Here is a 57671-nt window from a genome sequence, read left to right as displayed (position 1 = left end):
TGACTTCTCCGTCTCCATGCTAACTTTGGCATTGTCCTGCTGAAGGTTTAATTCCGCCTTAGGTTGTTCGATGGATAAATTACCCTTCGTAGAAGAGAGCCCGATTTTGGTGTACTGCTGGCTGATCTGAATACGCGGAATTTGCATATAAGGCTCCTTTTATCTCAGGAAGTCGAGCAAGCTCGGACGAATAATCCGTCCCATCGTATCAAGAGAAGCCTGGAATACGCTCTCCGCAGTTTTTAAATCCGTAATGGTTTTGGGTACATTTACATCTTCGATTTTAGATTGCAGATCGGTGTAGTTTAAAGTCAGATCTTCCAAACGGTCGGTTGTAAATTGAAGACGATTTTGGCGGGCACCGACATCAGCTTGTGCGAAGAGAACCTGATCCATAGTCGTCTGAATCTCTTTTATACTCTTTTCAATGTCGGCTGTATTATCGCCGGTTAAAGCAGTTTTAAGGTTATCCAATACTTTAAAAACATTCGCTGCCTTGGTTGGATCAGCCGGGTCTTGAAAAGGACCGAAAACATCCTTACCCAGAGAATTTACATCGACGTAAATTCCTGCACCTATCTGGTAGCGCATAACACCTTCATCAAGGTTATAAGAAGTGTTTGCCGGATCGTCAGAAAAAGGCTTTTGGTCCGTCGTTTGTCCGTTAAATATATATTTCCCCTTGAATTGAGAGTTGCCGATTGCAACCATCTGTTTATAAAGTTCATCAATTTCTTGACCAAGAATCTTTCTGGCTTCGGGGTTATTGGACTCTGTTGCTCCTTGTACGGCTTTTTCGGAGACCGTTTGTAGGATTTTCACAGCTTCGTTCATCACGGTATCCGTGAAGTTCATCCAAGAGTCCGCATCCTTGGCATTTTCGGCAAATTGATCCGTCATATCGATTTCGCCTCTATAGCGAAGCGAGCTGGATATGCCCACCGGATCGTCGGAAGGCCGGTTAATTTTTTGCTGGGTTAACAGTTGCTCCTGATATTTATCCAGACGGTTATAGTTCGTTTGAAGATTTTTCATCATCGACGAACTCATCATGTTCTGTGTGATCCGCATTTAGCTACCCCTCCTATCTGCCGACAACGCCGGTTCCGTTAATCAATTTATCGAGCATTTCATCTACAACGGTGATAACACGAGCCGAAGCGTTGTAAGCGTGCTGGAATTTAATCAGGTTGGCCGTTTCCTCATCGGGCGACACGCCGCTGATCGATTGACGCAGGCTGTCCGCGTGGTCAGTGAGCAGCTCGCCGTTCTCGAGCATTTTCTTCGCATGATCGGTCTGTACGCCCAACTGGCTCATTACCGCTTCATAGTAACCGCCGTACGTGGAGGATGCCGTCAAGGCTGTACCGCCGAAGTCAAACGTCTTCTCAGCCAAGCCGCCGATAAGAAGCGCCAGATCGCCGTTGCTTTGCACGACTTTGTCGGTAGGCGCCGCAGGCGGTTTGCTGACGGTCTCGATGCGCAGGGAAGCCGCGATCTTCTTCAAGTCTTTGGCGATGTCCGGGTTAACACGGATGTTCGCTGCGGTAATTTTGCCCGATCCGTCGGAAGTAACGAAAAAGTCCTTCCCGTTGGTAGCCGGATCTTCGAGGGTGTATCCGAGCTTGTGTAGTCCGTTCAAGCCATCGACAGTTACCTTCGCATCGGCAGCCAGTTTACGCGGGTTGGCCGGGTCCATTTTGGCTCCTGCCGGGGGTGTCATGCCATTAGGCAAAATGCTTCCCGCCGGGAGAGTAACCTCGATTTTGCCGTTAGCCAGCGTATTAGCCATAAGATCGATTTGTTTGGTATATTCGGCAATGAATGTATCCCGCGATTGGACATAACCGAAGATTTCGCCGGAAGTGACGCCCGCCACATCGGCTTGCACAATCGAATCCGAATTAAGATCGTCGATAACCTGTTTCGCCCCGAACGTGATCTGGTAAGTCTGAGACGTTTCCGTTACTTTCACGTTACCGAGCTTGGACAATTGATCGACGAGATAGTCACGTTTATCACGGAGGTCGTTGGCATTATCTCCGCCCGACTCAATATGCTTAATCTGCTTCGTCAAGTCCGCGATCTCCGTTACATAGCTGTTCGCTTCGGACACTTTGACGTTGATTCTTTCCGTGATGTTGTTCCCCATCGTTGTAAACTGATTAGCCATGCTGTTGAAAGAGTCGGCCATCGCCATCGCCTGCTGAACGACTGCGGAACGTGCGGCCAGGTCTTCCGTACTCGGGTTTTTGCTGAGCGTCTGCCAGGCTTTCCAAAATTCCGTGATATTTTTAGCCAGACCGTTTTCCGACGGTTCGTTAACAACGCCCTCGATGTTGCTTAGCGTTTCCGAAATCACTTTCGATTCGTTCATTAACGAGTTCTGATTCCGGTATTCCACGTCGAAATAAATATCCCGGATGCGCTGGATCGCATTGACTTCAACCCCCATACCGAGCTGGCCGGGAGAGGTCGAATTGGTCACAGAAGGATATTCAAGCGGACGGGCGGCAACCATCTGAGCCACCTGGCGGGAATATCCCGGAGTGTTGGCGTTGGTAATGTTGTGACCCGTTGTATTCAGCGCGACTTGCTGTGCGATAACACCGCGTTTGCCGAGCTCCAGACCATGAAATGTAGAACGCATAAATTCACTTCCTTTGCTGTTGGGCCTTAAGCGGCCGGAATATGTGACGGGCTAAGCCCGTGTATCGAAGTAAGCGTTCTTGCGTCTGGCCTGTCCCTGCTGGGTCGGGTTCGCATAGATCGCGTCCTGCTCGGGTGTTGCGGTTAGGAGGTCGAGTGAAAGGTCGATAAAGCCCAGTGACTGTTCCACCAGCTGCTGATTTAAGGCATTGAGCTCTTTAAGCTGTCTGATTTCTTGCAAAAGCCGCTCCTGGCAATCCATTAACTGCTGCTTTTCCTCCGCTTTGAACACCAGCTTAACCAATTCCCCGACAGTTATAAAAGGGTTCGTTTTATAGCAGCGTGTCACCATGTATTCATTGATCTTGACTACACGGCGCTGATCCAGCTCCTGGATTTCTTTAACGGCCTTGGATTCTTTCTGGACAATAGCGGACAGTTCTTCTATGGAGTTTTGAAGAATCGCTTCTTTCTTCCTCGCCCCAAGCTCCCGAAGATCCTGGTGACATTCAATAATGCGATTCAAGACATTGACGATTTCGGATACGGACACAGCTCTTCCCCGTTTCTGCCGGTCTTATTTGAGGTACGGAAGGAGCTTCTCGGCAATCTTGCCCGCTTCCACATGGTAGGTTCCCGATTTGACCTGCTGCTTCAATTCTTCTATTCTGCGCACTCTATTCTCATCCCCCGCGGCTCCAAGCAGTTCTTTAGCTTCCGTAGAAATTTGAACTTCGTCTTTGGGACGGTTACGTTTATCCGCGGCAGCCGTCTGAAACTGTTCCTTATGCTTGGCATACGGATTTACATTTCCGATACGATGGCTATCATTAATTTTCATAGTTTATTCACCTCTTGTTATCTGATGGAGGATCCTCTACTTTCCAAGGCCGCTGCACGGCTCGATTCTACAAAAAAACCGATAATGGTTATTACTATTATCGGCAGAAGGGTATGATCTTTTTAGTTAAATACAGCTTTTCTGATTAGTGCCGGTCTTTTAAGCGGTCCGTAATACGAAAATGATGAGTGTCTTTTTCCGTATTTCCGCTGTTTTTGCCCTCATCCATTACCTGGTTCACGTCCCGTACGAGGCGCTGGCGGCAGGAATCGCACATGGTATGTTCACGAATGGGATTTCCGCAAACTTCGCAGGGATAAGTCAAATTCGGTGAATCGGCTATCGAAATGCGGCCCTCGCGAATAAAACGGATAATTTGGCGCATAGGGACTTCCGTCTCTTCATGCAGTTCCTGGAGATCGCATTTACGATTCTGCCGCAGATAGTCCGCACAAGCAACATACTGAGCCTCGATGTCTTTGACGCAGGCCGGGCAAGTTTCGGCGAATCCTTTCACAAACAGCTTTCCGCAGCGCGGGCAGTTCTGAACGTTCATACTCATTATAATCACCTTATCAAGCTTCAAGTATAGTATACGACTAGTGTAACGTATTGGACTTGCGTTGAGAAGGGGCCTTCTGAAAGAGTTGGAAATATGTTCTTCCTATCCACGTGTGCGGTATAGCCAAATTACCGAGCCCACATCAGTCCGTAAACCTCTGCCGGCAAGGATTGCGTTATAGCCCGGGCACATTGGTTTAGAGTACTCCCTGTTGTGTAGACATCGTCCAATAGGAAGATCCGGACCGGCTTTCCTTGACACGCGAGCTCCACCTGCTTCCGCTTAAGCGACTCCTCGGCTTCCCCAAGAAGCTTGAAGGCTCCCTGGAGATCGTTGAGCCGCTCCCCTCTCGACTTGAAGCTTTGCTTAGCCGTGTGTCTTGTCCGCTGCAGCAGAGGCATCACGGGCAGCGAGAGCCGTCTCCCCAGCTCTGCCGCCATGGCCTCAGCCTGGTTGAAGCCCCTTTCCTCCAGCCGGCTCGTATTCATAGGTACGTAACTGATGCAATGGAGGCCCGGACCTTCCTGACCGGCAGCAGGCAATTCTTTAATCAATTGATGATAGGCATGCACCAGCATTCCCGAGAAAAGTGGGAGCAGGCGTTCATTGCCCCTGTATTTGTAGGAGGCGAGCCACTCTTTCATCAGGGAGTTATAGCGGACCGCACTTCGACTGTACCGGAAAAAGCACGATATACGCCGGACACAGTCCGGGCAATCATCCGGACGGCCGCAAACCGGGCAGCGGACAGCCATTATCCAAGGAATGGCGTTAAAACAGGTCATGCAAAGCCCGAGACTCTCTTTGGCGGAATTTCTGCGTCCGCCGCAGCAGATGCAATTAATCCCCTCTATACCACGGGTGTTTACCTCAGCTTCAGAAAACTGAAACCATCGTTTTACCTTGCTCCACCATTCCCCGGGCAGCTTGGGATTAGTAAGACCGATCATTCGTTTATACTCCCTTCCAAGTTACCTGCTTTACTTCCGCTAGCTTATTTTCGCTATCTCACTTCGCTAATTTAATTCCACCCATTCACTTCAACTAACTTACTTTAATAAATATCCCCTTCTCCGTGCTGTCCGGTTCATTTTTCTAATCTGCCGGATAGCCCCTCTTTGAGACACGGTATTTTCCGGCCCTGCAAAAAAGACAAGACCCTTGGGATCATCTTTCGATCTTCCCGCGCGGCCCGCCATTTGAACCAAAGCGGCTTCATTAAACAGACTGGAATCCGCATCCAGGATGAATACATCCGTTTTGGGTACGGTTACGCCGCGTTCCAATATCGTAGTCGTGACCAGAATGTCCGTAACCTTGCCGCGAAAGTCGGTTACCTTCACCGACCTTTCGCGGTCTTTGGACGATGTGCCAGCGATAACCTTGTCCGGCCAGAGGCCTTGGAGCAGCCCGACAAGCGGGTCCACCAGCTTGATCTCCGGCACGAACACGAACAGCTGCGCGCCGCGTTCGAGCGAGCCCTCCAGACGCGTACGCAGCGTCTGGGGCAGGGCACTGCTGCGGAGAATACGCCGCAGCGAGGGCACCGGCACCCGCCTGGGCACAGGCAGCGGATGCCGGTGAAAACGCACGGGCACGGTGACGTGAGGCAGGCGTCCCGACGCCGCCTCGCGCTGCAGTGCCCGCGGGGGCGTCGCCGAGAGGAGGACGTAGCGTCCTCCCGGCGCAAGAGCTTTGCGCGCGGCGAATTCCAGCGCCGCGCTGTTCAGGTACGGGAAAGCGTCGATCTCGTCGATAATCACGGCATCAAAAGCATGCGCGAAGCGCATAAGCTGATGCGTGGTTGCGATCGTGATATCACCGCTTTCCCAGGTTTGGCTGCCGCCGCCGTACAGCGTCACGATGCTGCGGCCCTCGAACGCGCGCGTCAGGCGCGGCTGCAGTCTCGAGCACGACGTCCCGGCGCGGCGTAGCGATGGCGATCTTGCGACCGTGCGCAAGCTCGTATTGGAGGAGCGGGAAAATCATTTCGGTCTTTCCCGCTCCTGTAACCGCCCAGATCAGGAAACTGGGCGCTGCTCTGCCGCTGCCTGCTCTCCCGCCGGAGCATCCGGCGTTTTGGAGTATCCCTGCTCCTCCTGCCGCCTCTTTACTATCGGTTGAGCTATCGGGTAAAGTGCCGCTTAAAAACGCCAGCGCTTCCTTCGAAGCTGCCGTTTGAGCCGGGCTCAGCCCCCATGGGGTCAAATAAACCTCCGTATCAAGAACATTTGCCGATGCCCTTGTGGTCTTTTTATGACCAGTCATCCCCCTCGGGCCTGCTTTTACATCAGGCAGCCCGAAAGCATTCCCCTCGTCTCCGCCGCTCCCCTTAGTTCCTTCAATCAGCAAAGTACATGAGCGTACTCTTCCCATGGTCAGACACTCTTCACAATACGGGCAATCCGTCCCGCAATGATAACAGGGCGTAAAATGAAGTTTTCCGCTTCCACACCTTTTACAGCTGTAATCGGTCTGCCGGCGCCAAAATTCGGGAAACTTTCTTGTTCGCTTACTCTGTAATCCATTGGTTAAGGTGATATCTCCGTTTAAATAAGCCGCTTGAATGTAATCCTTCCAAACTCCGTTTTCCAAAAGCTCTGTCATACCGGAAGCCTCCAGCAAACGAATAACTTCTTCACTCAAAAGACTTCTGCCGTGCAGTGCTTCTATAAGCCGGTCATACGTGATTAAATTGTCAGGAAACACAGATAGGGCGCAAGTAAACCAACTGTCGTAGTCTATTGAACGGAAAAGGAGAGATTGAATGATTTCAGTAGGCATAGGCGAGGAAAGACGCGCTAGTTCTTCCGGGAGGAAAGAGAAGGTGTTATTTCTGCTATCTGGGGCTGGAGAATGTCGTAAATCTACTGTAGAACTGTTTAAAGCCGATGCTTGCAAAAAATCACTTAACGACTCAGGTGACGAAGAATTAGGATAAATGGCATTAGAGGGGGTGAAACAATCGGAATTCGCTTGGGAGGAATTTCTTTTACCAGTAGAGTAAGAACGGTGGATAGGCAGCGTGTTATTTTCCTGAAGGAGAGAATCTTGTCTTAACAAATGAGGCGAGCAAATAGACAGGTGGGTTTCGAGGGTAATAGAAGATAAACGTTTCTTGCAAGAGGGAGAACTCAGCAAATCAATGAGGGCCAGAGCTTGTCCTATTGAAACAGGAGGCTCCAGCAGCACAATCCGGACAGAACGTCCGAGCCGCTCGAACCAGTACGTGAAGTCGACGGCCATCGCAAGGGAAATGTGCCATTGCCAATCATTTTCGTCGGCAGCAGCGTATACCTGAACTTTCATGACTCACCCACTTCAACGCTTATTCGGTTGTAAACGATTACGCAAACCATAGACGCACAAAGCCAATACATCATCCTAGATGTTTACTCAAACAACGGAAGTTTAACGAGCTGCTTCTGGTTGCTCACATGCATAACCACGAGGTTATCGCGCTCGGATGAGAAAGCCCATTCTTCCCAGGAAGATTCGGGCAAAACCGTTCTAATCTTAAGCTCGTAGGAACGTGAAAGCCTCTCGGCGATCCGCAGCGTATCGTCTGTAGAACCTTCGTCAATTACGGATACGGACAACGATTTTCCACTAAACCTCGCAATAAAAAACAAAGAACGGATATACCATTCGATATGCATTTGGTTATCCTTGGTCACTAAAAGCAAGTGGTACGAACGTAGCGTTTCACTGGGGCGTTTTAACGCATGGAGCATACATACACAGAAGATGTAGCTCCCTACAAATAACATCAATCCGGTCCACATGACGGCTCCCTCCCTTAGCATACTATATGCCTTGGCGGGAGGGTTGGTTCCTAGAGAGTCACCCAGCCGTTTTTGATGGCGATAATAACGGCCTGAGTGCGGTCGTCTACTTCCATCTTCTGCAGAATGCTGCTCACATGATTTTTTACCGTTTTCTCACTGATATAAAGGAATTCTCCGATCAGCTTGTTGCTTTTACCTTCAGCCATCAAACGCAAAACTTCCGCTTCACGCTTGGTCAGCGGGCTTGTCGGAACATGAATATATTTCAGGCCTGATTCCTGAACACCGTTGCCCGATCCCATGACACCGTTATCATCCAGATATGTCATACGACGAAGCTGGTTGATCAATTTACCGGTTACTTTCGGGTGTATATAGGCATGTCCGGCTACAACGGAGCGAATCGCATTGATCAGCGCCTCCGCCTCCATGTCCTTCAGCAAATATCCGGAAGCACCTTTGCGAAGCGTCTCAAATACATAACTCTCATCGTCATGAATCGAAAGGATAATCACCTTAACGTCGGGAAAAATGAGCTTTAACCGCTCGGTAGCAACGACGCCGTTTTCCAGCGGCATGTTAATATCCATAAGGACTACGTCCGGCTGCATTTCATTGCAGAGTTCGATAACCTGAATACCGTCGCCGCATTCCCCGATGACTTCCATATCGTCTTCCATATTAATGATCCGTTTGAGGCCTTCGCGAAACAGCTGATGATCGTCCGCAAGAATGAGTCTTACATTACGCTTGGGACTCCCCTGGTTGTCCATTACCAATTTCCTCCTTGTTCTCTGCGCGAATGGGAATCAACATCGTAATCTTCGTTCCCACGTCCTTTTCTGAGTAGATGGCCATGTCCCCTTCGAGTAACTTCAACCGTTCCCGCATCCCGATAATGCCAAAGTTGTTGCCCTTGGCAATCTTGTGCTCCGTCAAATCCACATTGAACCCGATTCCGTTATCGTTAATGGAGATACTGACCAGATCCTCCTGGAAAGACAGCTCAAGTGTAACGAACGTTGCATGGGCATGCTTGAGAATATTGGAGAAGGTTTCCTGAATCAGGCGGAAAATAGCGACCTCCATTCCCGATGGAAGTCTCGTTTCTTTGCCTGAAATTTCAAGCTTCGTATGTACCTGTGTCTTATCTTCAAAATCCTGGACGAATTTACGTACGGTCGGAATCAAGCCCAGATCGTCCAGCGCCATCGGCCTGAGATTGAAGATCATTTTGCGAACTTCTTCCAGCCCGCACCGCAGCTGGGACTTAAGATCTATGAGTTCTTCCTTTGCCGCCGTATATTCCTGTTTGGTTACCATGCGCTCCGCAATTTCCGTGCGAAGTACGACGTTCGCCATAGTCTGCGCTACCCCGTCATGAATCTCGCGGGCCATGCGCTTGCGCTCGTCTTCCTGGGCCAAAATTATTTTCAGCCCGAGCAGTTGGCGGTTTTTGGCCGACTCCAGAATACGGGTGACCTGATTAAGATCACCCGATAAATATTCGAGAACGACATTCATCTGGGAGACGATCATTTCCGCCCGCTCGAGCTGTTTGTCTACGTTTTTGATTCTTTGTTGGATGTCGTTGCGTCTTTCTTTCAGGTGATTCTCTTTTTCCCTCGATACCGTAAGCTGCAGTTGGAGCGATATAGCCGCCTCGTAGGCGGTTTTGATGTCATTTTCCCGGTATCTGGCAAAGTCACGGCTTACTTCCGTAAGACGGATACGCGCACGTTTGTAGTCACGTTCCAGGTTGTCCACCAGCTCGATCGTCTGGGTAACTTCATCCTTAACTTGACTTAATTCCCTAAGAAGCGACTCTCGTTCGCCCCGGGCGCTTTCGCAAATTTCGAATACCTGGTACTTGCTGCTCTCCATGACTTCGATGGCGTTCTTGATGACACGGTCTAATGCATCCACCTGCAAATCGCTCCAAGCCCCTTTTCAAAACAAATTGGTCTGCCTTCTATAGTACCATACTTTGTGCTGTTTGAGAGTAAACTAATAGAACTATTTATTGCAGGTTAACGATCTGTTCGGCCTGATTCCACGTGACTTTCCAGCCTAAAGTTTCAGTCAGCAGACGCAGTGGAACCATCGTTAAATTGTTCATGATACGCGGCGGAACCTCGGCGGTAACCCGCTTGCCGTTCGTGATTAAATCCAGTTCATTGTTCCACATATCGACGATGTTCCCGTCTTTAACAACCGTTGCACGGAGTGCCTCCTGATCCCACAGGACTTTCGCTCCCAGCGCTTCGGAAACAAAGCGGGTCGGTACCAGTGTGTTGCCGCGGTCGTTAATCGGGGCCTGCTCCAGCCAGTATGATTTCCCGTTGACGGTTGCCATCTGGTTGCCGATTTGCAAGGTTACCTTGTTCAAGCTGCCGGACGGAGTCCCATAATTCGGATAGCTGAAGGAAATATCGTCAAGCTCGATTTTACCTTGCAGCGCACGTTCGTCCTGACCCTGCTCGGGATTAACCACATAAATGCTGCGCAATGTAAGCGGGTATTTCAGATTAAGGCCTGACAAGTTGGCCGAAATGGACTTCCAACCCTGCCAGTTGATGTTTTTGGCGAGCTCTACCAGTTCTTTTTTGCCATCCGCATCAATTACTTCGGCACGGAGCCAGTTCTGGCTTTCGTCGCCTTTTACCTTAAGATTGATCGTTTGCGGATAGCCGTATAACTGCGCACCGGTATTGTTAAAGACCGCATACGACGCCTTGTTGCCGCTGCCTTTTGTAAAATCGTAAGCAAGCTGCAGACTGTTGTTACCGGACTCGTTCTTCACGATGCTTAGCTTCGTGTCAACCTCTGCCGGGAAACTTTCCGTCGTCGTAAGCACCGACTTGTCGTCGAGGTTGTACCACATGGATTCATTGCCGAGCGGAATGTTCAACATACTGCTGTAACCGTCGTACCGGGCGATAACTTGAGCATTCTTGCTGCCCTCCAGGCTGTCCACTTTCAGGACGCCGTTCTTGACTTCGCCCTTCACGCCGAGCACTTCCCACTCAAGCGATGCCGGGGAAATTTCTTTGGTTTTGCCGCTCTTGGTCGTCGCGGTTACGCTCAGATTGTAGCTTCCGCCCGCAACAAGCCCTTGTCCGCTCGCTTTCGAAACCTTCATAGAGCTGATGTCCGCACGGCGTATTACTTTTACATCCAGGTTCGACGAGCCTGCACTTGTTGTTGCCGTAATTTTACCGCTGCCGAAGCTCGTAGGAATGAAGGCATTTCCTTCGAATTTTCCAAGATTGTTAGAAACGCTCCAGGTCGGCTGAACGCTTTCCGAAACAATCGGGTTGTAATATTCGTCATAACCACTGAAGGTGAACGTCGCTTTCTCGTTCAGGAACAGCTCCGTGTCGCCTTTCATAGTGAAGCCCTTCGGCTGGCCTTTCGGTGCCGTCGAGAAAACTCCCAAGGCATTCACGACCGCCCTCTGTGTGCCATATTCCGTTACATGGGCCAGCTGGATATTGTTCGTGCCCAGAGGACGTTCGACCATTTGCGTGGAACCGCCGCCGTCCAGATTCATCGCTTTGTATGCCCCGATTTGAATCAGAAAACGCTGGAATTCCTGCAGACTCATACCTGCACTGTTATCATTCTTATCGGCTGTAACCAGGTAAGCCTTCTTCATATCCTGTGAGTAACCCACACCTGTACGTGAACGGTATCCTCCGAGGGAGGAAACGTCGCGCGAGAACGAAGTGGCTTTGGCCGCGTCTACGAGGATGGAGTGGCCCCCGATCATCGTTTTAAAAGCATCGTTTGCATAAGCCGTCCCTGTACGCTGGTTAATAAATGCATAGTTTGCCGTAAGAGGATCTCCGACTTTTAAATGTTCTTTAACGAATTGAGCGGATTTGCCCGCGGCTCTTAAAATATACCCGTTCTTAGGCGGCTCGATTTTAATAACCGTGTCCGGTGCGATTTGTTTGATAACCCCGTCTTGTACCAGGACTTCGGTCGGTACGGATTTCCCGTCATTCGAACGGTCCACCTGTCCCCAAGCATCGGTATACATGAACAACCCGTCCGTATGGCTGTGAGTACCGTCATCATACCAATAGTACGTTTTGTTGATGCCTCCGAGTTCGAAGGAAGCGCCGTCCTTGGCTTTTACCGCCCCTTGGAAAGCAAACAGGTCAATCACCGGCTTGTTATCCTTTGTTATCCCAAAAGCGTACAATCCGGACATCTTGTTGGATGGAGTGGACATGATTTGTCCGTTGGTGATTTGCGGGCCCAAGGGCACGCCTTCCGCTTGCGTATTAAAAAAGTCCCCGTTAACCGCCGCGACTGCGCCGGCCGCTTTAGCCATAGTAGCCACCGTCTGCTTGTCGGTAAACTGATTATTTTTGCCCGCAATTACATCCAGTTTCACATACGGGTTCGTCAAGTCTACTTCTACTACGTTAGCGGTAGCCGAGACCTTCTTGTTGTTTCTGGTAAAGTTCCAAACATACTTCTTCATAACGGCACCCGAAGTTAAAATACTCTCCGACTTCAAAGTAACCGTAGGGTCAGCGGCAAAAGTGGGAACAGGCAGGGATACGACTACCTGAAAAGCAACGACGAATGCGAGTGTCGATCTCCACAGCTTGTTGGTAAACCTCATTCTTCTTTCACTTTCCTCTCTCCTGAATAGGTAAAATCAACTAGGACACACAATAGTATAGACTCTTAAACTAGCTAAAAAGTTACGAAATTTATGTGATTTTTCCTAGAGTAATTGAGAAAAGAGAGCAAAACGCCTGCAATTTGGTCCAAACTGGAATAATCGCGTCTAAAATCGGTCTTTTTATGCTTTTTTGAGGATAGACGAAAATTAGAAGCACTTAAACAAGATAGCTATTGAGGAACTATTAAGGAGAGAAAAGCATAGTATCCTTGTTCGCTGTGATTGTTTTTTCGCATAACTATTTCTATGGGGACCGCTGATCCCTAATGTCGCTAACTTCCGTTTCTATTTATATAGAAATTTAAATCAAACCAATTGTATCCTCTCATACATTTAGCGAACAAAAAAACACGACCTGACCCGTTAGGATCAAGCCGTGTTCTTCACGCCTTTTCAGACAAGTTGTACTAAAATGAATCTTACAGAGCGTCCGCTTTGAGCAGTTCAGCTTTATCTGTACGTTCCCAAGGAACATCCAGATCGTTACGGCCAAAATGACCGTAAGCAGCCGTTTGCTTGTAGATCGGACGACGCAGGTCAAGCTCCTTGATGATACCGGCAGGACGAAGGTCAAAATGTTTGCGGATGAGCTCAACGAGCTTCTCTTCGCTCACTTTGCCTGTACCGAACGTATCGATGCTGATGGAAACCGGCTTAGCAACGCCGATGGCGTAAGCCAGCTGTACTTCGCATTTTTCCGCGAGTCCTGCAGCAACGATGTTTTTAGCCACATAGCGAGCCGCGTATGCGCCGGAACGGTCGACTTTTGTCGGATCCTTACCGGAGAACGCACCGCCGCCGTGACGAGCATAACCACCGTAGGTATCTACGATAATTTTACGGCCAGTCAGACCGGCATCGCCTTGAGGTCCGCCGATTACGAAACGGCCCGTAGGGTTGATGAAGTAGTTGGTGTTCTCATCCAGGAATTGCGCCGGAACGATTGGTTTGATAACGTGTTCTTTGATGTCCTTTTGAATTTGCTCCAAAGTGACATCTTCACTGTGTTGTGTAGATACTACGATCGCATCAACACGTACAGGCTTGTCCCCATCGTACTCAACCGTCACTTGAGTTTTACCGTCAGGACGGAGGTATTCCAGTGAACCGTTTTTGCGGACTTCAGTCAGTCTGCGGGAAAGCTGGTGCGCCATCGAAATCGGCAGCGGCATCAGTTCCGGTGTTTCATTTGTTGCGTATCCGAACATAAGACCTTGGTCGCCTGCACCGATCGCTTCGATTTCAGCGTCGCTCATTTGGCCTTCACGGGCTTCGAGAGCCTGGTCTACCCCTTGTGCGATGTCAGGGGATTGTTCGTTCAGGGATGTAAGGACTGCACACGTCTGGTAGTCGAAACCATACTTCGCGCGTGTGTAACCAATATCCTTAATTGTTTTTCTGGCAATGGCTTGAATGTCCACATATTCGGAACGGGACGTGATTTCGCCGATGACCAGAACCAAACCGGTAGCCACGGATACCTCACAAGCTACGCGTGCGTTAGGATCGTTCTCCAAAAATGCGTCTAACACCGCATCGGAAATCTGATCGCAAATTTTATCGGGATGACCTTCTGTCACGGACTCGGATGTAAACAAACGTCTGCCGCGTTCTAGTGCCAATGTCATCGACCTCCTACTTGATTTAGTATGTAGAAACAAGTGCGAACTTACACAAAAAATGAACCTTTTCCTCGGTGGAAAAGGTTGCTTCAGGACCTTCTTGAAGTTATGTTACTTCATTTGTCGATGAATGTCAACGAAACAGGTATGAATTATAAAGTGAAGAGAACCTCTTCCGCCCTGCGAATTAACCGGCTTGTAATTGCCCCGCCAACCGCACCGCTATCCCGTGAACTGATGTGTCCCCAGTAGTCTTCTTTTATTGAAGCTGCCGGGATTGAACCCAGCTCGGAAGCAAACTCCGTGCTTAAATCCAAGTTTCCCAAAGCTTGTTTTCCCACTGGCAGGCCCATTTCCGCGGCGATTTCGTATTTAAGTAGGTCTAAAGCTTTGTGTGACTCGGGAACTAACTTTTTGTTGTTCTTCGACATCTTTTTCACACTCCTTCACTGGTTGTGGGATTAGTATCACCTTACCGCTTCATTCAACCCGTATAAGTTGTTGTCAGCTTGGTTAATTTATGGGGAGTGAAGGTTATCGATTGATTGATGTCCTTAAACGAATGATGGTCCTTTCGAATAATGCAGGGTAAAGATCGATGTTTAAATTATGTTAATCACGCAGAAATTTCCAACATTTTTACGTATAAGGTATTGAAGCCATAAGCCATAGCCAAAGTTTACGCAAATGTCAAACAAGTTCTAAGTAAGAACAATCATTATTTGCCCAATTCCGGCTTTAAGTAGACCTTTACACAAAAACTATTTATAAAAAATGGCGGGATACCCATACTGGGATCCACGCCACTTTATCTGTTATAAAAACGTTGTTGTTCTAGTCCTGGTTGTCCCTTATTGGGGGACCTTAGTGCCATCTGCATTTTGCACTACGTAACCGCCACGGACCATCACATACACGTCTGCTGTTTCCTTTAGATCAGGCTTAACGCCACGACCGTCTCTTGGGAAAATTAGCAGATGATTGTTTTGTACCACTGTACCAGCAGCCAGATCTTTGCCGGCCGTTACATCGGGAATGCCATTGTCATCGTTACTCACGGCCAGAGTCTTACCATTACGTACAATCAGCTCAGAACCCGCATCGGCCAGAATAGTTTGTCCGGCTTTAAGCACAACGACCTTCATGGCATTGCCTTGGCTTGTGGATGGCGTTCCGCTTCCACCGTTGTTCGTTGGCAACTTTGCGATTTCTTGCGCAATGATTTCTTTAATTTTGCTCTCCGTTAAGCCATTGCTTCCCCCGCCTGTACCGACGGACCCGCCAAGCCCTTGAACGTATTGTTCCAGATAGCTCTTGGTTACGACCGGGTCATCTGCGGAGCCGGGTGTCGGAGCTGCGGCATGAATAGGAGATGCGAGTACTGTTAATATAACCAGCCCGAGTCCTATAACTTTCTTCATGAAAGAACCTCCTTAAGAAAAAAGGAGACCCTATTGGGTCCCCTTTATTTTACTGTTGGAAAGTAGATTACTTAACTGTGATTACAGTAGAATCGGATTTTCCGTTAGCAATAGCTTGCAGTGTAAAGCTCGAAACAGTTCCAGTAACTGTGATTTCACCTTTGCTGGAGATTGTTACAGAACCGCTACCTTGTACATCGGTTGCAGTGTAGATAACACCCAGGATGTTGTTGTTATCAGCAATTACAGCTTTGCCATACTCAACACCATAGTTATCAGTTACTGTCAGGTCGAGAAGTTCTTGAGCAGATACAGGAGTAGCTTTCTTGAATTCTGCTTTGTCATTCTCAGCTACAACTTTAGCAACTTGAACAGCTTCGTCTTTAACGTTGATAGAGATAGAAGCAGTTTTTTGCTCGCCTTTAGCAGTGTTGTAACCAACAGCTACTGTAGTGGAGCCAACTTTGTTACCCAGTACGTAAGGTGTTCCTCCTACAAGCTCAGCAACAACAACTGAACCATTGTAAGTAGCAATGGAAGTAATTACGTTGGAAGGAAGTGCAACAATGTCACCTGCGTTGTCTTTCGCAGTGATTTTAACTTTTTTACGCAGAGCACTAGTTCCGATTTCTTTTTGTTCTTTAACAGTCAGTTTATCAGCTGCTGCATAAAGATCAGAAACTGGTGTTACCGTGTAAGAAAGGTCTGCAGTTTTATCAATTACTTTAACGTCTCTAGTAATGCTTGCAAGCACATTACCTTTAGAGTTAACGAGTTCAGCTTTGAATGTTCCATAGATGTTGTTGCTAGCGTTATCTACAGAATCTGCAACTTTAACATCGAACCCTTTGTTGAAAGTTTTCAGATCGCCTTCAGTGTATTTAGTTGAAGTGATAGGAGTGCTCAAACCGTCTTCTACAAGCGTAACACCAGCATTGTTAGAAGCGAAGGATACTTGTACGTATACATCGCCAGTAACTGCTTTGTCAAGCTTGGAGTCAAATTGATCAAGTACGTTCAGCTCGATATCAGCAGTTGCACCTGGCAATGCTTTCTTAGCTGGATCGTTAGTCAGCTTAAGTGTGCTAGGAATACGTGCACCTTTAACATTGTAAGTTTTTGTGTCGAACGAGTTCAAGCCTGGGGATGTCAACACAATGCTTACGCTGATAACACTCTTGTCAGTTGCAGTCATTTCAGTGATACGCAGTTTACCTTTGTTTTCACCACTTTGAACGATTTCAATCTTACCGTTCGAAGTCGAAAGGTTTACAGTGTTATCGTTGCCTTGATTTGTTTTCAAGCTGTTCACGATATCATCTGCACTCAGTTGGTTACCTTCACTGTCATATGCAGTAAGATCGATAATTGCTTCGTCGTCACCTGCGGAGATTTCCTTGCTTACATCACCAAGTTTAACCTTCGTAGCTACTTTCGAAGATTTAACGTTGATTTTAGCAGAAGAGAAGGAAGCTTGAGTTTGAACATTCAGTGTATAAGTGCCGGATTTAGCTACGTTATCAAGCAAAGATACTTTTACGTTCAGAATACCTTCGTTTCCGGATTTTACAACTTCAGTTTTCAGGTTTTTCTCATATTCAGAGAAGAAACGAGTAATTGTTTTGTCGTAATCTTCGGAATCGTCAGCAGCTACCAGGTTGCCGTATTGGTCGTAACGGAGCAACTCAACAGTTGCCGTTTGGCCTTTTCCGGAAAGAGCGTCACCACTGGAGTATTTTACTGTACCCAGCTCACTCTTCGTGATGATCGGTTGCGTTCCGATTTTAAACGTTTTATTTACACTTACACGGGAATCGTTCTCAATGATGTTAACTGCTACCACGCCGTAGCCTTGCTTGTAGTTATCACCAGTAGCTGTGTCGAGAATCAAACGAAGAGTACCGTCTTCTGCTTTAGTGATTCTTTTCAGTACATCGTTGTTGTTACCAGCGTATACAGTGTATGCACCAGCAGAAAGGGAAGCAGCTTCACCGTATTGGTTCGTAGCAGCCAGTTTAATCATTACGTTCTTGCTGTAAGCGATTGTGTCGCTAGGGTTCAAGAACTCGATTTTAGTCAGTTTCTCGTCTTCAGCGGAGAATTCTGCTACAGCTTTGTCAACTGTTTCAGCAGCCAGGCCGCTAAGTGTTACGGAGTAAGCACCAGCATTAATTTTGCTGTTAGTCAGTGTAAGTACAGCAGATTTCTTGTCGTCTGCCCATTTAACGTCAGTTGCTACGGAAGCAGTACCTTTTTTCAGAGCAAGGGATGCTTTAGCAGTATCAACTTCACGGTTGAATTTAACTGTTACAGTTTTAACGCCAGTAGCTTTAGCTTCGGATACGGAAAGCTTCTTGCTAGCGTTGTTAAGTTGTTGTGCTTGGTAAGCGGAAGTTACGAGCAGGTCGCGCGTAGCAGCTGCAGTACCGTTGAAAGGTTGGCCAGCTGGAGCTTCGAACAATTTCAGTTCTTGTGCCAGTTGAACATAACCTTTAGCCCAGTCGGAAACTGTTTTATCGGAAACGCCCGGCTTAGCTTTAGCTTCGGACTCTTTACCAAGACCACGGATCAGGAATGTAGCGAGTTCTTCTTTAGTTACATCGCCAGCTGGGACGTATTTGCCTTCTGCTTTACCGTCAGTGATGCCGGCAACACGAAGAGCTTCGATGTAAGGAAGAGCGTAACCGTTAGCAGGGTCGCTGGATTTAACGTCTTCGAAGCTGGAAGTAGTAGCGGAAGATTTCAGTTCGAAAATCAGAGCTGCTACTTTAGCGAATTGGGCGCGGTTCATTTTGTCGTTCAGACCAAAGCGGCCTTCTTCAACCCCGTCAAAGATGCCTGCTTGAATCATGGAATCGAACTTGGCTTTTGTAGCCGCGTCCAGATCTTTAAGATCAGAGAAATCATCAGCCTTAGCTGCGAATGCTACGGAAGAAAATACGGACAATGCCATAGCTGTGGAAAGAATTACGGATAAACTTTTTTTCATAACCTTTTTGTCTCCTCCTTGAATATCTTTCGGGTTTTGAGAGTGATTAGAAATTCTAGAGCTCATATTACTCATTGAATGATTCACCCCCTTTCCAGAGTGGTTGAGCCTAAATGTATAACTAATTCATCTGCAGCCTAAAAGACCACATAGAATCTAGTAACGAAACTAATAGATATGTAGACATCTAACACCACTTTAAACATTATACATGGGCGTTATTGCTACGTAAAGAAGAATTTTGAGAAATGATTCCAGAAAACCTTGCGTTTTTGGAGCTCTCTTGCTCTTCCAATGTATTAAACGAGCGGTTTCGAAAAAAGTTGCGGCTGTTGCGATTTTTTTTATTTTTTTTGAAATCTTTTTGTAACTTTTTTATTACCCTTATGTATTATAGCTTGGGATAAATAGGGATGTCCAATTTTGAAGACTCTGAGTCCGGATATCTTCATATACAAAGAAGACACGACAGCAATGCGCTGCCGTGTCTTTTCTTTTTACCTTTTTACTTCAGTTTGCCCTGCTGCTTCATAACACGAATGGCAACAATAGCCGCCTCGGCTCTCGTGAAGGTTTCCAGCGGATCGAAACGGACGGTTTCTTTCTTCTGGCCTTCGATAAGCACGTTAGGCTTGCCTTCGATCAATTTAGCCTTCACAACGGCCTCTACGGCCGGCTGGGCATAGTAATCGATCGTATTCGCATCGGTAAATGTTTTTTGCAGCCCTGCGAGAATCTTTTTGTTATCCGTGCCCAGCTTCAAATCTGCCGCACGGGCAATCATTACGGACGCATCCTGACGAGTAAGCGAGCTGTCGGGACTAAAGCGGTTGCCCGCCGTACCCCTGACGATACCTGCTCTTGCAGACTGTCTCGATGTACTTGAAGTCATACAATCCGTACAGATTCTCAACCTTAAATACGTCGATAAAGGTCGGCGTTCCGCTGTAATTTAAAGGAAGATCAAAAATACGAACGAGCATAGTAGCGAACTCGCCACGGGAAATCGGTTCGTTCGGGCTGAACGAATAGTTCGTTTTGCTGTTCATGATTCCTTTGGAGAACAAGGTTTCCAGTTCATTTCTTGCCCACGGATGGCCTGTTACATCATCGAAGCCTTTATCCATGTACATTACTTGATAGTAACCGAATTTCTCAAACGGAACCGTAACGGTGTTGCTCTTCACATCCACAACGCCGCCAAGATTAACCCAACCGCGGCCTGTCAATGTGTTGTACTGCTCGTACGTATCAAAGAAGAAGACGGAAATATACTTACCGGCATCGTCACGGATAGCTTGGTCGAACTTAAGAGTCAGCGTACCGCGCTTGGTAGGAACGACCGTTTGATCAACGGAACGGGTATAGAAGTTGTTTTTAAGATCAAACGGTTCCATCCCTCTTCCCCGGAGAGCGTTTTGCAGATAATCTTCCGTCGATTGTCCGCTTGCTTTCTCAGGAATCGTACCGGAATCGATATAGAACAATTTGCTCGCTGCGCTAAAGTTGTCGCCCTTGCCTTTTCTGGCAAGTAAAGACTTGGCATAGTCGCTGCTGAACGGGTTGTTGATCTTGTCTACACGGCCGTCAACGGTATCTGCTATACCGAAGTAAACTTTACGATCGGCAGTAATGTACTGATTGTTATCGAAAGTCGGTTTAAAGCGCATAAGCTTGGTGTCTTTATCGAACTTCAGTTTAACGTCACCGTTAAATACGTTGAAGTTGCTGGTCATATCGTCCAGATATTCCGCTCCGACAACCGGAGTATTCGTGTTGTACAGCACGATAGTACCGTTTGTTTTCGAAGTTCCGCGGTTTACCGTGAACTTGATCGTGTTTTTACCCGCCTTCAAGTCTCTCACTTCATAAGAGAAACGATCGACATCGAGGCCGTTTTCGTTCAAGGTTTGCTTGCTTGCCGTCTCTTTACCGAAAGTAACGCTGTCCGCTTTCTCGGCATCAATCACAATCGTGTAAAAGTTACTGTTGATGTTCGCTTGGTATTCATGCTTTTCATTTTCGATAAGTACCGGTTTTTTCACCACGTATGGCAGCGGTTCACGTGCAATGGTAACCGTTTTGGAAACACTCATGTTAGCTTGGTTCGTAACGGTGAACTGGAAGGTCATTTCGCCTTTTTCAGGAAGCTTAATGGCATTCGTTCTAAATTCAACGCCAGAGCTAGGCATGCCCGTGAAGAATCCGCCGGTTACGTTCGTGCTGGAACCGTTAGCGCTGCTCCATACATGGTAATCCGCGCGTGGGTTGCCGTCTTTATCTTTCGAGTACACGTTCAGGGAAACGGTAACGTTGCCCGCGTTAGTCGTGTTAAAGAATTTACCGTTCAATTGAACGGTGCGTTCATTCGTGGCATACATATCCGGCTTCTGGGCTTTCGGATACTTGCTCTTGCCGACCGAATCTTCATTCGGTACGAAAAGAACGATTTCCGGCGCTTCGGCCGTGATCAGGTTGACGTTATAAATCGCCTTGCTGATCAGCGAATTGTTTACATACATAAAGAACTTGATCTGGTTAGCGCCTTCGCTGAACAGTTGAGCCGGCGTAATGCCGTATTTCGTGCCCAGTCTTGCAAGGTCGAACTTAAATTGACGATTGGCGTCAAAGTCGCTTGCTTGAAGCTCGATCATTTTGTCGTTGACATAAAGCTCGACTTTGTTACCGGCGCCTGTAGGCAGGTAGTTGACCGCTTTACCCGAAAGACAAGCGACGGCGGAGCCGCAAGTCAGCTCTTTAACATCACGGAGTGTGATGCCTGTGTTGCCCGGACTTGCGATTTGGTTCGCGATAATATACGGTGCGTTGTTAATTTGGATCGTATACTGACGGCTTCCGTTTTCGATCAGTGTGCCTGAAGCATCCACCGGAACAAACTTGATGTTCTTTTGGCCGTCGGTGATATTCTCCAGTTTGTAGATAAATTCATTGTTGGTCGGATTGGCAACTTCTGCGATTTCTTTGCCATCCAGGAAAACCTTGATTTTAGCTGTGTGTCCGTTAGCTTTAATCTTCATTTCTACCGGCAGTTCGTTAACCTCGGTCGTTGCAGACTCAGTTAAGGAAGTGTAGATGTTTGTGTTCGTAGCGGCGTCTTTGCCCGTTACCATCGAAACATCAAGAATGCCGGCTTCGTTCGGGTTGGTGTAGTTAAAGGTATACGAAGACTCCCCTTGTCCCGCCGAACCTGTTGCATCTTTGAAAATAAATTGAATCGTTTGCGGGTTACGAGCAGCTGTCCATTCGGTCAGACCGGCAACGTTAAGATCCAGAACAAGATCATAAGCCGCATATTCATTGGCACGCGTGAACGTGGAGTTCGGAACAAACTTCTTGACTGCGCCCCCTACGGAGCTGCTTGGCGTATTCAGGTCAAGACCCGCAGCTACCTGCTGTCCGTTGATCAGCACATCGACACGGTTCTGACGCAATGCGCCGGTCGAATCATAGTCGACTTTAAGGCTTGTTCTAAGCGTCAGTTCTTTTACGTCGAAGTTAGGCTTGTCCAACAGAGACTGGGTAGTGCCTGCGCTTGTGATGCCCATTTGTACCCCGAAAGCAAACGGCTGGCCGTTGTCGTACACGAACCGTTTTTCCGTCTGGTAGGAGTTCGAATCGTTACTAGAATCAAAAACAATCCGGTTATCCCCGGCTTTCAGACAAATTTCACCCGTGGAACCGCAGCCTGCGGCGGCATCTCCCCCACGGAAATAAACCATGCCTTCGGTCCGGTTAAGAATACCGATTTTAGGAACCGTACTTCCGGTTTCATATGCTTTTACTTCGTTCGCGTTGGAAGCTTTGGCTTTAATATCGACAGCCGTAACACCCAGCTTGATGTTGCCGCGGTCAACCGGATAAATTTTGCCGTCCACCAGACCGGCGTTATTTACCGTAAAATCGGTCAGGTTGGTCGTTGGCGTATAGTAAATCCAGCCCGGTGCGGAAGACAACGTGTTAGTGTCTCCCATTTTAACGATAATGCGGTTCAAGCCTTCGGAAAGCGTGATGTTCGAGAATGTAATCTCGTTCGCGCCCGTTTGTGTAGGTTTGTGGGATTTCTCCACTGTAACCTGCTTTGTATTAACGTTCATGATCTCATAGTAAATTGAGCTGATCTGCGAATCGCTGATGTTGGAAATGCTCGCTTTCAGAGTGAACGGATTGCGTGTTACGCGTGTAACGTTGTTGTAATCCTGTGGAGCTTCCTTGTCCGTACCGAAGTTTACGGTCTGGTTGTACATGTTGGTGATGGAAATGGTGGAAGCCGCGTAAGCCGTAAGAGGCGGAAGCAGGCTAATCAGCATCGAAAAGAGCACGAGAACGCTGAACCATTTACGGGTATGCTTTTTCAAAACAAAACTCCTCCTTATATAAATGGATGAAATCTACAATGGAACGTACAATCTTGCTGCCTGCGGGCCCCCTTCCGGTGTTGAGCGAAGCTGATCATGGTGTCCTTTAAACAGTTGTATTCTAAATATCGGCCTGTATCGCCGAAATGTTTAGCCATTTCTCATTTTCTGGAATAAAAAGAACACAAAAAAACCATTCCGCGGATGGAATGGTTAGATATAATTTTATAAGTTCAATTAACTTATTGCCGGAATACGTGCCGCTATTTAGGTAAACGGCTGTTTACCGAAGGCTTCACGAACAGCTTCTGAAGAAAACGGATGACCGGCTTCTGACTGTTGCTGATGATCCCGATCGCTTCGGCACCCACTACAAGTACAAACAGCAGAATGACAACGATCAAAACCGTTAACCAAGCGGAATCCGTGTAGTTATTCAAAATGATAGCTACCGCACCGAACATCGCCGCGATTCCGTAAATAATCAGCACCGTGGTACGGTGGCTGAATCCCAGTTGAAGCAGGCAGTGATGCAGGTGATTCTTATCCGCTTCCGAGATCGGCTTCTTGTTAAGAAAGCGTCTCATAATAGCGAAGAAAGTATCGGACAACGGGACACCCAGAATCATGATAGGCGTCAGCAAGGAGAGAACGACGGATACTTTGAATCCGAGTATCGAGAGTGTTGCCAAGGCAAAACCGAGGAACAAGGCTCCCGAATCTCCCATAAAGATCTTGGCCGGATGAAAGTTGTAGAACAGAAATCCGGAAATGCTTCCAAGAAGAATGGTACAAAGCAAGATGACGGTAAAAGCATCGCTGAACGGTGTCAGCAGCGCCAGAACCAGAATGGTACCCGTACCGATTCCGGATACACCGGCAGACAGACCATCCAAACCGTCGATCAGGTTCACCGCGTTGGAAACGCCGACGATCCAAAGAACGGTCAGAGGCATGCTCACATAATCGGGCAAGGAGAAATGTCCGCCGAACGGCACGTTGAATTCGTTGATCTTCAAGCCGCACGCCACTACGATACAGGCCGCAACGAATTGTCCGAGAAGCTTCCATCTGGGAGAAAGCTCGAAACGGTCATCCAGAGCGCCGGTAAGCACAATAACAAATCCCCCGAGCACCAACGCCAGTGCCGCGTTTCCGTTAACATCGGAAAGGGCCGGTGAAATGACAAAGTATGCTCCGACAAAAGCCAAGAAAATCGCAACTCCACCCATACGCGCCATGATTCTCGTATGTACCTTACGGTGATTCGGTTTATCAATGGCGCCTACCCAGAAGGCAAAACGTTTGACCAGCGGGGTCAACAACAGTGCAAACAGGCAGGATACAACAAAGCCCAGCACATATAATCCATACATAATCGGTTTTTTCAACCCCTCTTGTCGCGAGTAACTTGTACTGCCGACAAAATTATACTGCTACTTTATAAACATTACCAGTCCTATTTTACACCTAAACAGACGGACAACGCCAATTTTCAATGGTTTTCATCGGTTTTTAACACATTTTCTTTGTCGCGAATCACTTTCCACGCAAATTTGGGCAAAGCCAGCATGCGTCCGAAACGGGACGGCTCCTGAAGCAGGCGGTAAAACCACTCCAGCTTAAGCTTTTGAAAAATTTTGGGTGCACGCTTCAGCTTGCCCGCCAAAACGTCGAAGCTTCCGCCTACGCCCATTATAACAGGAACGTCCAGGTCCCGCTTGTATTTCGCAATCCAAGGCTCCTGCGTCGAGGAAGAACGGCCGACGAGAAGGATGTCCGGCTGCAGCTGCCGTATGCTGTCCACAACCTGCCGGTCTTCCGCTTCTCCGAAATATCCGTCCCTGTACCCGACGATATCAATGAGAGGATATTCACGGGCCAGCTTAGCCGCAGCCGTCTGGATCGTTTCCTGAGTAGTGCCCAGCAGATAAACTTTCCATCTGCGGGGCTCTCCGGTTCTCATCAGCTCATGAATGAGATCGATGCCCGGAACGCGCTCGGCGACAGGCTGTCCGACATAGCCGGCGGCCCAAACCAGTCCGGCTCCGTCCGGGACAATCAGCTCCGCTCTGCGCATCATCTCCATATAGGCCGGGTCCTCAAGGGCCGACATGATCATAATCGGGTTGGCGGTTATAATCTGATGCGGAATGCGGGACTCGATTGCCCCCGTCAAATAGGCGACGGTATCCTTCATATTCATTTTCGAAACGGGAACGCCGTAGATCCGGACAATCGGCACGCTTGCGTTTGCATTAGCAGTCATTGGTCTTCATCCCTCTTAACGGTAAAATTGCATGATTTGTTGCGCCGGCAGCTGCGCCTCTTTTTTAAGCCGGTCGATGGCCGCTTGCTTGCCGTCCGCCCACTCGCGGCGGCCGTCCAGCAGCCGGCCGATCTCGGCGGCTACCGCCGCGGCGTCGAAGCTCTGCGTCGATGCCGCCGCCTTCATTCCGAGCCGGGCGAGGAATTGGTCGATCTTCGGGTCGTAGGACACGCCGACCATGGGCACGAACTGCGAGGCGGCATAGATCAGCGAATGCAGTCTCATGCCGACGAGCACGTCGCAGGCGCTCACCTCGGCGAGCATGTCCTGCGGATGCGTGACGCCGCGCACGATGCGGACGTCCCCGCCTTCTCCCGCGGAAGAGAGACGCTCCGCCACATAGGCGGAAGCTTCCTCGTCCGAAGGGAGATGGAACGGCAGAAGCCGCACCTCGACGCGGCGTCTGTCCATCACGGCGCGCAGCGCCTCGGCGAGCGCGTCCAGCTCGGATCGGTCCGCGTTCCAGAAGCGGACGGAAACGCCCACGACGGGAACGCGGGCGGTTTCGCCCCCGGTGCCGGCAGCGCCGGCTTTGCCGGAGGCTGCCTCCCCGCGCAGCGGGAGGCCCATGACCGGGTCCGGCACTACGCTGACCGAAGCGGCCGGTACGCCCATGCGTCCGATCAGATCCGCGGATTCCTGGTCGCGGACCGTGATCATGGCGCACTTTTTGAAAGTGGACCGGATCCAGGAAAAGAAGCGCGGGTTGTTCACCGGACCGATCCCCTGCGAATAAATAAAGGTCGGCTTGCGCATCCACTGGGCCAGCTTAAGGACAAGCAGATAATAAGGAATCGTGCGGGAGCTAGTCGCATCCTGCAGCAGACTTCCCCCGCCGCTGATCAGACCGTCGGACGATTTGATTGCCCGGAACAGATCCGGTACTTTCATCCGGTGGCAGGCCTCCACTCCATACATTTCGCGTGTACGCTGGGGATTGGCTGATAGCACGACAGGTTGGATCCGAACGCCCGCCGTCTCCCCCTGTTCTTTTAGCGCAAAAAGAATGGATTGCAGAACGGCCTCGTCACCGCTGTTGTCAAAACCGTAATAGCCCGAAACAACTAACCGTTTGCTCTTGTGCGCGACTTCGCGGCCCATGCTTTCCAACTCCTTGATGCAATTTCCCAGACGGCGATCAGTACGAGTCCGATCATGGCGCCGAATACGATTCCATACGTGATACGGATACCCGAGATCTCAAGCGGCGTATGCAAATGCGCGAATGTATCCACGATAGACAGCTGTCCGACAACACCGATCAGCAGAAGATAGACCGCGTTCCGGTATTTGACCGCCAGATAAGCTCCGAGCAGGAATAGCGGATGCGCCAGCAAAAATTCTTTGGTCCGCGGACGGACACCCAGCGTATTTTCCAAGAAGGAACGGAAGTAACGCTCGAAAGCGGAAGCTTGTCCTTCATTGCCCGTACGCGACAGGTAGTAGAAGATAACTCCGGCTGCCGCGGCTGCCGCGACAATCCAAAGCACGCTGACGTTTGTGAAAAGGAGCTTTTTCACGCGTTCTCCGCGTTCCCGGTAGTTTAAGGTTTCCCGGAAGAACAGCAGGTAGAGACCGACGATGGCGATCGGCAGCAAGTGCAGAAGGCTCACACCGCGGAACTGCTGGAGTACCAGGAAGTACGAAATGTGGTTGAGCAAAGCAACCAGGTAAACGACTCCGATTAAGGAGATCAGTGTCGTTTTAATGAGCTGCCACAAGGCATAAAGCACGGCTGATTTCGCCTTCGCGGCCCGTCCCGATTGAACGGAGCGGATCGCCTCGATCACCGCGATGCTCGGGGCCGATATCGCACAAGCGAGCGCGAGTCCCTGGGCGTAAAGATCCGGCGATTTAAAATACAGTCCCGCCGCGCCCAACAAGCCGATAACGAACAGCGCCAGTACGGCTTCGGGAACGAAGTAGCCGATCAACAGTACAATCAGGCTAACTCCACCGATCAGGGTAAAGAATCGGGCTACGTTCTGATAGGCGTTGTACTTATAGTCGAACTGCTTGGCCGGTTCTACTTTGAATCCGGCATCCTCGATCCGTTTGATTGCCCCGTCTTTGCCGTTCAAGCTCTCGTACAAGCCATCCAGCGGAGTGAGGATCGCAGCCTTGTCCAAGTTTTTAACGGCACGTCCGTTCAGGAAGATCATCCGGATGTTCCGGTCTTTAACCGCCAGCACAAAACGGTCGGCCGTTTGTTGAATACGGGCTTCCTGATCTTCTTTGGTCAAGTTTTCCGTCAGTTTCTCTCCGTCTTTCTCCGTGAAAGAGTGCAGGCGGACGACGTTATAGTCGGTATCTTTGGCCAGAGAGCCAAAGCCTTTTTGCGGCTGTTTCAGCATTTCGATATTGGCCAGGCCCATATCGTACTTTTTCAGCAGAATCCCCATCTTGTGGAGAGTAACTTGCTCGGGATCGTCCGAGTATCCCGGGGCATAATCTCCGTCAATGATGACACGACGGGTACCCAATTTGTATAGTTTCGCCAGCATCGCATCCATCTCGTTCGTGACGAATTCACGTTTGTTGCCGAGACGCACCACGATACGGAAGCCCTCATCTTTCATCATTTGAAGCGTAATCGGATCGGGATCCATCGGCTTCATGTTAGCTTCTTCCATGTTCATTTCGATAATCATGCCCGACTGGTTTTTGAAGCTCCACGGGCTTGTTTTAATACCGAGCTTGTTAAAAGCCGTCTCGATCATCGGTTTAATCTGGGACTCCGATGCCGGGTCGGTGAACAGGATATACGTGAAATTTTCGTTCGGCGAGATCGGCTTTTGCGTAAGGGAGGTTGCATCCTTGGAGGAGAACACTTCAATACGACGGCTCAATCTCAATTCGGAAAGCGTCGATTCGTACACGGCAAGCGATCCGATGCCGGCTTTTTTCATCGCCTGAAGCTGTTCCGATACAAATCCTTGCGGATTCGGCCGCATATCGGCCATCTCCAATAAGTCGCGATAATCAAACACAAACTCCACTTGATTTGCGGACTTCTCCGTCTGTTCGCGGAAGAAGGCAAGCGGCAGGGAAGCCAGAAGGCCAATAATGACAAGCCACCATAAAAGCTTGCGCAGCATCCGGTTAGCCGCAGTATACCTGTGTACCAATCTGTTCAACTCCGTTTCTTGAATCATGCGTCATTTGTACCCGAAAACCTCTCGGCCCCGGCAACGTAAGGATGCAGGGGCCTTGGTGAGGTTCGGTTAGTTACTGCTCTACTCTGCCGAGAACGAAGCGCACAAGACCATCCAGCTGCTTCGCCGCCTCGTCGCCCGTCGTTCCTTTTACCGCAAAGTAGAATTTGATCTTCGGTTCCGTTCCTGAAGGACGGAGGCAGAACCAAGAGCCGTCTTTGAGCTTGAATTTCAATACGTTTTCTTTAGGAAGCCCGTTGATGCCGCGGCTGTAGTCTTCTACTTCCGCAACCTCGACGCCCTCGATAGAAGCAGGCGGGTTGTTTCTCCAGTCTTCCATCATCCGGCCGATCTGCTCCACGCCGTCTTTACCTTTAAGCGTTTTGGATTCCAGCTTCTCCAGGAAAAAGCCGTGCTGACGGTAAAGATTCTGCAGAACGTCGTAAAGCGTTTTGCCTTGGCTCTTGTAATAAGCAGCCGCTTCACAAATCAGCATGGCCGCTACAACCGCGTCTTTATCCCGGGCGTATGTTCCCGCCAGGTAGCCGTAGCTCTCTTCATACCCGAACAAGAATTGGTGCTCTCCGGTCGATTCGAACTCGGTCATTTTCTCCCCGATGTACTTGAATCCCGTCAGGGTGTTAAGTACCTTCGCCCCGTAGCTTTCCGCGATAACGGCTCCCATCTCGCTCGTTACGATGGTTTTGATCACGACGCCGTTAGCAGGCAGCTCTCCGCGTTCTTTTAGAGATCCCAACAAATAATTGACGATTATGGCGCCCGATTGGTTTCCCGTGAGTACGAAATATTCGCCTTTATCGTCTTTGACCACTGCGCCCATACGGTCGGCATCCGGATCCGTCCCCACGATGATATCGGCGTCCCACTCCTTGGCGTCTCTCAGGGCAAGCGTGAAAGCTTCGCGCTCTTCCGGGTTAGGCGATTTGACCGTGGAGAAATTGCTGTCGGGCTGCTCCTGCTCCTTCACGACGCGCACCTGCTCGAAACCGATGCGTTTCAGAGCTTCGCGAACCGGTTTGTTGCCCGTCCCGTGCAGCGGGGTGTATACGATGCGGAAGTCTCCGCTCGTTTGCTTGATAACGTCCGGATGCTGGCTCACGGATGTAACGGCCGCATAGTATTTCTCGTCCAACTCTGCGCCCAGCCATTCCAGCAGTCCCTTCTCTTCGGCTTCGGAGCGGGAGACTTTGCGGACGCTGTCGAATCCCTCGATCTTCTGGATGTTCGCAAGCACCTGTTCGGCATCATGCGGCACCAGTTGGCCTCCGTCGGCCCCATATACCTTATACCCGTTATATTCCGGAGGGTTGTGGCTGGCCGTTACAACGATACCGGCGGAAGCTTTCAACTCACGTACGGCAAAAGAAAGCTCGGGTGTCGGACGCAGTGCCTCGAACACGTATGCTTTCACTCCGTTGCCCGCAAGAACAAGCGCAGCTTCCAAGGCAAATTCCGGCGACTGGTGGCGAGAGTCATACGCGATGACAACGGAAGGCTGCGCCCCGCCGTTTTTCAAGGCGAATTCCGCAAGAGCCTGCGTAGCCTTTCCTACCGTGTATAAGTTCATCCGGTTCGTACCCGCGCCGATTACGCCGCGAAGACCTCCGGTTCCGAATTCAAGATCCTTGTAGAAACGGTCTTCGATCTCTTTGTCCTGCCCTGCAATGGATTGAAGCTCTTTTTTCGTTTCTTCGTCAATAGACGGGTCCTGCAACCATTTTTCATAAAGATTCTGTACACGAGTCATCGTTCATCGTCCCCTTATTAAAATGATAGGATCTTTTTATTTGTTTAGGCGTTTGCCAGGGCAAACATGATTTCACCTTCGGCTACCAGTTCTTCTCCGACTTTAGCGGTTGCCTGGCCTTTGCCTATGGTACCCTTCAAACGGGTGATTTTCACTTCCAGCGTCAGCGTGTCACCAGGAGTTACCTGTCTGCGGAATCTGAACCCATCCACACCGGCCAGCAGACCGATTTTCCCGCGGTTGGCTTCCACATTCAAAATCGCAAACGCTCCGACCTGTGCGAGTGCCTCCAAAATAAGAACGCCCGGCATAACCGGATAGCCCGGAAAATGTCCCTGGAAAAAGGGTTCGTTCGCCGTTACGTTTTTGAGGCCCACGGCACGGACGCCGTCCTCTACCTCCAAAATGCGGTCTACCAGCAAAAAGGGGTAGCGGTGCGGGATAATCTCCTGAATCTGCTTGTTGTCCAACATTACAATCTTGCTCCTTCCGACGCTTTCCGTTTGTATATTTTGGTTTGAAACAACTCACACTAACCCTATCCCTTCACGGCTGCAGAAGTGAAGGTTGATATAAGGGAGCGTATTTTACGGCCATCGAAATGGACGTGGAATATGCTCTTTTTTTGCTTCCCTATCCTTTATAAACAATTTTTCGAGGTTCGAACAAGGTCTTTATGACCCTTTTTTTACCGGGCTTGTTTCCTCCGTGCTTATTTGCCGCGTTTTCCGGTTGGCCGCATAGAACTGGGCCACGTAAATAATGGAAGTGACGAAGGAAAACAAGATGACGGCCGCCAGGTATCCCGTTGCATAAGGAACGTGAAAGAGGATAAGCAGGACAGCCAGGTAATACAGAACCGTCGTCAGCTTGCCCATCGCATTGGCCGGAAGCGTTCGCTTGCCGCGGAAATGAAAAAAAGCCGACCCTGCGATCATGCCGATATCCCGGATGAAAAAAGCTGCTGCGGCCAGCCAGGGGATCATCCCGGAGCTGAGCAGGGAGATGATAACCGCGATCATCATCAATTTATCCGCAAGCGGATCGAGCATAATGCCCATCTGGGTAACCAGATTCCGCTTGCGCGCGATATATCCGTCTGCAATATCAGTTATGCCCGCTAGGACGACAACGAGAAAAGCCAGTTTCGTATAGCCTGCATAGAAAATGTACAGATAGACGGGAATTAGAAAAAAACGGCTTATGGTAAGCAGATTCGGTAAATTCAATCGTCTCTCCCTTTCTACGGCTAAAGCTGGAACAGGCGCGATTCCTCTCATTTTCATTGGTTTCCATTATACCGTTTCTCCGGGCAAAAAGAAAACTCCCTTGCGGGAGCCCACGCTCAGTCTGCAAACACCAAATCGAAGAGATGTTTCCAGGTGCTGATTCTGAATATGTCTAAAGTCGGCTGACCGCCGATGCCTGAATATCCGATCCAAAGCCCGATGATCAAGGCTCCCAAAAAAATGAGCGGAACGCGCAGTTTCTTCAGAACGCGAAGCGTCCCGGCGGACCCGGAAGTCTTTTCCGGCTTAACAGCGTCCGGTTCTTTAGCCTGCGTAGATGATGATGCTTCCGTCTCCTTGCTCTCTTCTTCCATGGACACGAGAATCGCCCCTCCTTCACGCATTAGCCGCGCAAGTTGTTAGCGAGCCCCATCATCGTATCCGCCGAGGAGATTGCTCTTGAATTCAATTGGAAGGCACGCTGAATCATAACAAGTTCGGACATCTCCTGCTGCAGATCCACGTTGGACTGCTCAAGGAAGCCCTGCTTGACGGTCACGCCGTCCGTATTGACATCGAAAACGTTGTTCTGCGCCACGTTCGCCGGCAGACGGAAGTAGTTTCCGTCGGCTTCGCCGAGCAGCTGCGGATTAATGACTTTGACCAGCTTAATCTGGCCGACTTGCCTGCCCGTACTCGCCGGATTGGCTTCGTTGTACACGACTACACGCCCCTGCTCGTCCACGCGGACGCGGCTGTTCTGCAGGGTCGGGTCGGCCGGATCGACCGCAATCTCAATCGGCTGGTTGCTGACCGTATCCTTCACGAAGTAGCCGTCTTTGGTCGCCAGCCCCATGGCTTTGGTTACAGCGCCCGTAGCCGGGTCCACTTTGTTGTACGCGCTCAGCTTCAAAGCTCCGTCACGGGTCCAAGCCGGCGTGTTGGAACCGGGAATGGTCACCTCGAAGAGACCGTCCCCTTCAATAGCCAGATCGTACGGTTCATCCGTCGGTTTCAAGCTGCCCTGCGTCATAATATTCTGCAGGCCGACCAGCTTGGCGCCCCAGCCCTGAGGCAGCCCGAGAGAAGTCATCCGTCCGGTTTTCATAAAACCCTGCGGCTGATTCATCGTGTTCGTCAGAACATTTTCGAAGCTAGCTTCCTTCTTTTTGTATCCGACGGTGTTGACGTTCGCCATGTTGTTCGCCAATACATCCAGCTTCTGCTGCAGGCCCTGCATCGTAACCGATGCGTTAATAATCGAGTTGTTCATTGTGATCTCCTCCAAGCTTTCCGGAGAAAGCCGCTTCGAAAGCATTCCCTGAGAGGGATTTTATCATGCCTGCTGTTTATACCCGGCCTACGTCATTGACAAGCTTGTCCATACTGCGGTCGTAGAACTGAACCATCTTCTGGTTGGCTTCATAAGCCCGGGCCGCCGTCGTCATATCGACCATCGCTTGAGTCGGATCCACGTTGGAACGTTCGACAAAACCTTTGCGGACCTCAACCTGGTCTCCTGCCGCCAGTGCCACAACTTGTCCCTCGTCATTAGGGCCTACCGTGAAAAGGCCGTTGCCTTCCGGAAGGAGCACATTCGGATTCTGTACCTTCATTACAAGCGGAATGGGCGGATTAGCCGGATCGTAACGGACCGTCTGGCCGTTAGCCGCCACTAAACGGTAACCGTCCGCGTTCGCCACGAAGCCTTCCGCATCGACCGTGAATTTACCGTTGCGCGTATAATGCCGTTCCCCCGCAACCTGCGGATTCTCGACCACAAACAGCGCTTCCGGCTGGTATACGACGGTACCGTCCGGTCCGACAGCCTTGCCGCCGTTATCGAACCTCAAACCGTTTACCTGAATATCGGAAACAAGCGCATAATCAAGCGGATTTCCCGTCTGCTGAAGCGGACCCTGTGCCATAAGCCTGGCGGTTTCCTCGGCAAATACGCCCGTATTCATTCTGCCCACATTTACTACTGTTCCGTCACCGGCTTCTCCTCCGCGAATACGCGAAATAAGAACCTCAGGAAAGGAACGTGCCGAAGTGGATTCCTGTTTGAAGCCCGGTGTATTGAGATTGGCAATGTTGTTCGTCACGGTATCGTGTTTACGCTGCTGCATGGTCAAGCCGGATGCCGCCGTGTATAATCCCCTAAGCATGAGTCACCTCTATACGAATTTTCGTTTGGTCACTTTGTCCAAGTTGTCGAGCATGATGCCCGTACCTTTGACGACGCAGTGCATCGGGTCTTCCGCAATCAGAACGGGAACCTTAAGCTCGTCCGCCAGAAGCTGATCCAGACCGTGAAGCATGGCACCGCCACCTGTCAAAATAACCCCTCTATCTATTATATCGGCAGAAAGTTCCGGAGGTGTACGTTCCAATACACTTTTTGCGGCAGTTACGATAGAAGAAATCGGATCCCACAGTGCTTCCTGCACTTCACCGGAGCGGATCGTGATCGTTAAAGGAAGACCGGACACCATGTCCCGGCCGCGGATATCCATCTCATTCGGAGCGCTGTCGGCTTGTACCGTACCGATTTGGACCTTGATGTCTTCGGAGGTGCGTTCGCCGATCAGCAATTTGTATTTGTTCTTGATGTACTTGGTAATCGCCGTATCAAATTTATCGCCGGCGATCTTAATGGAGGAAGAGGTGACGACATCACCCATGGATAACACGGCCACGTCCGTCGTCCCTCCACCGATATCAACGACCATGTTGCCGCTCGGCTGGTAAATGTCCATTCCGGCGCCGATTGCAGCGGCTTTCGGTTCTTCTTCCATAAACACTTCGCGTGCGCCGCTGCGTTCAGCCGCTTCCCGAATCGCTTTTTGTTCCACAGAAGTAATGTTGGTAGGCGCGCAGATGAGGATACGAGGATGTGAGTACCAGCTTTTGCCCCCAACTTTGGAAATAAAGTGTTTCAACATCGCTTCAGTAATTTCAAAATCGGCGATTACACCTTCGCGGAGCGGACGAATAGCCACAATGTTACCGGGGGTACGTCCTACCATTCTCCTGGCTTCCTCACCGACTGCGAGAACGCGTTTTGTATCGCTTTCGATCGCCACAACCGAGGGCTCATCGAGCACTACGCCGCGTCCTTTCACATGTATCAAGACGTTCGCAGTGCCCAAGTCGATTCCGATATCCTTACTTAACATGAAAAATAATCCTCCCTAAACTAACCGTCCATCCCCATAAACTGAAGCGGTGCTTCGAATAGTATACATATTTTTCATTATAAGCTAATTTCGCAGAAAAAAACAGAAATTCCTCTTTTTTCGGGACAATTTCGACAATTTTCCGGAAGGAAGGGCGGGCTTGGGAGTCAGGATTTAACCGTAACAAGCGGTTCAGCGGATTTGACAGGTTTAGTCTTGCGGTATTTGATTTTGGTCGCTTCCCCTCCCCTAAGATGGCGGATCGATTTGTGGTATTCGAGGATCGTTTTGACCTGGTTGGCCAGCTCCGGGTTGATTTCCGGCAGTCTCTCCGTCAAATCCTTGTGCACCGTGCTTTTGGAAACGCCAAACTCCTTCGCTATGGTGCGAACCGTATTTCTCGTCTCAACGATGCAAGTTCCGATCTTAATGGTTCGCTCTTTGATGTAATCGTGCACTCCCCTCGCCTCCCTACTCGGATAGTTTGGTACATTATATGAGGGGTAGGGCCTAATATTCTTTGTTTCCGCCGCTGACAAGCTATTTCCGTCCATTTATTTTGACGGACAAGGTGAACGCTTGTCCTCCGGACGCTCTTCGTATGCAAGCAAAAAAAGACGGATAGGGTTTTTCCCCTATCCGCCGATATTTTAAAGATTTATTGCGGTTTGAATTCCGGAAGCAGCTGTTCCGGCAGTTCGGCCGTGCCGTCTTCCGCTTTTCGCACTTCGAAGTGAAGGTGGACGCCCTGGTCCTTCTCCAGTTCGTTGCGGCCGGCTTTCGCGATAACATCGCCTTGCTTAACGGCGGCGCCTTTGGCAACTTTAATTTCACCCAGACTTTGATAAACCGTTACAAGCCCGTTGTCATGCGTAATCTCGACCAGATTGCCCACGACCGGATTTTTGTCCACGGCGGTTACTTTGCCGCTGAGTGCCGCGCTTACGTCAAAAGCCTGCTTGTCTGCGCTAACCAGATCGACACCAACGTGAGGGGTAATCGTATCCCCGTATTCGATCATCGCCGCTTGCTTGGCTTCATTGCTGCCTTTGCTGTCGTAGGACGGAAGCGAAATCGTGACTTGGCTGCGGTCTTTTACCGGCCATTGGATGCTTTCGGCTTTGGCACCTACGGGAACGGCGTTGTCTTTGTTAGCCGTTTCACCAGCAGGTTTATCGGATTGAACGGAATCAGCCGGCGTATTCGTGGCAACCGGTTTCTTAACCGCATCCTGATAGACCCACATTAAGGTTAAGATAATTGCCGCTGCCGCTACATAAGTTGCCGGGAAAACCCACTTTTTGGCCAAAAATCTCTTCCATGCGGAGTTAGGGACATTTGCTGCTCCCGTTACAGTTTGGGGAGCTTCTTCCTTGTTCTGAAACTCTTGTTTACCATCTCTCATATGGTTATCACCTCAATAACCATTGTTGACACGTTTGAGAGTTTTATACATTTGCCCGGAAGAAATTCTAGCAGGTCTTACTTTTGAGTTTTCTTGTTCAGTAGAGTGGAAGCGGAAGTCAGCTTTGCTCCGGGATAATAATAAGCGGTGATTTCCTCGGCTTTCTTCCCTTCTTTAGCCATTCCGTTCGCTCCCCACTGGCTCATCCCGACTCCGTGTCCGTATCCTTTTACCGTGAACGTCCAATCCGTTCCGCTCAAAGCCGCTTCAAAATCGGTAGAGTTGAGGCCCAGTTTCTCTCTTATTTCTTTTCCCGTAAATGTTTTGCCCGCTATCATGGCGGTCTTCACCCGCTTGGATCCTGTCCGTTCCAGAACTTTTACGCTGCCTGAGTTTAAGGAAGACGAAGCCGGAAGCCCCATCTTTTGAAGAATGTCTTTATAAGAAAGAGTTATCGTTTGTTTGAATTTGGGTGAAAGCTTCTCATCCCACGGACTGCCGACCGACTTCAGATATGGAACTTCGGATCCCCAGACATTACGGACATCCTCCGTATACCCGTTGGAAGTGGAGAAAAACGTGGCCTGAATCGGCTTCCCCTCGTAGGTAAGAATGAGACCGGCCGTGGCCTTTACGGCAGCATCGACCTTTTTGCTGTTCGACTCATAGGCGGTGCCTGTCCATTGTTTCCTAAGCTGGTCATCGGTCAGATAGGCTTGATGCTGGATTGTGTCCGTGACCCAGGCTTCCTTGACGGGGACGTTGCTGAAATCTTCCGCTAAAATCCGGCGTACGATATAGGTACGGGCCGCGATCGCCTGGGCTTTGAGCGCCTCTTCCGAAAACTCCGCGGGCATTTCCGCCGCCACTACCCCTTTTACATACTGCTCCAAGCTTACCGTCTGAATTTGCTTCTGCTTGGACAGGTAGACCGGAACCATTACCATGCCGGCGGATGAAGCGACTGCTTCGGTATCCGCAGCATCCGCAAAACCGTCCTTCTGCTGGTTGACGACCAGGGCGGGCAGCAGCACGGTAACCAGCAGCAAACCCGAAACCGCAATGCCCGTCCAAAGCAGCGCCGGCTGTTTGAGCTTTGAACGTCTCTTAAACTTCATAGATGGCCTCCGCAAATGTTCCGTTCCGTATCTGAAATGTAGAGAATGGCAGCCGAGAACCGCTCTTTAAGGAAGGGCAGCCTAAATCCGCTGTCGGCAGATGGCCCATTCTTCCTCTTTCTGCGGAACGGGATTACTCTCATCTTATGAAGGCATTTGCTAGATTAGAACGAAAACCGGCCCCCCGATAGGAGAGCCGGTTTTCATCTTATATCTGATTCAATCCGTTAACGGATTATGAAAGTACAGGTGCTTAAGCCCAAGTAGGCTGAACGGCGAACAGTCCGATTTCTTGCGGTATCTCCTGCTCTTCTTCCTGCGGGACGACCCGTTGAATATCGGCGCCCACCGAACGGAGCGCGGAGGTAATATCCACGTATCCCCGGTCAATGTGGTGAAGCCCGGTAATCTCGGTCTCTCCCTCGGCTACAAGAGCGGCCAGAATCAAAGCGGCACCCGCGCGGAGGTCGGTTGCGCACACTTTGGCGCCTTTGAGCTTATTGCTCCCGCTCACGACAGCCGTACGGCCGTCGACTTTGATCGAAGCGTTCATGAGCATAAATTCATCCACGTGCATGAACCGGTTCTCGAATACCGTCTCGGTAACCAGGCTCGTGCCGTCCGCAACCAGCTGGAGCGCCATCATCTGAGACTGCATATCCGTCGGAAACCCGGGATAAGGCAGTGTCTTGATATCGGCCGCGCGCAGAGGTTTATCGGCTCGGACGAGAATACCGTTCTCATCCTCTTCCACGTGCACGCCCATCTCCTGCAGCTTGGAAATCACGGGGCGCAGGTGATCGCCGATGGCTCCTTCCACGTACAATTCACTGCGTGTAATCGCAGCGGCGATCATATAAGTACCCGCTTCGATGCGGTCCGGTATGACGCTATGTACCGCGCCCTTCATTTTTTCCACGCCTTCAATGCGGATGACACCCGTACCGGCACCCCGGACAATTGCGCCCATCGCATTCAAGTAGTTGGCCAGGTCGACGATTTCGGGCTCTTTCGCCGCGTTTTCAATAATCGTCGTGCCCTCGGCCAGAGTAGCGGCCATCATGATGTTCTCGGTCGCGCCTACACTGGCGACGTCGAGATAGATTTTCGCGCCTTTGAGACGCTTATCCACTCTGGCTTCGATGTAGCCCTGGCCCAGCTCGATCTCCGCTCCCATGGCTTCAAAGCCTTTCAGGTGCTGATCGATCGGACGCGTGCCGATGGCACAACCTCCCGGCAGGGAGATACGGGCTTTGCCCATGCGGGCCAAAAGAGGTCCCATCACGAGAAAAGAAGCCCGCATTTTACGAACGAGCTCGTATGAAGCTTCGTACGTCTCGATCGTTTGAGCGTTTACTTTCACACTCTGGTTATGGTAGCTGAACTGCAGGCCCAGGCTTCTAAGTACTTTGTTAATTACAAGTACATCGTCAAGCGGAGGAGCGTCATGTATGACACTTTCTCCTTCCGCAGCCAAAATTGATGCCGCAATGATGGGCAGTACAGCGTTTTTGGCGCCGTTAACTTTAATCTTGCCGGCTAATTTACGGCCACCGCGGACGATAATTTTGCTCATCTCGGTCCCTCCGCGTCTTAATTTATCGTTCTGATCGGGTAAAACGTGACTGTCTGTCTATGTCGTCATGAACACACCATTCATACAGTTCGAAATGGGGTCTGGGTTTGGCGCCGTTGTACTACCATTGTTTACAAGTCTAAGCGATGTTATTCGACAAAATGTCAAAAAATTCCGTTTAATCCTACAGACCATTCCAGATACTTCAAGAAAAAACTGGCTACCAGGTAGCCGAGTCCGATGGACATAAACACTTGCAGCATCTTGGCTGCCGGACTGCGCGGCTGCTTCAGCAGCACGTCGAACCGGAACTGCTGGAGTGCCCACCACGACAGTCCCACGGCGGCTAAATACACAACAATATTGATCAGGGGCATTTGCGGAACAACAGTTGTCAGTTCTTCCATATTCGACATGTTTCTACCTCTTCCTCCCGAAAACATTCGAGAACCGGGACAAAAGGGCTGCAAACTCGGCCCGGGTCGCCTGGTTGTCAGGGTGATAAGTCCCATCCGGGAAACCCCGGATCCAGCCGTCCGCGGACATTTGCTTCAAAATGCCAACGCCCCAATACCGGTCGTTAACATCCAGGAAAGGAGAACGCCCCCGGTATTTGCCTGCCATTCGCATCGTATTCGCAATCACTTGCGTCATTTCCATCCGGGTCAGAGGCTGATCCGGCCGGAAATGCCCATCCTCATATCCGTCCATGTAACCGGCCATTGTTGTCCTTGCAATGGAATCATAGGCCCAGTGGCTGCTGCTGAGGTCCGGATAGTTGGCCGCCCTGCTCTTCTCCAAGCGGAATCCGTTCGCCAGCATTACAGCGGCCTGTGCGCGGGTGATCGGCAGGTCAGGGTAAAATTTGTAGCTCCCGTCTCCGTCGATAACATGCCTGCTGGCCAGGTCTGCGACTGCCTTCTCGGCCCAGTGTCCGTGAATATCGGAAAATCCGGCAACGAGAGGCTGTGCGGCCGCATTCAGCTGATACATCTGCTGGTTAGCGGCCCTGTCACTCTGCAGCTTGATATAATACAAGCCTGCCGGCAAGCGTCTGTCGAGAACGAGATTCTCGGCAGATCCTTCGCTGCTCTTGCTGTCGAGTTGCTTCAGAGTCTGATCGTACAGCGTAAACGTCACGTCGCATCCCCGTTGCAGAGAGCCGAGCTTCAGCTGCATCAGACTTTCCTGCTCCAGCCGGAATTGGAACCAATCCAAATCAGAAGAACTCTCTATAACGCCGGGATGATCGGCTTGCAGTGTCAGTGTCGTAGCCTGGTAAGGCTTATTATTGGGTTCGTTCGGGTCAATCAGCTTAGGTGTATAATCAACCGACAGCGTGTATTCTCCCATCACCGGCTGCGTATTGTCCTTCACATTGCTGATCCGGATATAATAATCGCCTGGCGTGACATTCATAAGAGGAGACGCCTCGGTCGCTCCTTCTCCAAACTGGTCAAAAGTTGTCGATTTTTCTCCCTTTTTCTGAATCAATACTACCGGGTCTATTCTAGCGGTATCCACGGAAGTTTTCAAGCGGAGAGTGCCGGATTTCTTAAAAGAAATCACAAACCAATCCTGATCGTTCTCCTGATGAAACGTGCCCTTCACAATCTGGCTTCTCGCAGGCAGGGAAGTCGCCTTATACTGATGATCGTTATCTTCAAAAGCGTCCTGATAAATCTGGAAATCGGTCTGCAGCGTATACAGGACAGCTCCCGCTTTGCCCGGATCCAGAAGACTTGCCGCGATTCTGCTCTTTCCCTTCTGAACAGGCAGAGTGACAACCGGATTCTGAGGGTCCGTGGTGAAAACCTCTTCTGCCTCTTTATTATCCCGAAAGTACCGAATAGAAACAGGACTACCGTCACTTGTTTTTAAGACAAGCTTCACAAAACCGTCGTAAGGACTATCCAGTGTAAACCAATCGGTATCTTTTCCGGAGCTGAAATCCGCATGGATGAGCGTGTGCACAGGAAGCATAGGCGCATGCTCCGAATCGTCGTTCGGCTCGAAACGGTCGCTCAGCAAAGGCTCCTTCAGCAGGCGGTCCGCCCGCAGGAGCCCGAAGCCTGTCGTCGCATCCCAGCCCGGCGATTCCAGATCGTCCGCCGTCTGCTTGATGAGCTCCCTGAGCTGCCAAGGCTCCAGATAAGGGGCGCGGCCCCATAACAGCGCCGCGGCTCCCGCCACCTGCGGAGCGGCCATCGACGTGCCTTCCTTGCTCTCGTATCCCCCGCCTTTGGCGGTGGTGTACACCTGCCAAGGCGCCACGAGATCAAGATCCGGTCCGTAATTCGACCGGTCGTCCGCGTGGCGCGCGGAGGTCATGCCGCCCACCCCGAGCACCGTCGGGTACGCGGCGGGATATTTCACGCTGCCGCCTTCGTTGCCGGTGGCGGCTACGAGAAGCACGCCGCGCTCCTCGGCGTAGCGGACCGTGCCGGCCATGAAGCTTGAATATTTATTCAAGCCCAGCGAGAGCACGACGATCTTGGCCCCGTGATCGACGGCATACCGGATGCCTTCGCCAAGCTTCGTCTCGCCGCCCGTACCGTCCGCTTCCAACGCCTTGATCGGCATAATTTTGGCGTTGGGCGCGATGCCGGCTATGCCTTTGTCGTTGTTCATCCTGGCGGCGATAATCCCCGCCACATTCGTACCGTGGCCGTTGTCATCCTGGGGCTTCTCCTGCGGATTAAGCAGATTCGCCCCCGGGACGAGCCTGCCTTCCAGATCGGGATGGGTCAGGTCAACGCCCGTATCCACGACCGCCACGATGACAGGCCCGTCGCTGTCGCCCGCCTGTGCCCAGGCTTCATCCATATGTATGTCATCCAGATAGGTTTGTTTCACCCGCAAAGGATCGCTGGAAACCGGATACGCCTGTACGTTCGATATACCGACGGTCCACACGAGCAGTACAATCCCGAGCCATCCATACATCCATTTATATCGAAATTTTCGGTTCATTTGGAGAGTCCTCTTTCGGTCTTTTTAAAAAAATAAGTAGTCCGGATCGATTCGCGCCGTCTGTCTGCCCATGAAAACAATAAAAATAAGCCTCTCCACTGCCTAAACAGCGGAGAAGCTTATATTATATCAAATTTATGACAGGATTAGGAGGTCCCTAGTCAAACTGAATATCCGGTCGATATAAGCGAGCAGATACCCCGGAATAAGTCCGAGCAATACCGTTAGACCCGCACACAACCATAAGGTGATTCCCAAGGGAACCGGAACGCGTACGGGCCGGTCTTCAAGATCGGCGCGCATGAACATTTGCCGGATAATGCCGAAATAGTAATAGAACGAAACGACGCTCGTAATCATCATAACGGCACCGAGCCAGTATAAATGCGCCTGCATCGCGCCGAACAGCAAATATAATTTCCCAAAAAATCCCGCGGAAACCGGAATCCCCGCCAATGACAGAAGCAGGAGGAGAGCCGCCGCAGACGTCCAGGGGGCACGGTAATAAAGTCCGGCAAACCCTTTAATCTCCTCGTCTCCGGTCGATTTTTCTATAATCAGAAGGAGGGCGAAGGCTCCGATATTCATCAACATGTAGGCGATCAGATAAAAGAAAAACTTGGAAAAGTTATCCACTTGTACCAGATTGATATGGACAGCCAAAGGCACGAGAAGATAACCGGCATTGGCGATGCCGGAATAAGCCAGCAGCCGTTTGGCGTTTTTTTGCCGCAGCGCCACCGTGTTGCCCCAGATCATGGCTGCCGCCGCTATCACCGACAAAGCCAGGAAGATATCCTGTTGAAGCCCCTCGTCCCCAAACTGCCCCAGGGCCAGAAGCACATAGAAGACCCGGAACAAGACGGCAAAAGCCGCCCCTTTGGATATAACGGCGAGAAAAGCGGTGACCGGCGTCGGCGCTCCCTGATAGACATCCGGTGCCCAGGAATGGAAAGGCGCAGCGGCTATTTTGAAGCCGAACCCGGCCAGGAGCAGGAAGAAGGATACATACAGGAGCGGTTTGTAGCTCTCGTAGCCGGCAACGATGGCCGCCTGTATCGCCCCCATATTCGTTGTTCCCGCAATTCCGTAAAGGAAGGACATTCCGTACAAAATAACGGCGGAAGATATCCCGCCCAAAATGACGTACTTGAACGCGCCTTCGTTGGACCGGGTATTTTTCTTTTTCATGGCGACAAGCACGTAGGAAGTAATGCTCAGAAGTTCCAATCCGACGAATAGCGTGATGAGGTCGGCGGAGGAAGCCATCACCATGGCACCCAGTACAGCCGGCAGCAGGAAATAATAATATTCCCCGACGTGCGGTATTTCCCCGTCTTCCACGCTCCCGAGACTCATCAGAACGATAAGCGCGGTTCCGCCGAGGAACGCCAGTTTCAGCAAGTTTCCGAAATCATCTATACGGTAACTTTCGTTAAGGAGCACGATTGCCTGTTCGGGATTAAGCTGGGCGATAACCAAGACGATAGAGACCGCAATGCCCGTAAGCGAGAGCCAGCCGATCCATTTACGGTTGACCGCCTTCGGCAGAAACAGGTCGAGCACCGACAGCAGGATAGCCGTGATAACGAGTGTTATTTCCGGGAGCAGATGCGTTAAATCCTGTACATGAATTCGTATCGGTTCCACGTTCTACCCCCCTATCTTCCCAGCTAAGCTGTTAATCGTCTGATGGAATCCGTTTACCGTCTGCTGCAGAGGCTCGCTCAGTATTCCCGGATATACGCCGAGCAGAAGAATGAAAGCGACCAGCGCAATCATCGGCACCGCTTCTACAAAACGGGCATCCGGCAGTCCCGTGAACCGTTCCGGCAGCGGGCCGTGAGTTATTTTCATAACCCCCCGCAGAACATAAGCGGCCGTCAGGATAATGCCGACTGCACCTATAATCGCCAGAACCCGGGCCGTACCGAACAAACCGATAAACGCCAGCAGTTCGCTCACGAAACCTGAGAGCCCGGGCAGCCCAAGGGAAGCAAGCCCTCCCACAAGCAGAATAGCGCTAAGAAACGGCATGGATTTTGCCAGTCCGCCCAGCTTGCCGAGCTCCGTCGTGGAGGTCCTTTCGTAAATACTTCCGACGAGCAGGAACATGAGAGCGGAGATCAGGCCGTGAGAAACGAGCTGGAAAATCGCCCCCTGCATACCGATCGGATTAAAGGCCGCCAGCCCCAGCAGGACAATGCCCATGTGACTGATACTGGAATAAGCGAGCACTAGCCTGAACTCGTTTTGGACAAAAGCCAGCAGGGCCCCGTACAGAATGTTGATGACGCCCAGCAGGGCAAGCACCCACGCCCAATCCTGCGCTTGGGCCGGGAAAAGCAGAATCCCGAAGCGGATAAGTCCGTAAGCGCCCATTTTCAGTAAAATACCGGAGTGAATCATCACCACGGGAGGCGGAGCCTCCGTATGCACCTTGAGCATCCAGGTGTGGAACGGAAAGATCGGCAGCTTGATGCCGAAAGCGACGAGCAGCATGATCAGCAGGACTGTTTTCATGCCCCCGCTCAGGAAAAACGGGTTTTCCGCCCGGGGATCGGGCGACGCCTGATTCACCAGGGCTGCCGGGTCCTGCAGCAGATTGTGCACAATCGTCTGGATATCACCGCTGTAGAAAACGGTCAGCTGATTGCCTGCAATCTGCTGTGAAATTCCCGCCGTCGTGACGAGAATAACGAAGGCGATGAGCATGATAGCCGAGCCGAGTCCGTTGTAAATCAGGAAGCGGCTCGCTGCCTTTTCGCGGTCCAAGCCGCCCCAGATTCCGATCAGGAAAAACATCGGAACGAGGGTGATTTCGAAAAAGAGGAAGAACAGGAACAGGTCCTGGGACGTAAACACGCCGAAGACGCCGACTTCGAGCAACAGCAGCCAGATCGAATAAGCCTTCCACCTTTTTTTGATATAAACCGAGGCCAAGGCGGCCATTGTGAACACCAACGCGGTAAGGAAAACGAGCGGCATCGACAATCCGTCGACGGCCAGATGATATTGAACGGTCCAGTAGAAGCTGGCGAGGCCTTCGACCCCCTCTTTGTTGAGGGGGATGCGAATCCAGTCCAGCTGCTCCTTGAACTGCATCCCCGCCGCTCCGTTGGAATAGGCCGCATACAGCCATACGCTGAGCAGAAGCGGGATTCCGGTTGCGGCCACGCATACGGCCTGGAGCGCTTTCCTGTTCTCTTTCGGCAGAAAGAGGAGGACGAGCACGCCCAGCAGCGGGGAAAACACGATCAGACTAAGCAGGCTAGCCGACATGGATAAACCTCCTTCCGGCTATAGCCAGGATGAGAACAAGCAGGCCGAGCAGGGTGATCAGACCGTAGGTCTGAACTTGGCCGTTCTGCAGCCTTGAGCCCGTTCGGCCCAGTCCGACGGCGGCAGCGGCAGCGAGCCTGACGGCACCGCCCACGATAAACGTGTCTACGGCCTGCAGCAGATATCCGATTCCCCGCAGCGGAATGACAATGACCGTCCGGTAAAGTTCGTCGATATAATATTTACGACGCACAAGATTGTACAGCCATGGAAACTTTGCGGAGAACAAGAAGCTTTCCGGCTTCCTTGCGTATAGTAGGTAACCCAGGACGAGGCCCAGAACGCCCGCTGCCGTAGAGAGAAGCATCACGCCCGCGTGAACGGCGGGTTCTTCGGTTCTACCCGTCAGCCAGTCGCCGAACCACCCGCTCCACGGGGTGTACAGAAATCCCGCAAGAGCGGCAGGAACCGCCAGCAGAAGGAGCGGAACGGTCATAGAGGCAGGAGATTCGTGAGCCTCTTGACCGCTGCGCGATTTGCCCCAGAAAACCAGGAAGAAGAGCCGGGCCATATACAAAGCCGTAAAGAAAGCCCCGGCAATGCCGACCCAGAAGAGAAGCGAATTCGTCTCGTAGGCCTGGGACAGAATCGCGTCCTTGGACCAGAAGCCGGAGAACGGTGGAATTCCGGACAAAGCCAGCGTTCCGATGGCGAACGTCCATGCCGTAATCTTCATCTTTCCCCCGACTCCGCCCATCTTGGTAATATCCTGCGTATGTACGGCATGAATGACGCTGCCCGCGCCCAGAAACAGAAGAGCTTTGAAGAACGCGTGCGTAAACAAATGGAACATGCCGGCCGTATACGTGGCGCTGACTCCAAGCGCCATCATCATATATCCGAGCTGGGATACCGTCGAATACGCAAGAATCCGTTTAATATCGTTCTGCGCCGTTCCGATGGTCGCCGCGAAAATCGCCGTAAAACCGCCTACATAAGCGACGACCTGCATGGCCGTATCCGATGCAAGGAAAACATCGAACGTACGGGCAACCAGATAAACCCCCGCAGCAACCATAGTCGCCGCATGAATAAGCGCACTGATCGGAGTGGGGCCTTCCATCGCATCGGGCAGCCAGGTATGCAGAGGAAACTGTCCCGATTTGCCCATCGCACCCACGAAGAAAAGAAGCGCGATCCAAGTGGCGGCAGAGCTTTCGACCTGACCGCTTGTAAACGCATTTTGTACCGAGTTAAAATCCAGCGCATGACCCGGCATGCTCCAGAATAGCAGCAAAATTCCGATAAACAGGCCGAAATCGCCTATTCTTGTTACAATAAACGCTTTTTTTGCGGCCGCCTTCGCTTCCGGTTTCGTATACCAGAATCCGATCAGCAGGAACGAACAGACGCCGACAAGCTCCCAAAACAGATAAAACTCCACCAGGTTAACCGAAATCACCAGTCCCAGCATCGCAAAAGAAAAGAGCGCTAGGTAGCTGAAAAACACGTGGACCCGTTCGTCTTCCTTCATATATCCGATTGAATAAATATGGACGAGCAGCGAGACGAGAGTGACAATAATGAGCATGATCGCGTTTAAATTATTGACCTCGAAACCGAGGCTCACCGATAAATCGCCGATCTGCAGCCACCGGAAACCGTCCCAGGTGTAATCCTGCACGCCCTTTCCGATTCTTTCGATGAAAATGAGAAGCGCCACGACAAACGAGACGAATATGGCGGCCGTACTCAGATACAGTCCCGTTTTTCTGGCCGACCTGCCTGAAGCGGTTATCAGTACATAGGCCAGAAGCGGAAACAACGGGATAAGCCAGGCATATTGTGAATAAACGGAAATCATATTTTTCCTTTCCTCCTTCAAGGCCATGACGTTAAACAGCTCTGCCAATCAAAGATGAGGATAGAAGCCGGGCCTTTCGCCGCTAATGTTTCATGGAGTCCATTTCGTCCACGTTGCCGGTTCCTTTATTGCGGTACAGGGCGATCAGGATCGCGACGCCTACAGCCGCTTCCGCCGCAGCGACCGTGATGGTAAACAAGGAAAAAATCTGACCGGTCAGCGCAGGCTGTGCGCCCATTTTGGCGAACGCGACCAGGTTCAGGTTCACGGCATTGAGCATAAGTTCGATGGAGAGGAGGACGATGACGCCGTTCTTCTTGGACAAAGCCCCGTACAATCCGATACAGAACAAAATGGCGGCCAGGGTCAGATAAGGAGTCACTACACTCGTCACGTTAATCCTCCTCTCTTTTGGCAACGACAATCGCCCCGATAAAAGCGACCGTCAGCAGCACGGACATAATTTCGAACGGAATGACGTACTCGTTGTACAGCAGTTTTCCGATCTCAAGCGTATTGTCCTGTCCGGTTTGAAGAGAGCCCGAGGCCGAAGGAAAGGTTGTATTTTGAATCGCGTAAAAGAGGATGCCGAAGAGTCCCAGTGACCCGGCCCCGAGCAAAATCTTTTGGACCGGACCGCTTTTGGCCCTCTCTTCCGCCCGGTGGTTGGTCATCATAATCCCGAATATCATCAGGATCGAGATAGCTCCGGCATAGATCAGAATTTGGACGAAACCGACAAACTCCGCCTCCAGCAGTACGTATAATCCCGCCAGACTCACGAAAGTGAAGGCAACGGACAGCACCATATGAACGACTTTCGTGAACGTGATCATATAGATGGCGCCCCCGATCGCACAGATGGCAAACAGAAGGAACCACCAGTTCTCGCCTTCCGACAAAAAGCTTCCCAGGCCGCTAAACATCTTTCTTCGCGCCTCCTTTGGGAAGGGCGGAATTGTTTTCTTTACGCACCAGCGTATTGTTGTCCGCAAGCCATTTCATATCTTTAAACAGCTCGTCACGGCTGTAGGCGCTCAATTCAAAGTGATTGGTCATCACAATCGCTTCGGTAGGACAAACTTCCGTGCAAAGATCGCAAAGGATGCAAATTTCAAAATTGATATCGTAGGTATCGATAATTTTCCCTTTCTTATCGGGATCGGGATTCGGCTTCCCTGTCAGGGTGATACACTCCGTGGGACATACTTTCGCGCACATATTGCAGACAATACATTTATCGGGTTCGAAATGCTGAATTCCCCGGAACCGGTCCGGCATTTGCAGGGGTACGTCGGGATAAGCGTAAGTCACTTTTTTCTGGGTCATCGTTTTGAGCGTTACGCCTAATCCTTTGATAAGACCTTTCACTGGCCCTCTCCTCCTTTTACGACTTCATAGAATGGCGGCGGCCGCCTTATCCGGTAAGCCCCATATAGAGAGCGGTTATAAAAATATTCAGCAGCGCCAAAGGAAGAAGAACCTTCCAGCCGAGCCCCATCAGCTGATCGATCCGGATTCGGGGCAAAGTCGCTCGGATCCAGAAAAAGAAGAAAACGATGAACGAGAATTTAAGCAGAAACCAGACAATGCCCGGAACAAAAGCGAGGAAAGCAAAAGGAGCGTGCCATCCGCCCAGGAATAGTACGGTAGTCAAGGAAGCGATAGCGAATACGTACACGTACTCCGCAAGCATGAAGAAAGCGAAACGGAAGCCGCTGTATTCCACGTGATAGCCGGCTACAAGCTCAGATTCGGCTTCGGGCAGGTCAAACGGGGTGCGGTTCAGCTCGGACACGCCCGCAATGACGAAGACGATAAAACCGATGATCTGGGGGAGGAAGTTCCAGTTCCAGAAATTATCTCCCTGGGCTTCCACGATTTTATGAAGGTTCAAGGTTCCGGTCATCATGATGACCCCGATCACGGAAATGACGAGAGGAACTTCGTAGCTGATCATTTGAGCCGCTGACCGCATGCCTCCGAGCAGAGCGTACTTGTTGTTGGACGCCCATCCGCCGAGAATCATGCCCAGTGTTGAGATGCCGGACAGCGCCACGTAATAAAGGAGGCCGACATCAAGATCGGCATGAATGAGATTCGCCGTGAACGGAATCGTCGCCACTACGACGAAAGCCGGGACAAACGTAAGCACAGGCGCCAGAATGAACAGTTCCCGGTCCGCTTTGCGCGGAATGGTATCTTCCTTGATAAGCAGTTTGAACACGTCAGCGACCGTTTGAAGCAGTCCCAGAGGGCCTACCCGGTTAGGGCCGTATCTTCCCTGCATCCAGCCGATGACTTTACGCTCGAAGTAGATGGCATAGGTAACAAACCCCAGGATGATCAGAAGCAGCACAACGCCGTAAGCCGCGAAAATAAGCCCGGTCGTCCATGTCAGCGGTTGTCCGACCAAATCCAGCATCAGCCGTCCACCTCCCCTACAACGATATCGATTCCGCCGAGAATAGTAATGAGGTTGGTCATGGTCTCCCCGACCAGCAGCTTAGGCAAAATTTGAAGATTAACAAAGGAGGGCCGCCGGAACTTCAGCCGGAACGGCTCGGGACGCCCTTTGGACATGATAAAACAGCCGATTTCCCCCCTCGGTGATTCGATCGGTGCATAAATATCGCCTTCGGGCGGCTTAATGACCCGGGGAGCTTTTCCCATCGTTTCGCCTTCCGGAATCTGATCCAGCGCCTGCTCAATGATACGCAGAGATTGAACGATTTCTTCAAGCCGAAGGAGATAACGGTCATAGCAATCGCCATTGCTTCCCACCGGCACGTCAAAATCGAAGCGGTCATAAATGCAGTAAGGCTGATCCTTACGCAAGTCCCATTTCACTCCGGTACAGCGCAGATTCGCCCCGCTTAATCCGTAAGCGATGGCCGTGTCGGCATCGTAGCGGCCTACGCCTTTGATCCGCGCCAGAAATATTTCATTTCCGCTGACAAGACGGTCGTACTCTTCCAGCTTACTCTTCATGTAAGGGATAAATGCCCGGATTTTGTCCAGCCATCCTTCCGGGGCATCCCATTTGACGCCGCCGACACGCATATAATTATAAGTAAGCCTGGCACCGCACAGCTCATTGAAAAAGTCGATAATCATTTCCCGGTCGCGGAACGCATAAAGAAACGGACTCATCGCCCCGATATCCAGCAAATAAGTTCCCCACCAGACGAGATGACTGGCAATCCGCTGGAGCTCCATAACCAGAATGCGCATATATTCGGCTCTTTCTGGTATTTGCAGACCCAGCATCCGTTCGACCGCATTGACCAGCACATAATTGTTTGTCATGGCCGAAACGTAGTCCATCCGGTCCGTATATGGGATGATTTGAGTGTAATTGAGATTTTCCGCAAGCTTCTCGGTGCCGCGGTGCAGGTAGCCCATAACCGGGATTGCCTCCCGGATAATCTCTCCGTCCAGCTTCACGATGATCCGGAATACCCCGTGGGTACTCGGATGCTGAGGCCCTACGTTAAGCAGCAGTTCTTCTGTCCGTAACAAAACGCTACACCTCCGGGTCGTACGCTTCGTAATCTTTGCGCAGCGGGTGGCCTACCCACTCGTCCGGCATCATGATGCGCGTCAGGTTGGGATGGCCGGGAAAATCAATGCCCAGCAGGTCATAAATTTCCCGCTCGTTCCAGTCCGCGGTCGGCCATACGGAAGCTACGGAGGGAACCGACGGAGCTTCCCGCTCTGTGCGCACGCGGACCCCGTATTCTTGGCGCAGCGGGATAGAGAGCAGATGGTAAACCACTTCCAGCTGGTTTCCGAGATCTACTCCGCTCACGCTGCGCAGGTAGCCGCACTGCAGACTCCTCGTGCTGCAGAAAAACCTCCGCGGCACGCACCCAGTGCTCGCCGCGGATAACCACGAAGGGACGGTGGCCGTCAATCTCGTTGATGAATGCTTCATCAACGGCATCCCCGGCCACCTCTCCCTTCAGGATCTCGACCAGCCGGTCCAGCAGTGGCTGGTTCGGGGACGGCGGCTTCGGCGGGGCATCTTCCGCCGGAGCCGCGGTTTTGGCGGCGCGGGCAGCCGCCCGGGCTGCGCGGGCTTCGGCGGCGGCTTTCGCTTTGTCGCCGCCGTCTACAGCCGCTGTCCCTTCCGTCGGGACAGCGCCGTTGGCCGCGGCGGCAGGAGCGGGGCCGCCGGCTTCATCGGCAGCGGCGCTTCGCGCTGCCGCACGGTTTGCGTCCGTGCGCTGCGCAGCATCGGACGCCGGGGTCTCCGGCACCGGTCCGCCGGTGCCCGCCTCCGAGGCGCTCGGCTCGGACGAACCGGCCTCAGGCGCCGCCCCGGCTTCCGCTGATCCTGTGCCTTCCGGACTTATATGTACTTCCTTATTTTCTTTTCCCGACAAAATTCCTTGTTTTTCCTTATATTCAATTGTATTCGCTTCCAATAATTCATGTGATTTTGTCGATTTTGATCGAATATCGGCTTCCTGAGGATTTGGCTTTTCCTTATCGGTCACAGGTTCGTCACCTGCTTTCCGGTTTTCGCCTCATAACGGATTTTCTCCTGAAGCTTATTGATTCCATAAATTAATGCCGCCGGGTTCGGTGGACAGCCCGGAATATACACATCGACGGGAACAACCTGATCGACACCTTTTACAACCGCATAAGATTTTACGTACGGACCGCCTGCCGTAGCGCAGGAACCCATCGCGATAACCCACTTCGGTTCCGGCATCTGATCATACAGACGACGCAGCAGCGGAGCCATTTTCTTGGTTACCGTACCGGCCACGATCATTACATCGGATTGACGGGGAGATGTCCTGAAAATGACGCCAAAACGATCCAAATCATAATGTGACGCGCCCGTACCCATCATTTCGATGGCACAGCAGGCAAGACCGAAAGTGAGCGGCCACAGGGAGTTGCTCCTTGCCCAGGCTTTGACCTGCTCCAGAGTTGTCATAAACACGTTGCGATCCAGCTCGGCACGATCCTCCGGAGTGATCGACTCTAAATTGAAGTCCATTGCAGCACCTTCTTCTTCCAAGCATAGAGTAATCCGACACCGAGAAGCAGAACGAAAATACACATTTCCACCAGTGCAAACAGCCCCAGCTTGTTATATGCCACGGCCCACGGATACAAAAATACGGTTTCCACATCGAAAATGACAAACATCAAGGCGAAAAGATAATACCGGATATTGAACCTGACCTGACCTTCCCCTACCGGCTCATTTCCGCTTTCGTAAGTGGTTGCTTTGTCTTCGTTCGGCTTGTTCGGTCTAAGCCATCTGCCGATCGTAAGAGCTGCAACCGGAAGCAAGATGCCGAGTGCGACGAAAATGGCTACGATCACATACTTTACCGTGTACATCTGCCTGAAACCGCCTCCATTTTCATAAGAAATCTTGAATCATCTCATAAAATTTGGTAATGTAATGACTTTCCAATTATAGCATACGCTCAAAAAATGTGTCTAATGAAATGATTTTAGATGTAAGCGTATTCTTTTGTGGAAAATAAAAAACAGAAGACGCGTTAAACGTCCTCTGTTTCTACTTGCTTATTTTTGCTCGTAAACCCCGATCCGGTTCAACGCCCGTTTAAGGGAAAGCTCGGCGCGCTGGAAATCAGCCTCGTCTTTCTTACCCGATAAACGTTTCTCGGCGCGTTCCTTCGCATACTTCGCACGTTCGATGTCAATGTCGCCAGGCAGTTCCGCACTTTCCGCCAGGATGACAACCTTATCTTTGCGCACTTCCATGAAACCGCCGTTCAAAGCGACGATATCTTGTTTGCCATTCTCAAGCTTGATCGTGGCAGGTGCGATTTTCAATGGTGTCACAAACGGAATGTGGTTCGGAAGAATGCCAAGTTGGCCTTCGATGCCGTCGACACTTACCATGTGAACATTCTGGGTATATACGATGCGCTCCGGAGTTACGATTTCCAAAAGGAAAGTACTCACGCTCATTCCTCCCCAGAACTTTCGCTAGAAAGTTCGTTCGCTTCGTAAGCTTTTCACCTTGTCCAAGAGAGGGGCTCTGTAAGAGATCCTCTCTCCGACCCGGATCAAACCCGGGAAAGCAGGCAAACGCCCGCATGACCCGATTGCTTATACCATCGTTCTTGCCTTTTCAACGGCCTCATCAATCGAACCCACGTTAACGAAAGCTGCTTCCGGCAGGTCGTCATGCTTGCCGTCAAGCAGTTCTCTGAAGCTGCGCACGGTTTCTTTAACCGGGCAGTAGAGACCTGGCATACCGTTAAACGCTTCGGCAACGTGGAGCGGTTGGGACAGGAAGCGTTCAACGCGTCTTGCGCGGTTAACGGCAATCTTGTCATCCTCGCTCAACTCGTCCATACCGAGGATCGCGATAATATCTTGAAGTTCTTTGTAACGCTGAAGCAGACGCTTAACGCCTTGTGCCACTTCATAATGCTCTTCGCCTACTACCTGAGGAGTCAGGATACGGGAAGAGGAAGCGAGCGGATCAACGGCCGGGAAGATACCTTTAGCGGCAATGGAACGCTCGAGGTTAGTCGTTGCGTCCAAGTGGGCAAACGCAGTTGCCGGAGCCGGGTCAGTATAGTCATCCGCCGGTACGTAGATCGCTTGAATCGACGTTACGGAACCTTTGGTCGTGGAAGTAATACGCTCTTGAAGTTGACCCATTTCGGTTGCCAGCGTAGGCTGGTAACCTACCGCGGACGGCATACGTCCGAGAAGGGCGGATACTTCGGAGCCCGCTTGTGTGAAACGGAAGATGTTGTCGACGAACAGAAGTACGTCACGGCCTTCCACATCACGGAAATACTCGGCCATAGTCAAACCGGAAAGAGCAACACGCAGACGCGCGCCTGGAGGTTCGTTCATTTGACCGAACACCATTGCGGTCTTAGCGATAACGCCGGAATCACTCATCTCATGATAAAGGTCGTTACCTTCACGTGTTCTTTCACCTACGCCTGCAAATACGGAGATACCGCCATGCTCCTGCGCGATGTTATGAATAAGCTCTTGCATGGTTACGGTTTTACCTACACCCGCACCACCGAAGAGACCGATCTTTCCGCCCTTCATGTAAGGAGCAAGAAGGTCGATAACCTTGATACCCGTTTCCAGGATTTCAGCTTGAGTCGTCAGGTTGACATACTCGGGAGCTTGCTTGTGAATCGGGGATGTCAGGGTACGGTCCGCAGGACCTTTACCGTCGATCGGATCGCCCAGTACGTTGTATACGCGACCCAGCGTAGCAGGACCGACCGGTACGGAGATAGCGGCACCCGTATCGATGGCTGCCATTCCGCGTACGAGACCGTCCGTGGAAGACATGGCTACACAGCGTACTTGGTTGTCGCCAAGGTGTACGGCAACTTCAACTGTCACTTCGCTGTTTTCTTGATCAGCGGATTGAGCAGTTTTTTGAATTTTAATGGCATTCAGAATCTCGGGCAGATGTCCACGTTCGAACTCGATGTCGACAACCGGTCCCAAGACCTGAACAACACGTCCTTTGCTCATTGTATTTCCCTCCTGTACTCAAATGCTTAGTTCCGCACTGCGCATTAGTTCAATGCGTTGGCACCAGCAACAATCTCCGAGATTTCCTGGGTAATTGCCGCCTGACGTGCACGGTTGTAGGAAAGTGTAAGCTCTGCAATCATCTTCGTCGCATTCTTCGTCGCGCTACCCATAGCGGTCATACGCGCGCCGAATTCGCTCGCTTTGCTTTCCAGCACGGCGCTGAAAATGACCGTTTCCGCATACTTCGGAAGCAGTACTTCCAGAACGCCTTCGGCGGAGGGCTCATATTCGTAGGAAGAGACAGCGCTGCTGCCGGACTCCGGCTGCTCGAGCGGCAGCAGTTTTTTCTCAACCGGCGTTTGCGTAATTGCGTTATGGAACTGGTTGTAATAGACGTACAGCTCGTCGTAATTGCCGTCGATGAAGTTCTGCACAGCGGACGAAGCAAGCTGCTTGATATCGGCGAACGTCGGAGAATCGCTAAGGCCTGTGACTTCGTCAAAGACCGGGATGTTTCTCCGCTTGAAGAAATCTCTGCCTTTGCGGCCGACAACGAAAACCGCATATTCATCCGTAGATTTATGGCGTTCACGAATAGCGTTTAACGCCTTCCGAAGCACGTTGGCGTTAAAACCGCCAGCGAGTCCGCGGTCAGAAGTCAAAACCAGATATCCCGTACGTTTGACTTTACGAACCTGGAGCATCGGATGCTGAACGCCTTTCGAGCCTGCAGCCACACTAAACACCACTTCGCGGATCTTATCCGCATAAGGACGTGAAGCCTCCGCATTGGTTTGAGCGCGCTTCAGCTTGGAAGCCGCGACCATCTCCATTGCTTTAGTGATCTGCATTGAGCTTTGTTTGCTCTTAATCTGACGCTTAATCTCGCGTATACCCTTAGCCATACCGTTTCACCCCCTGCAGCTTGATTATGGAATCGCAAATTCTCATAATTATTCGGATACCGAGAATCCTTTGAGGAATGTCTCGATAGCTGCAACCAGCGCTTTTTCCGTGTCGGAAGTAAGGTCCTTCGTGTCACGGATGGAGCTGGCGATTTCCGGTTTGTTGGCATCGAGGTATGCAAGGAATTCTTTTTCGTAACGGGTAATGTCTTTAACCGGCAGTTCGTCCAGGAAGCCTTTAGTAGCGGCATAGATGCTGATAACCTGTTTTTCGAAAGGCATCGGCTCGTTAATACCCTGCTTCAGGATTTCCAGTGTACGCTCACCGCGGTTCAGACGGGAAACCGTTGCTTTATCAAGGTCGGAACCGAACTGCGAGAAGGCAGCCAATTCGCGATATTGGGCAAGGTCAGTCTTCAGGGTACCGGCAACTTTCTTCATAGCCTTCACTTGAGCGGAGCTACCTACACGGGATACGGAGATACCCACGTTGATGGCCGGACGCTGACCGGAATAGAACAGGTCGGATTCAAGGAAGATTTGACCGTCCGTAATGGAAATTACGTTGGTCGGAATGTACGCCGATACGTCACTCGCTTGAGTTTCGATGAATGGAAGCGCCGTGATGGAGCCTCCGCCCAGCTCGTCGTTCAGCTTGGCTGCACGCTCAAGCAAACGGGAGTGAAGGTAGAATACGTCACCCGGATATGCCTCACGGCCCGGAGGACGACGGAGAAGCAGGGAAAGCTCACGGTAAGCGGCAGCTTGTTTGGACAGATCGTCATAAACGATCAGGACGTGCTCGCCTTTGTACATGAAGTATTCGCCCATTGCGCAACCCGAATAAGGAGCCAGGAAGAGCAGTGGAGCCGGTTCGGATGCACTCGCGGTTACGACGATCGTATAGTCGAGAGCGCCGTTGCGGCGGAGTGTATCCACTACGTTGGAAACGGTGGATTGCTTCTGACCGATGGCAACGTAGATACATTTCACGCCATTGCCTTTTTGGTTGATGATCGTATCGATGGCAATCGCCGTTTTACCGGTTTGACGGTCACCGATGATCAACTCACGCTGGCCGCGGCCGATCGGTACAAGCGCGTCAATCGCCTTGATACCGGTCTGCATAGGCTCGTGTACGGATTTACGTGCCATAACGCCAGGAGCCGCGGATTCAACCGGACGGTAGCCGGAAGCTTCGATCGGTCCTTTGCCGTCAATCGGCATACCCAGTGCGTTAACAACGCGTCCGAGCAGCGCTTCGCCTACAGGCACCTGCATGATGCGGCCTGTACGCTTAACTTGGTCACCTTCGCGGATTTCCGAGTACGGTCCGAGAATGATGATACCCACATTGTTTTCTTCCAGGTTCTGCGCCATGCCCACAACGCCGTTGGCGAACTCGAGAAGCTCACCGGCCATGACGTTCTCCAAGCCGTGCACACGAGCGATACCGTCACCGATAGTGATAACCGTACCGACTTCAACGACTTGCAGATCTGCTGTATAATTTTCGATTTGCTGCTTAATCAGCGTGCTGATTTCATCAGGTCTGATACTCAACGAACCTCACCCCTATCTACATTGCTTGAGCTTGTTTCAGCGATTTATCCAAACGTTCGAGTTTGCCAGCCAAACTGCCGTCGTATAGACGGTCACCGATCCGAACAGTAATGCCGCCAAGCAAGCTCGGGTCGACTACCGTCTGTACACGAATTTGTTTGCCGGTCATACGGCTAAAGTTGTCTGCAATTTCCTTGACTTGTACTTCAGACAGCGGCAGGGCGGTATGGATCGTTGCGTCTGCCTGGCCAAGCGACTCGTTGGAAATCTGAACAAAGTCGGACAGTACAATAGGAAGCAGGGATTGCCGTCTTCTATCGATCAGGAGTTTAATCGTATTCATAACGAGCGGAGAAATCCGATCCGCAAAGATGTTCGACAATAGCTGACGTTTCGCAGGCACGTCGATATTCGGATGATCCAGAACGCTGCGCAGTTCCGCATGATCCTGGATCGTCTGAACAATCTCGGTCAGTTCAGTTTCGACTTGAGCGACCGTGTTCTGCTCCTTCGCAGCTTCAAAAAGTGCTTTCGCATATCTTTTCGCTACCACGATGTCACTCATTTAGATCCCCCTACCTCATTCAGGTAATGGTTCACCAATTCTTCCTGTGACTTTTCGTCAACTTGCTTTTCAATAATTTTAGAAGCGATCATAACGGACATGGCGCTAACTTGACCGCGCAGTGCTGCAACCGCTTTGTTTTTCTCGCTTTCGATCTCGCGTACCGCTTCTTCCTTCACGCGGTCCGCTTCGCTTTTCGCTTTATCGACGATTTCTTCGGCTTGCTTGGAGCTCGTCAATTTAGCTTGCTCGATCATTTGGTAAGCTTCTTTGCGTGCCTCTTGAATTA

At 51.0% G+C, this 57671-nt stretch carries 53 protein-coding genes (2 of these 53 cut by a window edge); all 53 read right to left on the bottom strand.

Annotated features, from left to right (window positions below; all coding sequences use genetic code 11):
* Positions 1 to 147, bottom strand: partial view of a DUF6470 family protein gene (locus tag ABC395_RS00550; RefSeq protein ID WP_413000151.1) — the 5' end (the start) only. It extends 426 nt beyond the left edge of the window; the window shows 147 of its 573 coding nt (coding positions 1-147); its start codon is at positions 145 to 147; the stop codon falls past the left edge of the window.
* Positions 148 to 159: 12 nt separating this feature from the next.
* A complete protein-coding gene (gene flgL, locus ABC395_RS00545) occupies positions 160 to 1071 on the bottom strand; it encodes a flagellar hook-associated protein FlgL (RefSeq protein ID WP_413000150.1) in 912 nt (303 codons plus the stop codon).
* A gap of 13 nt (positions 1072 to 1084) precedes the next feature.
* Positions 1085 to 2650, bottom strand: a complete 1566-nt coding sequence (gene flgK, locus ABC395_RS00540; protein WP_413000149.1) for a flagellar hook-associated protein FlgK — start codon at positions 2648 to 2650, stop codon at positions 1085 to 1087.
* A 51-nt stretch (positions 2651 to 2701) separates the two neighbouring features.
* Entirely contained in the window at positions 2702 to 3202 is a 501-nt protein-coding gene (locus tag ABC395_RS00535) for a flagellar protein FlgN (RefSeq protein ID WP_413000148.1), read from the bottom strand.
* Between the two features lie 24 nt (positions 3203 to 3226).
* Positions 3227 to 3490, bottom strand: coding sequence for a flagellar biosynthesis anti-sigma factor FlgM (gene flgM, locus ABC395_RS00530; protein WP_103996884.1), 264 nt, complete (start codon positions 3488 to 3490; stop codon positions 3227 to 3229).
* Positions 3491 to 3635: 145 nt separating this feature from the next.
* A complete protein-coding gene (locus tag ABC395_RS00525; RefSeq protein WP_413000147.1) occupies positions 3636 to 4052 on the bottom strand; it encodes a flagellar protein in 417 nt (138 codons plus the stop codon).
* Between the two features lie 128 nt (positions 4053 to 4180).
* A complete protein-coding gene (locus tag ABC395_RS00520; protein ID WP_413000146.1) occupies positions 4181 to 5002 on the bottom strand; it encodes a ComFC family protein in 822 nt (273 codons plus the stop codon).
* Positions 5003 to 5101: 99 nt separating this feature from the next.
* A complete protein-coding gene (locus tag ABC395_RS00515; RefSeq protein ID WP_413000145.1) occupies positions 5102 to 5914 on the bottom strand; it encodes a helicase-related protein in 813 nt (270 codons plus the stop codon).
* Positions 5871 to 7361, bottom strand: coding sequence for a hypothetical protein (locus ABC395_RS00510; protein ID WP_413000144.1), 1491 nt, complete (start codon positions 7359 to 7361; stop codon positions 5871 to 5873). Before ABC395_RS00510 ends, ABC395_RS00515 begins: the two co-directional genes overlap by 44 nt.
* A gap of 83 nt (positions 7362 to 7444) precedes the next feature.
* Positions 7445 to 7711, bottom strand: a complete 267-nt coding sequence (locus ABC395_RS00505) for a hypothetical protein (protein ID WP_413000143.1) — start codon at positions 7709 to 7711, stop codon at positions 7445 to 7447.
* A 176-nt stretch (positions 7712 to 7887) separates the two neighbouring features.
* Positions 7888 to 8613: a response regulator gene (locus ABC395_RS00500; RefSeq protein WP_009677083.1), complete on the bottom strand. Its 726-nt coding sequence runs from the start codon at positions 8611 to 8613 to the stop codon at positions 7888 to 7890.
* Positions 8585 to 9772 (bottom strand): sensor histidine kinase, encoded by a 1188-nt coding sequence (locus ABC395_RS00495; protein ID WP_413000142.1) that lies wholly within the window; start codon positions 9770 to 9772, stop codon positions 8585 to 8587. The genes ABC395_RS00500 and ABC395_RS00495 overlap by 29 nt, the downstream gene beginning before the upstream one ends.
* Positions 9773 to 9860: 88 nt before the next feature.
* Positions 9861 to 12479: a stalk domain-containing protein gene (locus tag ABC395_RS00490; RefSeq protein ID WP_413000141.1), complete on the bottom strand. Its 2619-nt coding sequence runs from the start codon at positions 12477 to 12479 to the stop codon at positions 9861 to 9863.
* A 482-nt stretch (positions 12480 to 12961) separates the two neighbouring features.
* Positions 12962 to 14170, bottom strand: coding sequence for a methionine adenosyltransferase (gene metK, locus ABC395_RS00485; protein WP_413000140.1), 1209 nt, complete (start codon positions 14168 to 14170; stop codon positions 12962 to 12964).
* Positions 14171 to 14316: 146 nt separating this feature from the next.
* On the bottom strand, positions 14317 to 14595 hold the full coding sequence (locus ABC395_RS00480; RefSeq protein WP_413000139.1) for an alpha/beta-type small acid-soluble spore protein: 279 nt from the start codon (positions 14593 to 14595) through the stop codon (positions 14317 to 14319).
* Positions 14596 to 15015: 420 nt separating this feature from the next.
* Positions 15016 to 15585, bottom strand: coding sequence for a hypothetical protein (locus ABC395_RS00475; protein ID WP_413000138.1), 570 nt, complete (start codon positions 15583 to 15585; stop codon positions 15016 to 15018).
* 67 nt (positions 15586 to 15652) lie between these two features.
* A complete protein-coding gene (locus tag ABC395_RS00470; protein WP_413000137.1) occupies positions 15653 to 18649 on the bottom strand; it encodes an S-layer homology domain-containing protein in 2997 nt (998 codons plus the stop codon).
* Positions 18650 to 19079: 430 nt separating this feature from the next.
* Positions 19080 to 19466 carry an S-layer homology domain-containing protein gene (locus tag ABC395_RS00465; protein ID WP_413000136.1) on the bottom strand — a complete coding sequence of 129 codons (387 nt, stop codon included), beginning with the start codon at positions 19464 to 19466 and terminating at the stop codon, positions 19080 to 19082.
* Positions 19396 to 22950 carry an S-layer homology domain-containing protein gene (locus ABC395_RS00460; protein ID WP_413000135.1) on the bottom strand — a complete coding sequence of 1185 codons (3555 nt, stop codon included), beginning with the start codon at positions 22948 to 22950 and terminating at the stop codon, positions 19396 to 19398. The genes ABC395_RS00465 and ABC395_RS00460 overlap by 71 nt, the downstream gene beginning before the upstream one ends.
* Positions 22951 to 23213: 263 nt before the next feature.
* A complete protein-coding gene (locus tag ABC395_RS00455; protein ID WP_413006662.1) occupies positions 23214 to 24326 on the bottom strand; it encodes a glycosyltransferase family 4 protein in 1113 nt (370 codons plus the stop codon).
* A 119-nt stretch (positions 24327 to 24445) separates the two neighbouring features.
* A complete protein-coding gene (locus ABC395_RS00450; RefSeq protein ID WP_413000134.1) occupies positions 24446 to 25219 on the bottom strand; it encodes a WecB/TagA/CpsF family glycosyltransferase in 774 nt (257 codons plus the stop codon).
* Positions 25220 to 25234: 15 nt separating this feature from the next.
* Complete coding sequence (gene csaB / locus ABC395_RS00445) at positions 25235 to 26380, bottom strand: polysaccharide pyruvyl transferase CsaB (protein ID WP_413000133.1); 1146 nt, start codon at positions 26378 to 26380, stop codon at positions 25235 to 25237.
* Positions 26344 to 28407 carry a DUF5693 family protein gene (locus ABC395_RS00440; RefSeq protein ID WP_413000132.1) on the bottom strand — a complete coding sequence of 688 codons (2064 nt, stop codon included), beginning with the start codon at positions 28405 to 28407 and terminating at the stop codon, positions 26344 to 26346. Before ABC395_RS00440 ends, csaB begins: the two co-directional genes overlap by 37 nt.
* Before the next feature lie 100 nt (positions 28408 to 28507).
* Positions 28508 to 30202, bottom strand: a complete 1695-nt coding sequence (locus ABC395_RS00435; RefSeq protein WP_413000131.1) for a phospho-sugar mutase — start codon at positions 30200 to 30202, stop codon at positions 28508 to 28510.
* A 44-nt stretch (positions 30203 to 30246) separates the two neighbouring features.
* Positions 30247 to 30675: a 3-hydroxyacyl-ACP dehydratase FabZ gene (fabZ, locus tag ABC395_RS00430; protein WP_009677001.1), complete on the bottom strand. Its 429-nt coding sequence runs from the start codon at positions 30673 to 30675 to the stop codon at positions 30247 to 30249.
* Between the two features lie 201 nt (positions 30676 to 30876).
* Positions 30877 to 31431 carry a CDP-alcohol phosphatidyltransferase family protein gene (locus ABC395_RS00425; protein WP_413000130.1) on the bottom strand — a complete coding sequence of 185 codons (555 nt, stop codon included), beginning with the start codon at positions 31429 to 31431 and terminating at the stop codon, positions 30877 to 30879.
* Positions 31432 to 31547: 116 nt separating this feature from the next.
* Entirely contained in the window at positions 31548 to 31805 is a 258-nt protein-coding gene (locus ABC395_RS00420) for a DNA-directed RNA polymerase subunit beta (protein WP_413006661.1), read from the bottom strand.
* Between the two features lie 29 nt (positions 31806 to 31834).
* On the bottom strand, positions 31835 to 32704 hold the full coding sequence (locus ABC395_RS00415; RefSeq protein ID WP_413000129.1) for a flagellar hook-basal body protein: 870 nt from the start codon (positions 32702 to 32704) through the stop codon (positions 31835 to 31837).
* 76 nt (positions 32705 to 32780) lie between these two features.
* Entirely contained in the window at positions 32781 to 33599 is an 819-nt protein-coding gene (locus tag ABC395_RS00410) for a flagellar hook-basal body protein (RefSeq protein ID WP_413000128.1), read from the bottom strand.
* Positions 33600 to 33608: 9 nt separating this feature from the next.
* Entirely contained in the window at positions 33609 to 34610 is a 1002-nt protein-coding gene (mreB, locus tag ABC395_RS00405; protein WP_413000127.1) for a rod shape-determining protein, read from the bottom strand.
* Positions 34611 to 34777: 167 nt separating this feature from the next.
* A complete protein-coding gene (spoIIID, locus tag ABC395_RS00400; protein ID WP_009676986.1) occupies positions 34778 to 35068 on the bottom strand; it encodes a sporulation transcriptional regulator SpoIIID in 291 nt (96 codons plus the stop codon).
* Positions 35069 to 35268: 200 nt separating this feature from the next.
* Positions 35269 to 36015 (bottom strand): M23 family metallopeptidase, encoded by a 747-nt coding sequence (locus ABC395_RS00395; RefSeq protein ID WP_103996903.1) that lies wholly within the window; start codon positions 36013 to 36015, stop codon positions 35269 to 35271.
* A gap of 77 nt (positions 36016 to 36092) precedes the next feature.
* Positions 36093 to 37133, bottom strand: a complete 1041-nt coding sequence (spoIID, locus tag ABC395_RS00390) for a stage II sporulation protein D (RefSeq protein WP_413000126.1) — start codon at positions 37131 to 37133, stop codon at positions 36093 to 36095.
* 253 nt (positions 37134 to 37386) lie between these two features.
* Positions 37387 to 38709 carry a UDP-N-acetylglucosamine 1-carboxyvinyltransferase gene (murA, locus tag ABC395_RS00385; RefSeq protein ID WP_413000125.1) on the bottom strand — a complete coding sequence of 441 codons (1323 nt, stop codon included), beginning with the start codon at positions 38707 to 38709 and terminating at the stop codon, positions 37387 to 37389.
* Positions 38710 to 38873: 164 nt separating this feature from the next.
* The gene (locus ABC395_RS00380; protein ID WP_009677070.1) at positions 38874 to 39125 is read right to left on the bottom strand and encodes a DUF1146 family protein; all 252 of its coding nucleotides are present in this window, start codon (positions 39123 to 39125) and stop codon (positions 38874 to 38876) included.
* 4 nt (positions 39126 to 39129) lie between these two features.
* Positions 39130 to 41682, bottom strand: a complete 2553-nt coding sequence (locus ABC395_RS00375) for a S8 family serine peptidase (RefSeq protein ID WP_413000124.1) — start codon at positions 41680 to 41682, stop codon at positions 39130 to 39132.
* A 135-nt stretch (positions 41683 to 41817) separates the two neighbouring features.
* Positions 41818 to 43332, bottom strand: a complete 1515-nt coding sequence (locus tag ABC395_RS00370) for an NADH-quinone oxidoreductase subunit N (RefSeq protein ID WP_413000123.1) — start codon at positions 43330 to 43332, stop codon at positions 41818 to 41820.
* A gap of 3 nt (positions 43333 to 43335) precedes the next feature.
* On the bottom strand, positions 43336 to 44964 hold the full coding sequence (locus ABC395_RS00365; protein WP_413000122.1) for a complex I subunit 4 family protein: 1629 nt from the start codon (positions 44962 to 44964) through the stop codon (positions 43336 to 43338).
* Positions 44954 to 46828, bottom strand: coding sequence for an NADH-quinone oxidoreductase subunit L (gene nuoL / locus ABC395_RS00360; RefSeq protein WP_413000121.1), 1875 nt, complete (start codon positions 46826 to 46828; stop codon positions 44954 to 44956). Before nuoL ends, ABC395_RS00365 begins: the two co-directional genes overlap by 11 nt.
* Positions 46829 to 46910: 82 nt before the next feature.
* Positions 46911 to 47222, bottom strand: coding sequence for an NADH-quinone oxidoreductase subunit NuoK (gene nuoK, locus ABC395_RS00355; RefSeq protein ID WP_103996910.1), 312 nt, complete (start codon positions 47220 to 47222; stop codon positions 46911 to 46913).
* Position 47223: 1 nt separating this feature from the next.
* Entirely contained in the window at positions 47224 to 47754 is a 531-nt protein-coding gene (locus ABC395_RS00350) for an NADH-quinone oxidoreductase subunit J (RefSeq protein WP_413000120.1), read from the bottom strand.
* The gene (gene nuoI / locus ABC395_RS00345; RefSeq protein ID WP_413000119.1) at positions 47747 to 48199 is read right to left on the bottom strand and encodes an NADH-quinone oxidoreductase subunit NuoI; all 453 of its coding nucleotides are present in this window, start codon (positions 48197 to 48199) and stop codon (positions 47747 to 47749) included. Before nuoI ends, ABC395_RS00350 begins: the two co-directional genes overlap by 8 nt.
* Positions 48200 to 48245: 46 nt before the next feature.
* A complete protein-coding gene (nuoH, locus tag ABC395_RS00340; protein ID WP_413000118.1) occupies positions 48246 to 49253 on the bottom strand; it encodes an NADH-quinone oxidoreductase subunit NuoH in 1008 nt (335 codons plus the stop codon).
* Complete coding sequence (locus tag ABC395_RS00335; RefSeq protein WP_413000117.1) at positions 49253 to 50350, bottom strand: NADH-quinone oxidoreductase subunit D; 1098 nt, start codon at positions 50348 to 50350, stop codon at positions 49253 to 49255. Before ABC395_RS00335 ends, nuoH begins: the two co-directional genes overlap by 1 nt.
* A gap of 4 nt (positions 50351 to 50354) precedes the next feature.
* The gene (locus ABC395_RS00330) at positions 50355 to 50765 is read right to left on the bottom strand and encodes an NADH-quinone oxidoreductase subunit C (protein WP_413000116.1); all 411 of its coding nucleotides are present in this window, start codon (positions 50763 to 50765) and stop codon (positions 50355 to 50357) included.
* A gap of 561 nt (positions 50766 to 51326) precedes the next feature.
* On the bottom strand, positions 51327 to 51845 hold the full coding sequence (locus ABC395_RS00325; RefSeq protein ID WP_009676983.1) for a NuoB/complex I 20 kDa subunit family protein: 519 nt from the start codon (positions 51843 to 51845) through the stop codon (positions 51327 to 51329).
* Positions 51830 to 52195 (bottom strand): NADH-quinone oxidoreductase subunit A, encoded by a 366-nt coding sequence (locus ABC395_RS00320; protein ID WP_103996915.1) that lies wholly within the window; start codon positions 52193 to 52195, stop codon positions 51830 to 51832. The genes ABC395_RS00325 and ABC395_RS00320 overlap by 16 nt, the downstream gene beginning before the upstream one ends.
* Positions 52196 to 52384: 189 nt before the next feature.
* Positions 52385 to 52789, bottom strand: coding sequence for a F0F1 ATP synthase subunit epsilon (locus ABC395_RS00315; RefSeq protein ID WP_413000115.1), 405 nt, complete (start codon positions 52787 to 52789; stop codon positions 52385 to 52387).
* Positions 52790 to 52936: 147 nt separating this feature from the next.
* The gene (gene atpD / locus ABC395_RS00310; RefSeq protein WP_413000114.1) at positions 52937 to 54346 is read right to left on the bottom strand and encodes a F0F1 ATP synthase subunit beta; all 1410 of its coding nucleotides are present in this window, start codon (positions 54344 to 54346) and stop codon (positions 52937 to 52939) included.
* 44 nt (positions 54347 to 54390) lie between these two features.
* Positions 54391 to 55254: an ATP synthase F1 subunit gamma gene (atpG, locus tag ABC395_RS00305; RefSeq protein ID WP_413000113.1), complete on the bottom strand. Its 864-nt coding sequence runs from the start codon at positions 55252 to 55254 to the stop codon at positions 54391 to 54393.
* Between the two features lie 48 nt (positions 55255 to 55302).
* Entirely contained in the window at positions 55303 to 56817 is a 1515-nt protein-coding gene (gene atpA / locus ABC395_RS00300; protein ID WP_413000112.1) for a F0F1 ATP synthase subunit alpha, read from the bottom strand.
* 16 nt (positions 56818 to 56833) lie between these two features.
* Complete coding sequence (locus ABC395_RS00295; protein ID WP_413000111.1) at positions 56834 to 57382, bottom strand: F0F1 ATP synthase subunit delta; 549 nt, start codon at positions 57380 to 57382, stop codon at positions 56834 to 56836.
* Positions 57379 to 57671 carry the 3' portion of a F0F1 ATP synthase subunit B gene (atpF, locus tag ABC395_RS00290; RefSeq protein WP_042233891.1) on the bottom strand. 193 nt of this gene lie beyond the right edge of the window, so the window shows 293 of its 486 coding nt (coding positions 194-486); its start codon lies off the right edge, out of view — the gene reads right to left on this strand; the stop codon is at positions 57379 to 57381. The genes ABC395_RS00295 and atpF overlap by 4 nt, the downstream gene beginning before the upstream one ends.

This window comes from Paenibacillus canaveralius (assembly GCF_047238265.1).
In the GTDB taxonomy this organism is placed as follows: Bacteria; Bacillota; Bacilli; order Paenibacillales; family NBRC-103111; genus Paenibacillus_F.
The sequence above is the reverse complement of the archived record's forward strand: the minus strand, read 5'-3'. Positions and strand labels throughout refer to the sequence as shown.

Coding starts and splice junctions, on each gene's coding strand:
- flgL (WP_413000150.1), bottom strand. CDS start 1,071: ATGCGGATCACACAGAACATGATGAGTTCGTCGATGATGAAAAATCTT.
- flgK (WP_413000149.1), bottom strand. CDS start 2,650: ATGCGTTCTACATTTCATGGTCTGGAGCTCGGCAAACGCGGTGTTATC.
- flgM (WP_103996884.1), bottom strand. CDS start 3,490: ATGAAAATTAATGATAGCCATCGTATCGGAAATGTAAATCCGTATGCC.
- ABC395_RS00525 (WP_413000147.1), bottom strand. CDS start 4,052: ATGAGTATGAACGTTCAGAACTGCCCGCGCTGCGGAAAGCTGTTTGTG.
- ABC395_RS00520 (WP_413000146.1), bottom strand. CDS start 5,002: ATGATCGGTCTTACTAATCCCAAGCTGCCCGGGGAATGGTGGAGCAAG.
- ABC395_RS00510 (WP_413000144.1), bottom strand. CDS start 7,361: ATGAAAGTTCAGGTATACGCTGCTGCCGACGAAAATGATTGGCAATGG.
- ABC395_RS00505 (WP_413000143.1), bottom strand. CDS start 7,711: ATGCATATCGAATGGTATATCCGTTCTTTGTTTTTTATTGCGAGGTTT.
- ABC395_RS00500 (WP_009677083.1), bottom strand. CDS start 8,613: ATGGACAACCAGGGGAGTCCCAAGCGTAATGTAAGACTCATTCTTGCG.
- ABC395_RS00490 (WP_413000141.1), bottom strand. CDS start 12,479: ATGAGGTTTACCAACAAGCTGTGGAGATCGACACTCGCATTCGTCGTT.
- metK (WP_413000140.1), bottom strand. CDS start 14,170: ATGACATTGGCACTAGAACGCGGCAGACGTTTGTTTACATCCGAGTCC.
- ABC395_RS00480 (WP_413000139.1), bottom strand. CDS start 14,595: ATGTCGAAGAACAACAAAAAGTTAGTTCCCGAGTCACACAAAGCTTTA.
- ABC395_RS00475 (WP_413000138.1), bottom strand. CDS start 15,585: ATGAAGAAAGTTATAGGACTCGGGCTGGTTATATTAACAGTACTCGCA.
- ABC395_RS00470 (WP_413000137.1), bottom strand. CDS start 18,649: ATGAGTAATATGAGCTCTAGAATTTCTAATCACTCTCAAAACCCGAAA.
- ABC395_RS00465 (WP_413000136.1), bottom strand. CDS start 19,466: ATGACTTCAAGTACATCGAGACAGTCTGCAAGAGCAGGTATCGTCAGG.
- ABC395_RS00455 (WP_413006662.1), bottom strand. CDS start 24,326: ATGTATGGATTATATGTGCTGGGCTTTGTTGTATCCTGCCTGTTTGCA.
- ABC395_RS00450 (WP_413000134.1), bottom strand. CDS start 25,219: ATGACTGCTAATGCAAACGCAAGCGTGCCGATTGTCCGGATCTACGGC.
- csaB (WP_413000133.1), bottom strand. CDS start 26,380: ATGGGCCGCGAAGTCGCGCACAAGAGCAAACGGTTAGTTGTTTCGGGC.
- ABC395_RS00435 (WP_413000131.1), bottom strand. CDS start 30,202: ATGACTCGTGTACAGAATCTTTATGAAAAATGGTTGCAGGACCCGTCT.
- fabZ (WP_009677001.1), bottom strand. CDS start 30,675: ATGTTGGACAACAAGCAGATTCAGGAGATTATCCCGCACCGCTACCCC.
- ABC395_RS00420 (WP_413006661.1), bottom strand. CDS start 31,805: ATGGAAGAAGAGAGCAAGGAGACGGAAGCATCATCATCTACGCAGGCT.
- ABC395_RS00415 (WP_413000129.1), bottom strand. CDS start 32,704: ATGAACAACTCGATTATTAACGCATCGGTTACGATGCAGGGCCTGCAG.
- ABC395_RS00410 (WP_413000128.1), bottom strand. CDS start 33,599: ATGCTTAGGGGATTATACACGGCGGCATCCGGCTTGACCATGCAGCAG.
- mreB (WP_413000127.1), bottom strand. CDS start 34,610: ATGTTAAGTAAGGATATCGGAATCGACTTGGGCACTGCGAACGTCTTG.
- ABC395_RS00395 (WP_103996903.1), bottom strand. CDS start 36,015: ATGAGAGATGGTAAACAAGAGTTTCAGAACAAGGAAGAAGCTCCCCAA.
- spoIID (WP_413000126.1), bottom strand. CDS start 37,133: ATGAAGTTTAAGAGACGTTCAAAGCTCAAACAGCCGGCGCTGCTTTGG.
- murA (WP_413000125.1), bottom strand. CDS start 38,709: ATGAGCAAAATTATCGTCCGCGGTGGCCGTAAATTAGCCGGCAAGATT.
- ABC395_RS00380 (WP_009677070.1), bottom strand. CDS start 39,125: ATGTCGAATATGGAAGAACTGACAACTGTTGTTCCGCAAATGCCCCTG.
- ABC395_RS00375 (WP_413000124.1), bottom strand. CDS start 41,682: ATGAACCGAAAATTTCGATATAAATGGATGTATGGATGGCTCGGGATT.
- ABC395_RS00365 (WP_413000122.1), bottom strand. CDS start 44,964: ATGTCGGCTAGCCTGCTTAGTCTGATCGTGTTTTCCCCGCTGCTGGGC.
- nuoL (WP_413000121.1), bottom strand. CDS start 46,828: ATGATTTCCGTTTATTCACAATATGCCTGGCTTATCCCGTTGTTTCCG.
- ABC395_RS00350 (WP_413000120.1), bottom strand. CDS start 47,754: ATGTTTAGCGGCCTGGGAAGCTTTTTGTCGGAAGGCGAGAACTGGTGG.
- nuoH (WP_413000118.1), bottom strand. CDS start 49,253: ATGCTGGATTTGGTCGGACAACCGCTGACATGGACGACCGGGCTTATT.
- ABC395_RS00330 (WP_413000116.1), bottom strand. CDS start 50,765: ATGAAGCATTCATCAACGAGATTGACGGCCACCGTCCCTTCGTGGTTA.
- ABC395_RS00325 (WP_009676983.1), bottom strand. CDS start 51,845: ATGGACTTCAATTTAGAGTCGATCACTCCGGAGGATCGTGCCGAGCTG.
- ABC395_RS00320 (WP_103996915.1), bottom strand. CDS start 52,195: ATGTACACGGTAAAGTATGTGATCGTAGCCATTTTCGTCGCACTCGGC.
- atpD (WP_413000114.1), bottom strand. CDS start 54,346: ATGAGCAAAGGACGTGTTGTTCAGGTCTTGGGACCGGTTGTCGACATC.
- atpG (WP_413000113.1), bottom strand. CDS start 55,254: ATGGCTAAGGGTATACGCGAGATTAAGCGTCAGATTAAGAGCAAACAA.
- ABC395_RS00295 (WP_413000111.1), bottom strand. CDS start 57,382: ATGAGTGACATCGTGGTAGCGAAAAGATATGCGAAAGCACTTTTTGAA.